Here is a 56,959-nt window from a genome sequence, read left to right as displayed (position 1 = left end):
AGTAGGCCCACCAGCTGCCCAGGGCGATGCCCACGGTCAGGAAGGCCCAGGCCAGGTTGGTCCAGGGGCGCGCCCAGCGGGCCCAGGCGGCATCGAGCCGACCGCCCAGCAGCGCGGCGATGGCAAAGGCGAAGACCACCGAGAAGCCGACATAGCCCATGTAGAGCATCGGCGGATGCAGGATCAGGCCGATGTCCTGCAGCAGCGGATTGAGGTCGGCGCCATCCTGCGGCACGTTGGGCAGCAGCCGCTCGAAGGGGTTGGAGGTGATCAGGATGAACAGCAGGAAGCCGACGCAGACCGCGCCGAGCACGCCGACGACCCGGGCCACCATCTCACGGGGCAGCTCACGGGAGTAGCGGGCGGCAAAGAAGCCCCAGCCGGCCAGCATCAGGCTCCACAGCAGTACCGAGCCCTCATGGTTGCCCCAGACGGCACTGAACTTGTAGTACCAGGGCAGCATGGAGTTGGAGTTGTTGGCCACGTTGGCCACGCTGAAGTCGTCCAGCATGTAACTCGCCGTGAGAGCGGCATAGGCGATTGCCACGAACAGGAACTGTCCGCTTGCCATGGGGCGGGCATAGGCCATCAGCAGCGGCCGGCGCAGCGCCGCGCCGGCCAATGGCATCGCCGTCTGGGCCACCGCCAGCAACAGGGCGATGACCAGGGCGAAATGGCCGATTTCGGGAATCATCTGGATCGACATGGTTACTCCGGATCAGTACTGGCTCTGGCTCTGGCTTTGATTCTGGCTCTCGCCTTCGCCTGACTCCCGCGCCTCGACACGCTCGGCCACCTTGGCGGCCTTGGTCTGAAAGTCGGCGGGAGAGTAGCCGGCCGCTTCCAGCGCGTCGGCGACCTCGGGTGGCATGTAGTTCTCGTCGTGGCGCGCCAGCACCTGGTCGGCACGGAACATGCCATCCTGCTTCAACTGACCGACGACGACCACGCCCTGCCCCTCGCGAAACAGGTCGGGCAGGATACCACTGTAGGAGACGCGCAGATCCTCGACATAGTCGGTGACCGTGAACTCCACGTCCAGGCTATCCGGATTCCTCGACACGCTGCCCTCCCTGACCATGCCGCCGGCACGGATCTGGCGTTCATAGGGCGCATCACCGGCCGCGATCTCGATCGGGCTGAAGAAGAGATTGATATTGGCCCGAAGGGCATAGAGCGTCAGGCCCACGGCGATCGCCGCGAGCGACACCAGCCCCAGAACCACGAACAGCTTCTGCTTACGTTTAGGCGTCATTGGTGCTACCACCCCTGCTAGTTTGAATCGGTTGCGCCTCGGCGGAACGACCAGCCAGGCGACTTTCGCGGCGAACGCGACGCTTGAGCTGACGCAGCAGCTGGCGGCGCTCGGCGCGAGCATGTATCACGCTTCCCAGGAGCAGCACCGCGGTGACACCCCAGGCTGCCCAGACATAGGGGGCATGGCCGCCCATGGCGAAGAGTTCCGAAAGACTGTCGAAGAACATCACGGCGCCTCCTCGGCCAGTTCGCGGACCCAGCGCTTGTTGGCTTCCCGGCGCAGTATCTCGCTGCGGGTGCGCGTCAGCGTCAGGGCGATGAAGAAGCTGTAGAAGCCCAGCACCATGATCAGCAGCGGCAGCCACATCTCCAGGGGCATGGCGGCGCGGCCGGTGATGGTGAAGGTGGCCGGCTGGTGCAAGGTGTACCACCAGTCGACCGAATACTTGATGATCGGGATGTTGATGACCCCCACCATGGCCAGCACGGATGCCGCGCGGGACGCGCTGTCGCGACTGGTGAAGGCGCCACGCAGGGCGATCACGCCCAGGTAGAGAAACAGCAGGATCAGCATCGAGGTGAGGCGCGCATCCCACATCCACCAGGTTCCCCAGGTGGGCATGCCCCAGACGGCACCGGAGAACAGCGCGATGAAGGTCATGGCGGCACCCAGCGGCGCCATCATCGCCGCTGCCATATCGCAGATCTTGATCTTCCAGACCATGAAGACAACCGCCGAGATGGCCATGGACACGAAGATCGACTGCGCCAGGAAGGCGGCCGGCACATGGACGTAGATGATGCGAAAGCTGTTGCCCTGCTGGTAGTCCGCCGGGGCGAAGGCGAGCCCCCAGACCGTGCCGACAACGATGAGGATCAGCGCCGCGGCCCAGAACCAGGGCTGCAGCCTGGCGCTGATGGTGTAGAACCACTTGGGAGAACGCAACTTGTTAATGAAAGCCCACATGCCAGGTCACCCTCTCAACCGTTGATACTGATGCGCAGCGATGCCGCGATTGCCAGGGGCGCAAGAATCAGCGCGAGCGCCAGCAGCGCGCCGAGAATCGCCAGATGCGCCATGACACCGTCGCCGAAGATGGCGGCCTGCACGGCTCCGGCACCGAAGATCAGCACCGGGATATAAAGGGGAAGCACCAGCAGCGACAGCAGTACACCGCCGCGGGACAATCCCACCGTCAGCGCCGCTCCGATGGCACCAATCAGGCTGAGGCTGGCACTGCCCAGTGCCAGTGAAATCGCCAACACGCCATAGCTACCCGCGGGCAGCGCCAGCATGATCCCCAGCAGCGGCGCCATCAGCGCCAGGGGCAGGCCGGTCAGCAGCCAGTGCACGGTTACCTTGGCCAGGGCCAGCACGGCCAGCGGCTGCGGTGTCAGCAGCAGTTGCTCGAGCGAACCGTCGTCGTAATCGGCCCGGAACAGGCTGTCCAGCGACAGCAGCGCCGCGAGCAGCGCCGCCACCCACAGCAGGCCCGGGGCGATGGCCGCCAGCAGCTGCGGGTCGGGCGAGATACCGATCGGGAACAGGGTGATCACGATGGCGAAGAACACCAGCGGATTCATCACCTCGCTGCGTCGCCGCAGCAGGAGCACCAGATCGCGCTTGAGCGTTGCCCAGAATGCGACAGCCAAGCCGCCGCCAGGTTCCCCGTGAAAGGTCACCGGGGCCTCCTCGCTCAGCAAGCCTTCAGTTCCCGGCATCGAGACCTCCCCCGCCAAGGCGGATACGGCGCAGCTCGGCACAGGGCGTCAGCTCGTGGTGAGTGGTCACCAGCACGCAGCCGCCCCGCCGCGCATGGGCGAACAGTCGCTGCTCCAGTGCCGCAACGCCGTCGCGGTCGATGGCGGTGAAGGGCTCGTCCAGTACCCACAGCGGGCGTGGCGTCAGCACCAGGCGGGCCAGCGCCACCCGGCGCTGCTGCCCGGCGGAGAGCTGGCCCGCCGGAAGGTCCTCGAAACCGGCCAGGCCGACATCCTCCAGTGCCGCATAGCGGGATGCCTCATCCTGCGACTGGCCCGCCATGGCCTGATACCAGGTGAGGTTTTCCAGCGGCGTCAGCGCCGCCTTGATCCCCGGCGCATGGCCCATATAGAGCAGGTTGGACAGGAAGGCATCCCGCGCCTCACGCATGGGCCGCTCGTCCCAGAAGAGCTCGCCTTCGTAGTCGGCCAGCTGGCCGGACAGGATCTTCAACAGGGTCGTCTTGCCGCTGCCGTTGGGCCCTTCCACCCGCACGATCTCGCCGGCGCGGATGTCCAGGTCCAGGCCCCGGAACAGCCAACGGTCATCACGCTCACATGCGAGGTTTTGCGCTTGCAGACGCAGGCTCAACGGCACTCTCCAGGAATGGTAAATACGCTGGAAATGCTACACTGAATGGCCTTTTGCTACTAGTAATCCGCCTGCGTCACGACGCCACTCTTGCCGCAGGTCAAGGCTTGTCCCGGACCAGGGAACTTGCCTGTGAGGCATCGCCTGCTATGATGCTTGATACCTGTACATTTCCACAGGGTCGATCAGAGGGGGAAACGCCACATGCCACAGGCTTCCACGCACTATCTGCACCGACGTCCCAACCTGCCCATGGCCGAGGCCTGGATCCGCATCGAAGGCGACGACCTGGTCGAGGTCCCGCTGCTGGGCGACGTCTCGGCCGGCATGCCCATCGAGGCCTGCCCCACCATCGGTGCCGTACACGCCCCTTCCTGCATGGTACGCCGCAATACCTATGCCCTGCGCGTGCGCGGCGACTCCATGATCGACTGCAATATCTTCGACGGCGACGTGATCATCATCGAGCGCCAGGAGAGTGCCGAGAACGGCGAAACCGCCGTGGTGCTGATCAATCAGCAGGAGGTCACCCTGAAGAAGCTCTATATCGAGAAGAGCGGGGTCCGCCTGCAGCCGGCCAACGAGAGCATGCCCCCCATCTACCTGAAGAACAGCGACATCCAGGTGCTGGGCATGGTGATGGGCGTGGTGCGCCAGCACGAGCTCACCCACTGATGCGCTACCCGGTCCCCGACCTGCCTGCCGGCACCCGGCGGGAATCCGAGACCGAGGTCGAGAAGAGCCGCTTCATCACCTGGATCTGCCATGCGCCGGACGTGGCCAGCTTCACCGCCCTGCTTGCCGAGGCCCGCAGGGTCCACCCCAATGCCAGCCACCACTGCAGCGCCTTTATCGCCGGCGCGCCGGGCGAGCAGAATGCCATCGGCTTTTCCGACGATGGCGAACCCGGCGGCACCGCCGGTCGCCCGATGTTTCAGGTCCTCGACGGTGCCGGCCTGGGCCAGGTCGGCTGCGTGGTGACACGCTACTTCGGCGGCACCAAGCTCGGCACCGGCGGCCTGGCCCGTGCCTATTCACAGGCGGTGAGCCAGGCGCTGGCCGAGTTGCCCCTGCACCAGGTCACCGAACGCACCCCGTTGCGGCTCAAGGTCGGTTTCGCCGGCGAAGCCGAGGCCCGCACCTGGCTCGAGAGCCTGGCGGTTCCCGTAACCGCCGCAGAGTACGCCGCCGATGGCGTCATACTCACCGTCGGCTGGCCCCGGGACACCGCTATCGACCTCGGGCCGCTCGAAGCCCGGCTGCGAGGCAATCTCGCCCTGGTCGATACCTGAGCGTGGTCGACCCCTGAGCGCTGGCCGGTCCCTTCAGGTCACACCGTTCAGCGCCACCGCCGGACATGGTCGTTCATCAGTAGCGTGCCGCTTACTTTCTCGCAATAATCTAATCCCTTTAAAATAACCATGTATTGGATGGAAAAGATCATATGAAGGAGAGAGCAACCTCCCGAGCCAGAACCGACCGAAGCTTGGCACTGTCATGACATCCTCTCCCGACAAGGTCCCGTTCAGCGCCCTGTTCTGGGCCTTCACCCGCATCGGCCTGCTCGGCTTCGGCGGCGGTCCTGCGATGATACCCCTGGTACAGCAGGAAGTGGTCAAACGGCATGCCTGGCTGAACGACGAGGAATTCGCCGACGTGCTGGCCATCGGCAACACCCTACCCGGCCCCATCGCGACCAAGATGCCCGGCTACATCGGCTATCGGGTAGCCGGCGCAACCGGCTGTGCGATCGCCGTGACCGCCGTCATCCTGCCCATGGTCGTGGCGATGATCGCGCTACTGGCCCTTTTCAGCAGCTATCGCCACGTGGCCTGGATCCACGGCATGGGCCAGGCCGTCGTCCCCGTGGTCATGGTCATGATGGGCCAGCTGACCCTGGACTTCTGGAACAAGTCGCGCCTGGCCCTGGGCTGGGCGGTGAGCCTGGCCATGGCGGTGGTCGCCGGGGCCCTGATCTACCTGCTGGGGGTCCATCCCGGCTGGGTGATCGGCGGCATCCTGGCGGCGGCGCTGCTGCGACCGACATCCCGGCGGAGGGCCGCGTGATGCTGGTCTATTGGGAGCTGTTCCTGGCCTTCTTCATCCCCAACATCATCGGCTACGGCGGCGGGCCGGCGATCATTCCGCTGATCGAAGCGGAGGTGGTCGGCCGCTACGGCTGGATGAGCCCCCAGGAGTTTGCCGAGACCCTGGCGCTGGGCAATGCCCTGCCAAGCCCCATCGCCACCAAGATGGCCGGCTATGTGGGCTATGACGTGGCGGGTATCGGCGGCGCCCTGGTCGCCATATTCGCCACGGTGGTGCCTTCGCTGCTGCTGATGCTGGGTGCCCTGGGGCTGCTTTATCGTCACCGCGACTCTCCCCGCGTCAAGCGCATGAGCCAGTGGGTACGGCCGGTGATCGCGATGATGATGGCCTGGCTGACCTGGAGCTTCTTCAGCGAGGGCCTCAACAGCGCGGGCCTGCTGCACACCGTCCTCATCGGCGTGGCTGCCGCCGTCGCCCTGCTGCACTTCCGGACTCACCCGGCCTTCGTGGTCCTGGCTGCACTCGTCTACGGAGGCCTCTTCCTCAGTTGACACACCCGACAACAACCCCCGAAGCGGGAGCACGCGCTCACCCCGTTGCTGCCTCGCCAGGCGCGAGCGGCAGCTACCACACCACCAACAATATAAAGGTGTTCCATCATGACGCGTACGAAACTGACCCATACCTTCGCCACCATCGGCGGGTCCAAGCCGTAAAGGAGCCTCCTCAATGCAGCACGACGCGCGTTTCTATCCGAGCCCTTCGCGGCGCATGGCCACCTTCGGCAGCCGGGGAATGGTCGCCACCTCACAGCCCCTGGGGGCCCAGGCCGGCATGCAGATCCTCCAGCAGGGCGGCAATGCGGTGGACGCCGCCATCGCCGCCGCCGCGGCACTGACCGTAGTGGAGCCCACCTCCAACGGACTCGGCAGCGACGCCTTCGCCATCGTATGGATGGAGGGCAAGCTGCACGGCCTGAACGCCAGCGGTCCAGCCCCCCAGGCGGCCACCATCGAGGCGATGAAGGCGCTCGGCCATGAGCGGGTTCCCGAGTATGGCGTGCTGCCGGTCACCGTGCCGGGCGCGCCAGCTTCCTGGGCGGCCCTCTCCGAGCGCTTCGGCAAGCTGCCCTTCGCCGACCTACTGGCCCCGGCCATCGCCCTGGCGGAAGAGGGCTACCCGGTCTCGCCGATCGTCAACCAGATGTGGGAGGAGGCCCATGACATCTATAGTCGCCACGATGACCCCGCCCTGAAGCCCTGGTTCGAGACCTTCGCCCCGAAGGGCCGGGCCCCGCGCCCCGGCGAGCGCTGGGCCTCCCGGGGCCATGCCGCCACGCTGCGGGCGATCGCCGAGACCCACGGTCGCGCCTTCTATGAAGGGGCGCTGGCCGACAAGATCGACGCCTTCTTCCGCGAGCACGGCGGCCTGCTGCGCAAGGAGGACCTGGCGGCCTTCCAGCCGGAGTGGGTCGAGCCGATCAGCACCCGCTACCGCGGCCATGACATCTGGGAGATACCGCCCAACGGCAGTGGGCTGATCGCCCTGCAGGCGCTGGGCATGCTCGAACGCATGGGCGAGGAGGGTCGTGACCCGGTGGAGACCCTGCATCGGCGCATCGAAGCCACCAAGCTGGGCTATGTCGATGGCCAGCGTTACGTCACCGAGCGCGAGGCCATGGGCCCGAGCGTGGAGCAGCTGCTGGCCGACGACTATCTCGCCGAGCGCGCCGGGCTGATCGGCGAGCAGGCACTCGACCCGAAACACGGCAACCCGATCAAGGGCGGCACCGTCTACCTGGCCACCGCCGATGGCGACGGCAACATGGTTTCGTTCATCCAGAGCAACTACAAGGGCTTCGGCTCGGGCATCGTGGTACCCGGCACCGGCATCAGCCTGCAGAACCGCGGCTGGGGGTTCTCGCTGGATCCCGAGCACCCCAATGCACTGGCGCCCGGCAAGCGCACCTACCACACCATCATTCCCGGCTTCATCACCAAGGATGACCGGGCGGTGGGGCCGTTCGGCGTCATGGGCGGCTACATGCAGCCCCAAGGCCACGTGCAGGTGATCACCGCCATGCTCGATGACCACCTCAACCCCCAGGCGGCGCTGGACATGCCGCGCTGGAAGTGGACCAGGGGCAGGACCGTGGAAGTCGAACCGCACTTCCCCGATCACCTCGCCCAGGCGCTCACGCGACGCGGCCACGATATCGTCAAGATGGCCGACACCCTGAGCTTCGGTCGCGGCCAGGTCATCCTGCGCGACGGCGACAGCGGCGTGCTGTGCGGCGGCACCGAGCCCCGCACCGACAGTGCCGTGCTGGCCTGGTAGCAACTCTGAAGCAACTCTGAAGGAAACGGCGGCACGGTATACCATATGGGATTATAGTAGGCCGTAGCCGCCACCTTCCCGCCCCCTCTCTTCCTCGGGTGGCGATACCTGTCGCCGTCCGCAAATCCTCTTCCCATCCCCCCATCATCCCGCCCAACTCCTGCATGCGACGGCGTTTTCTGCGTCCCGGTACGCACGACGTTCCCCGGGCCTCTCAGAAATTTGACCCAGATCAGAAAAACCCTTGACAGCGCCGGAGGGTTGAAATTATTCTTGCCACATGGCTTTTGGTATACCATGAGCCAAACAGGAAGCGAGAGGCCCACAACGCCAACGACCTCCACCCTTCCCTGACTCCCGTAGGCATACCAACAAGACGGGCCATTGGCTGCCGCCGCAGCCAAGCCCCAGGCAACCAGGAGAGATCCCCATGGCCGAACTGATGAATCGTGACGAATTCCGCACCGCCCTCGAAGACGCCATCAAGGGCAAGAGCGCCAACAAGGCACCGTTCAGCGTGGCATGGGCCAGCGGCAAGCTGAGCCGCGCCCACCTCGCCAAGTGGGCCGAGAACCACTACCACTACGTGGGCCCCTTCGCCGACTATCTGGCCTACATCTACGCCCACACCCCGGAGAACTACACCGAGGCCAAGGACTTCCTGCTGCAGAACATGTATGAGGAGGAGCTCGGCGGCGATCGCCATACCGACCTGCTGATCCGCTTCGCCGAGGCCTGCGGCACCACTCGCGAGCGCGTCGAGAACCCCGACAACATGTCGCCCACCACTCGTGGCCTGCAGAGCTGGTGCTATGCCGTCGCCATGCGCGAGCATCCGGTGGTGGCCGTGGCCGGCCTGGTGGTGGGCCTGGAGTCCCAGGTGCCCTCCATCTATCGCAAGCAGACCCCGACCCTGCGCGACAAGTACGGCTTCACCGATGAAGAGGTCGAGTTCTTCGACCTGCATATCGTCTCCGACGAAATCCATGGCGAGCGTGGCTACCAGATCGTGCTTGAGCACGCCGACACCGTCGAGCTGCAGCAGCGCTGCCTGAAGATCTGCGAGATCGGCGCCCAGATGCGCCTGCTCTACACCACCGCGCTCTACTACGACTATGTGGCCGACGACCTGCCCCTCTCCGAGCTCGACCTGGCGGCCTGATACCAGCCGACTCGGTTCGTATCTACGCACGATGCCTGCCGGCTCAGGCCGGCGGGCATCGGCCCCAGGACAGAAAGCACCAACGACCACACGAGGTGAGCTTCTTGGATAACGTCACTCAGTTTCTCAATTACATCGACGGCAAGTGGCTAGCATGCGGCTCGGGGTCGACCTTCGAGAACCGCAACCCGGCAGACCAGGACGACCTGCTCGGTCATTTCCAGGCCTCTTCCGCGGAAGATGCCCAGCAGGCCATCGCCGCGGCCGAGAGGGCGTTCCCCGCATGGCGGGACACGCCCATCTCGAAGCGGGCGAAGATCCTCAACCAGGCGGCGGATTACCTGGTCGAGCATATCGAGCAGTTCGCCGAGGAGCTGACCCGCGAGGAGGGCAAGCTGCTCGCCAACAGCCGCGACGAGATCGCGCGCTCGGCCCAGACCCTGCGCTTCTACGCCGTCGAGGGCCAGACCATCACCGGCGAGACCTTCCCCCAGGACGACGCGAAGATGATGGTCTACACCCAGCGCGAGCCGCTGGGCGTGGCAACCATCATCACGCCGTGGAACTTCCCGATCTCGATTCCGGCGAGAAAGATCGCCCCGGCCCTGATCACCGGCAACACCGTGGTGTTCAAGCCCTCATCGGATGCGCCGCTGATCGCCTATCGCCTGGCGGAAGCGCTGCACCACGCCGGCGTTCCCGAAGGCGTCTTCAACTTCATTACCGGCGGCGCTTCGGCCATCGGCGAGGCGATCACCGGCGCCCCCGCGGTGCGTGCGATCTCCTTTACCGGCTCCACCGCCGCCGGCGAGAAGATCCATCGCAGCGCCTCGATGGCGACTCGTACCCAGATGGAGCTCGGCGGCAAGAACCCGCTGATCGTGCTCGACGATGCCGATATCGACACGGCCGTCGACCTGACCATCAAGGGCGGCTTCTCGCTCACGGGCCAGGCCTGCACCGGCACCAGCCGTGTGCTTATCGCCCCCTCGGTCAAGGCCGCCTATCTAGAGCGCCTGGTGGAACGAGTCAAGGAACTGCAGATCGGCAACGGCCTGGACAAGGGCACCCAGATTGGCCCGCTGGCCACCCGCCAGCAGCTCGATACCGTGCTCGGCTATATCGAGACCGGCAAGCGGGAGGCGACCCATGTCCACGGCGGCGAGCGCTTGAGCGGCGGCGACTACGACAAGGGTTTCTACGTATCGCCGGCCATCTTCAGCGACGTGACGCAAGAGATGCGCATCGCCCAGGAGGAGATCTTCGGCCCCGTGGTCGCGGTCATCGAGATCGACGGCTACGACGATGCCATTGCCAAGGCCAACGATACGCCCTACGGGCTGGCGGCCGCGCTGGCGACTCGCAACATCGAATACATCCAGCGCTTCCCCCACGACATCCAGGCCGGCACCGTCAAGGTCAATCGCACCACCACGGGCAACCTGGTCAATGCTCCCTTCGGCGGCCTGAAGCAGTCGAGCACCTCAACCTTCCGCGAGTCCGGCCGTGCAGGCCTCGACTTCTTTACCCAGACCAAGACGGTCTACGTGGGCCGCTGAACTCGGCAACGTTACTGATTAGGTGATTTCATGAAAACGGTATTTCGTCTCGAACTCGAAGAAGCCAAGTTGATGGTCGAAGCGGCCAAGCGGAAATCCGAGGAGATCAACGTCCTCGAGACCATCTGCATCGTCGACGACGGCGGCTATCCGCTGGCGCTGGAGCGCATGAACGGCGCCCGCATCACCGGCCCGCAGATCGCCTGGAACAAGGCCTTCACGGCGGCCGGCCACAAGCGCTCCACGCACCTGTTCAATACCGCCCCCAACGGCCCCGCCCTGCCCGGCAACGAGGCCTTCGGCATCCAGTGGAGCTTCGAGGGCAAGTTCGCCGTCTTCGTCGGCGGCTTCCCGATCGTCGTCGATGGCGAAGTCGTCGGCGGCGTGGGCCTCAGCGGCGGCAACGGCGAGCAGGACACCAAGGCCGGCCTTGCCGCACTGCAAGCACTGCAGGAGCACCTGAGCGGCGCCGGCCATGAAGTGATGGTCGAAGCCGACATCAAGAAGTAATCCCCGACTCCGCCGGCAGGGTCCAGCGATGCTGCCGGCGCATGATAACGACAAGCCAGGTGCCGACACCCCACAACGACAAGGGCATGCCAATGCCATGGGTGTGCGCCAGGAGGCAGCTATGACATATCGAATCACCCTTGCCGACACCGCCGAGACCTTCGACGTCCAGCCTGGCGAGCCGCTGCTCGACGCGGCCGAGCGGGCGGGCTTCCCCCTCGTGCACGACTGTCGTTTCGGTGGCTGCGGCGCCTGCCGGATCAAGCTGCTGGAGGGCCAGGTGGCCTACGAGGAGATGCCCATGGGGCTCTCCGAGGAAGAGGAACAGGAAGGCTACGCCCTGGCCTGCCAGGCGGTCGCCCAGAGCGACCTGACCATCAGCGCGGACGTGTTTCCGGCGGGCTACATTCCGCCCGACTATCATGAAGCCACCATCGTCAGCCTGGAGAAGCTGAGCCACGATGTGACTCACCTGGTGCTCAGCATCCCCTCCGCCAGTGAGGTGCGCTTCCTGCCGGGCCAGTATCTCAACATCATGCTGGACGACGGCACGCCACGCAGCTTCTCGATGGCCTCTCCGCCGCGCAGCGACCTCTTCGATTTCCATATCCGCCGGGTACCGGGCGGCTATTTTACCGAGCGCCTCAACACGCACTATCAGCCCGGCGACACCCTGGACGTCGAGCTGCCACTCGGAGCCTTCCGACACGACGCGGAAAGCACCAACCGCCTGCTGATGGTCGCCGGCGGCACCGGCCTGGCACCGGTCAAGAGCATCATCGAGTCGCTGAAGGATGAGCCCCAGGCGCCGCACATCACGCTCTACTGGGGCGTACGCCGCGCCGAGGACCTCTATCTCGACGAGCTGCTGCAGGACTGGGCCAGGACGCTGCCCCACTTCCACTATATCCCGGTGCTCTCCGACGCCGACCCGGAGTGGGAAGGACGACGCGGCTTTGTCCACGAGGCCGTGTGCCAGGACCATCCCGACCTCAGCGAGTTCGATGCCTACCTGTGCGGCCCACCGCCGATGATCGCCGCCGCGAAGTCCAGCTTCGCCGAGCGAGGGCTGAGCGTGGAAAGGATCTTCTCCGACAGCTTCAACTTTACCCATGAACTCAACGAAAGCGTGGCATGACGCCCCACCGGCCATAGAGAGGTTGCCACCATGCTAGATATCACCTTCATCACCAACGACAACAAGACCATCGCCGCCCCGGAGGACTCCAACCTGCTGCGCGTCTCGCTGCGCGAGAAGGGGGGCATTCCCTTCAAGTGCGGCGGCGGACTCTGCGGTACCTGCAAGTGCCTCATCGAGGAGGGCATCGAGAATACCGATGCCGTGAAGAAGAAGGAGGAGAAGCTGCTCACCGCCGAGGAGATCAGCCAAGGCTATCGCATGGCCTGCCAGACCTTCCTCACCGGCAGCGTGAAGGTCTCCTGGGATGCGAGCAAGCCGGCCAGGCCCATCACGGCAGGCCAGATCAAGTCCAAGACGGAAGCCTGAGGGGCGTCGCTTCCACCCGGCCCGCCAGGCCCGGCTGCCGCCACGGCGCCAGGAGCTGCGGCTGGCCCAGCACTCAGATGTGAGGTCATATGATACGCGTTGGACTCATCGGATATGGCACGGCGGGCAGGGATGTCGCCGAGGCCATCCTCGGCGGCCAGGCGGGCAACACCCGGCTGGCCGCCGTTTTGGTACGCGACACCGGCAAGTATGCCGACGCCCTTGAGAGCGGCCTGATCACCGACAGTGAAGAGGCGTTCTTCGCCTGCCGGCCCGACGTGGTGGTCGAGACCGCAGGCCACGAAGCCGTGATCCGCTACGCCGAGACATCGCTCTCCCATGGCTGCGATTTCATGGTGGTATCGGTCGGGGCCTTCTGCGACCAGGCACTGCATGACCGGGTCATGACCAGCGCCAGCCGGCATGGCAAACGTGTACTGGTCCCCTCCGCCGCCATCGCCGGGCTCGACCGCATCGCCGCCGCCGCCCAGGGCCCGCTCGACAGCGTGACACTGACGACCCGCAAGCCGGTGAAGGCGTGGCGGGGCACCTTCGCCGAGGAAGTGGTCGACCTCGATACGGTCGAGAAGCCCACCGTGATCTTCGAAGGCAATGCTCGGGAGTCATCGCGGGTCTTCCCCGAGAGCGTCAACGTCTCGGCGGCCCTGAGCCTGGCAGGCGTAGGCTTCGAGGCCACCCAGGTTCGGGTGCTGGTCGACCCCACCATCGACAAGAACATCCACGAGGTCTCGGCCAAGGGGCTATTCGGCGAAGTCCGCATCGAGGTGCAGAACACCCCGTCCCCGAACAACCCCAAGACCGGGTATATCGTCGCAATGAGTGTGGCACGAGCGTTGAAGAACCTCTCCTCGCCGCTCGTCATCGGCTAGACAAGGCTCGACATGTCGCCCTCTTACACAAGGAGTTCGAGAGATGAGTAAAGCCTATTGGGTCTCTTGCTATCGTGAAATAACGGATGCGAAGAAGTATGCCAGCTACATACAGCTGGCAATCCCTGCCATCGCCGCTGGCGGCGGCATCTTCCTGGCGAGGGATGTGGCGGCTTATGCCTATGAGGACGGCCAACAGGACCGCACCATCATCATCGAGTTTCCCGATCTGGAGAGTGCCCGTGCGACGCATGATGGAGAGGCTTACGCTGCAGCGCTGGAAGCCCTCGGCGATGGCGCGGTCAGGGATATTCGGCTTGTCGGAGGCGTCTGAAGGAGACGAGCTTGCCGACCTCCTGGATGAGCCAACCTGAGGAACGAGACCCCGGGCGCCTGTGGCGCCCGGGGTCTGTCGTGTAAACGCCCGACACCCATCTCAAGCCTGAGAGCGGCTCATATAGGCCTGGCGGGACTTCTCGAGGTGGATGCGGGTAAAATTCTCGGCCAAGTCTGCTTCTCCACTGCGGATCGCGCTCAGTACGTCCTGGTGCTCACGAAGGGCCGCCTTGGTGCGGCCGGGCAAGGCGCTGCTGAGATTTGAGAAGGCGCGCACGTAATCCTTGAGGTCGACCAGCATCTCGTGAAGCTTGGGATTGCCGGAGGCACGCCCGATCAGCTCGTTGTACTTGACGTTGAGCTCGACCTCGTCGCCACCCCCGTTGTTCAACGCCTCCTCCATCTCGGCCATGAGCTGGTCGATTTCGGCGATGATGGCATCGTTGACCTTCTGGGCCGCCAGCCGCGCGGCCAGTGACTCGAGGGAAGCCAGGATCATGAAGACTTCCAGGATCTCGGCCTGGGTGATCTCGTTGACCACCACCCCCTTGCGCGGCACCGTTCGCACGAACCGCTGGGTCTCGAGTCGAAACAGCGCCTCGCGGATGGGGGTACGACTGATATTGAGTTTCTCGGCCAATACCCGCTCGACCAGCCGATCACCCGCCTTGTATTCCCCACGCAGTATCGCGTCCTTGAGGTAGACATACACCTTGTCGCGGATCGGGGAGAGGTCTTCCTGAGTCCAGGTCTCTGCCATGGGGACTTACCTTCGAGTGGCCAAAAAACAAGAAATAATCAGATGTAACAGGATACCACAGCGGGACTTTCCTGGCATACGAAGCACCGTGGGGGAAGTGTCGTGGGGGAAGTATCGTGAAGAGTGCAGCCTGGGCCCCCTGGCCAAGTCGACGTACCTTCAGCAAGCAGTAAGCCAGTATGCAGAAAGCCCCGCGGGAGACCCACGGGGCTGTATCGCGCATTTCGAACAGCCGGTTACGACACCGCTGCAACCCTCTCGAGGCGCGTATCGATGGTGCCGAAGGTGACCAGTTGCTTCAGCTCCTGGCGAGCCTCTTCCACGGTCGCGAACTTCTCGAAGAACTTGATCGGTACGCTGTTGGTCAGCCCGTTGTCACCACACTCGACGATGCTGACCCGGCTGCCATCGGCCTCGACTTCGGCAATGGTGAAGTCGGCTTTCTTCTTGCCGTAGAAGTAGTAGGCATAGGACTCGACAGGCGAGATGCCGCTGTCCGGCCTGGCATCATATTCGTCGGACTTGCTTGTCAGGATGATGTACATAACAGTGCCCTCTTTCGTCATTGTAGTAGCATGCCTCCGGGCGACTTCACCCGATAGCGGCATCGAAGGCCGATCTCAGGCGAGTTCCACTGGCGCCGCCGTCTGAACCGGTTCGGCCAGAATCTCCCTGACCGCCGTCGTCAGCCCTTCCAGCGCCTCCTCGACGATCGCCTGGCCGATCTCGTAGCTGGCCTGGGTCGCATCCCCGATGCAGCCGTTACGAGTCATCTCCTCGTAATGGTAGAAACCCTGGATGGGGTTGCCGGGGCGCAGCCCCTCCCAGCGCCCGCCGGTGACGATGTCACCCTTCTCCAGCCTGTCGGGGTGGACCAGGTGAGGCGCCAGGTAATAGGCCTCCGAGACCTCGCGCTCGCAGCTGTGGCCATAGAGCGTCGAGTGGATGTGCTCCTTCATCGCCGTCTTGGCGGCAGCGGTGGTCTTGGCGAAGTAGCACGCCACACCGAGCTCCTGGGTAAGGCTGGTGCAGGCCAGGCCGAGGGTCGACTGATTGCCGCCATGGCCATTCAGGAACAGCACACGGGTAATGCCGTGCCGTTTCAGCGATTCCACCATGTCCCGCAAGAGTGCCAGCAGGGTTTCGGGCCGCAGGCTGATGGTCCCGGGGAAATTCATGTGGTGCGGGGATATCCCCATGTTGACGGTGGGTGTCACCACGACGTCGGGATGAAGCGCCGTGGCGAGTCGCTTGGCCATCTCGGTGGCCAGCACCGCATCGCAGCTCTCCTTCATGTGGGGTCCGTGCTGCTCGTGGGCGCCCACCGGAATGATGGCCATGCGGGCGGTCTTCAGCGCTTCCTCGACCTCAGGCCAGGTCATCTCGGTCAGTACGAAACCGTTCATCCGGTTCTCCTTTCGGGCCTTGCACCCACCGGGCATCGCGCATTCAACGCCTCGGGGCAAGGCCCTGATGTCATTCGTCAGGGTCGCATCTTATGGCATATGGTATACCGTATGCCCGAAACTAGCGCAACTCCGGTCCACCTGTAAAGCCCGATCAGCATAAACTTGCCCCACCCGTGCGGCGATCTCCGACGCCTTCAGCCACGTTTCAGGCGCTGTCTGCGGGATCGGCGCACGCAACCCTTCGGTCAGGAGCCGATTTTTAACGCCGTATGGCCGAGCACAGCCAGTTTTCGGTCAGTGTCTAACAGCTGCGCTGAGCCACCTGGCTGGAGAGCGTGATGTGCTCCTCGATCAATGCCCGGGCCCTTTTCGCATCGCGTGTCAGCGCCAGCTCCACGAGCTCGCCGTGCTGGGCATCGAGCCGCTGCCTCAGCTCCGGGGCACTGGGCGCGACTCGCCGATAGCGATCGAACTGGTCGTGCAGCTGGCTGATGAAGCGCAGCAGCCAGACCGAACCGCAGGGCGCCACCAGGGCGTTGTGAAACCGCGTATGCAGCTGCTCCCACTCACGCAATGGGGTCGAAGTCCCGGCGCGGGTCAGTCGATGATTGGCCGCCAGCAGCTGGGACTCCCATTCCTCGTCGCCATGGGCGATGGCACGCTCGATCGCCATTCCCTCCATCTGGCGGCGCATCTCGGTGATGTCGTCGAGCTCACGCCGGGTCAGCTCAAGCACCCGAAAGCCGCGCTGGTTCTCCTGGCGCAGCAGGCCAGAGGCCGCCAGCCGGTTTAGCGCTTCGCGCAGCGGGCTCAGCCCGACCTGGTAGGTCTCCTTCAGTGAGCTGATCGACAGCCTCTCGCCGGCCCCGAATCGTCCACTGAGCAGATCCTGGCGAAGGACCTCGAAAATCCTGCTCGATGCCGTAGCACCCGGCTGCTTTGCATTCTGTGTCATGGCGTGCTTCCAAAAATTATTTGGGATTTGGTATACCGGGGCCTTGACGACCCTCTCCTGAGCATCATACTCTAGGTCAAATAATCGATTATTACCAGGAAAACGCTCAACTGGACATCGGTATGATGATGATTTCAATGATTTTATTCCACAGCACCCCCGCATGGATGAGCACGTCATGAGCGGGCCGATACAGGGCAGGATATTCTTCTCCTTCCTTCGAATCGGCCTGCTGGGGTTCGGCGGAGGCCCTTCCATGATCCCTTTGGTACACCAGGAAGTGGTCAAGCGTCACGGCTGGCTGGAAGACGAGGAGTTCGCCGACATCCTTGCCATCGCCAATACCCTGCCCGGCCCCATTGCCACCAAGATGCCGGGATACATCGGTTATCGCATCGGCGGCGTGGCCGGCTGTGCCAATGCCGTGCTCGCCGTGATCCTGCCGATGATCGTGGCGATGATTCTCATGCTGGGGCTGTTCAGTCACTACCGTGGCGTGAGCTGGATCCACGGCATGGGACAAGGCGTGGTTCCTGTCGTCATGGTGATGATGGCCCAGCTCGCCTGGGACTTCCTGCACAAGTCCCGCCTGGCGCTCGGCTGGACGGTGAGCCTGGGCATGGCAGCCATCGCCGGCGGGCTCATCTACTGGCTCGGCATCCATCCCGGCTGGGTCATCGGCGCCATCCTCGTTACGGCATTGCTGCAGCCGGCGCCGAAAGCGAAGTCGGCAGAAGGAGCGACGCCATGATCCACGCCGAACTCTTCCTCGCCTTCTTCATCCCCAACATCATCGGCTACGGCGGTGGCCCGGCCATCATCCCGCTGATAGAGGCTGAAGTGGTCGGCCATTACGGCTGGATGACCGCACAGGAGTTCGCCGAGATCCTGGCGCTGGGCAACGCCCTGCCAAGCCCCATCGCCACCAAGATGGCCGGCTATGTGGGCTATGAGGTCGCCGGCATCGGCGGCGCCCTGGTGGCGGTCTTTGCCACGGTCGTTCCCTCGCTGCTGCTGATGCTGGGCGCACTGGGCCTGCTTTATCGCCACCGCGACTCGCCGCGCGTGAAGCGCATGAGCCAGTGGGTTCGCCCCGTCATCGCGATGATGATGGCGTGGCTGGTGGCCAGTTTCTTCATGGAAGGTGTCGATGGGGCCGGCCTGGCTCACACGCTACTGATCGGTGCGGCGGCGGCCATCGCCCTGCTTCGCTTCAGAACACACCCCGCATTCGTGGTACTGGGCGCACTGCTCTATGGCGCCGTCATGCTGGGCTAACCCTCAGGCAGCCTGGCAGCGGGCTGACCATTGACCAAACTGGAGAATACCCATGCAGCCAATACCCCGTTGAATCACATGCTGGAAGGCGCGTCGGTGCCCCTCGCCTGACTGGCGTAACGGCACTGCAACAAGGCAGCGATCAACAAGAACAACGCTACCCCAAACCTGACAAACACAATCCAAGGTGCAATATGGAACAACTTGAACAGGTACAACTAACCGCGTCGCACTGGGTGTTCCTGCTGGTCATCCTGGCGATTTTCGTCTCCATCGGCTTTCGCAAAGGGGTCATCGTCCCCTCGATAGTCGGTATCTTCCTGCTGGGCCTGCTCGCCGAGCCTCAGCACGAAGGTCCTCTCAACCAGGTCATCTTTGCCGTACAGGTGGTCTTTCGGGCCCTGCTGAACGCCGGTACCGAACTGTTTGATATCATGCTGGTCATCGCCCTGATGGTGGCGATGCTGAAATCGCTGCAGAGCCAGGGTGCCGACCGGCTCATGGTCGCACCCATGAAGAAATTGATGGTGGGACCTTGGACCGCCTTCTTCGTGCTCGGCGTGACGATGTATGTGGCGGCCGCCTTCTTCTGGCCGACTCCGGCCGTGGCCCTGGTGGGCACCGTGCTGATCCCGGTTGCCATGCAGGTCGGCCTGCCCGCCATCGGCGCTGCCATGGCCGTCAACCTGTTCGGCCACGGCATGGCCCTGTCGGCCGACCCGATCATTCAGGGCGCCAGCCGCCTGACGGCCAGTGCCGCGGGGATCGAAACCACCACGCTGGTACCCTATACCCTGCTGTTCTCAGTCGTCGTGGGTGTCGTGGCCATCACCCTGGCCTGCCTGAACCTCCGTCGGGATATGCGCTCCGGCGTCCTCGAAGCGCCCAAGGGCGACGAAGTCTTTGCCCCCCGTTCGGCAGGTGCCGCAGCGGTGTGCACTGATACTGTAAAGGAAGAAGTCGAACCCGAAGCCGGTCCCTACGCACGCATCTTTGCCGTGGCCGTACCGGTGATCCTGATCGGCATCGCCGGACTGATGATCTATCGCGCACTGTTCCTGCCCGACCAGGCGATTCGCGGCGGCGGTGCCACGGCACTGCTGGGCGGCACGGCCACCGTGCTGCTGGTGCTCTCCTCGTTCGCTTCACATGGCCACCACGCCTTGGATGGCATCAGCTCCTATACCCGTGAAGGCTTCTTCTTCGCTATCAAGATCTTCGCCCCGATCATCCCCATCGCCGGCTTCTTCTTCCTCGGCCACCCGGGTCACTCCGCCGAGGTCATCGGTGCAGGTGCAGCTGGATTCCTCTTCGATATCGGTCACAACATCGGCCATTACATTGATGGCAATATCTTCCTGCTGACCTTCGGCATGGCCTTCATAGGTCTGCTTTCCGGCATGGATGGCTCCGGCTTCTCCGGCCTTCCGCTGGTGGGTTCACTGTCAGGCGCACTGGGTACCGCAGCCGATGTCGACATCCACGTGCTGGCAGCCCTCGGGCAGGTAGCGGCGATTTTCGCCGGCGGCGGCACGCTGGCAGCCTGGGCTTTCGGCGTGGCAGCTGATGCCGGCATTGCCGGGGTCAGCCCCGCAGCCTTGGTGCGACGCAATTTCGTACCGGTCATCTCGGGTATCGTCGTGGCCTCACTGCTAGCCGTGTTCTTGCTGATGTAGGATCAGTGCGCCCAACCTGGCTGTGACCACCTCACCCGGCGCCTCGGCGCCGGGTGATTCTATTTGCAGGGCATGAAAAATAGAGGAACGGAGGGTTGACGAAACCCATCACATGGCACATGGTATACCATATTCCATGAAGCAAAGCCCATACCGTGCAGTGAACCCCCACGCACAATCTGACGATAATGAGCTAGGTGACGACTATGCCCCTGATCAAGATTCACAAGAACGGCGAGGTCTTCGAAGGAGAAGTCCAGCCCAAGACCAACCTGGTCGTGCGTGCCGGCATACGCCAGTTTCCCTACCCCCACCTCAGCTACGGCTGCGGCATGGGCAAGTGTGCCAAGTGCATGTGCAAGGTGCTCAAGGGTGGAGAAACTCTTGCCGAGCCCAACTGGAAGGAGAAGAAGATGCTGGGCTCACGCCTCGAGCAGGGCTATCGCCTTGCCTGCCAGCTTTGGGTCGAGGAAGATCTGGAACTGGCCCAGGAGGCTGCCGTCACCCCAGCCAGCCCGAAGAAGCCCGGCACCGTGACCAGCTCGTAGATGCCCTCTACCTCCTCTTCCGAACAGTCCCCGCAAGCAGAAGACACCACACCAGAAAAAGCCCATCAGGCGACCTGATGGGCTTTTTCCTTTTTCCTGCGGCACGGACCAAAACCCCGTTAACGCCAGTTACCGGTCAACCCAGGTACTTGATCATCACCCCCGCCGCCACCGCCGAGCCGATGACACCGGCCACGTTGGGTCCCATGGCGTGCATCAGCAGGAAGTTGTGCGGATTGGACTCCAGGCCCACCTTGTTGGCGACGCGCGCCGCCATGGGCACCGCGGAGACCCCGGCGGCACCGATCAGCGGGTTGATCGGCATCTTGCTCATCAGGTTCATGAGCTTGGCCATCAGCACCCCGGCCGCGGTGCCGATGGCAAACGCCACCATGCCCAGCGCCATGATGCCCAGGGTCTCGAGCGCGAGGAAGCTCTCCGCCATCAGCCGCGAGCCGACCGCCAGCCCCAGCACGATGGTGACGATGTTGATCAGCGCATTCTGGGCCGTATCGGTCAGACGCTCCACCACGCCACATTCGCGCATCAGGTTGCCGAAGCAGAACATCCCCAGCAGCGGGGCCGCATCGGGCAGGAAGAGCGCCACCAGCATCAACAGCAGGAGCGGGAAGACGATCTTCTCCAGCTTGGAGACCGGCCGCAGCTGGGTCATCGTGATGGCCCGCTCACGCTTGGAGGTCAGCAGCTTCATGATCGGCGGCTGCAGCAGCGGCACCAGCGCCATGTAGGCGTAGGCCGCCACGGCGATCGCCCCCAGCAGCTCCGGGGCCAGCACGCTGGAGACATAGATCGAGGTAGGGCCGTCGGCACCGCCGATGATGCCGATGGCGGCCGCCTGTTCGAGCGAGAAGTCCATCCAGCCCAGGGTGGTCATGCCGACCGCCCCGAACAGGGTGGCGAAGATGCCGAACTGGGCCGCGGCCCCCAGGAACAGCGTCCGCGGGTTGGCCAGCAGCGGACCGAAGTCGGTCATCGCGCCCACGCCCATGAAGATCAGCAGCGGTGCGATTCCCGATGCCACGGCTACCGCGTAGAAGGTGTAGAGCAGCCCGTCACCGTAGCCCACGTTCATGGCCACATCCCGCGCAGCGCGCAGCTGATCGGGCGAGGCGCCGTCGTCGGCGATCAGCTTGAGGGTCGCCCGCCACGCCTCTTCGCCGGCCAGCGGGTCGAGCGTCGCCCCCAGCGCCGAGGCGATCTGATGCAGCACGGCCGGCCTGGCCACCTCGATGGCCTGGTCCAGCGCCGAGATGGCCAGCCCCGCCTCGGGAATGTTGGCGAGGATCCCGCCGAAGCCGATCGGCACCAGCAGCAGCGGCTCGAATTTCTTGTGGATCGCCAGGTAGAGCAGCACCAGGCCCACCACGATCATGACCGCCTGGCCAGGGGCCAGATTGTAGAGGCCCGAGCCCTCCCACAGGGTCAGTAGCTTTTCCATGTGGCGTTGCCCTTAGAGCACGATCAACGCATCGCCGACGGATACGCTGTCGCCTTCGCTGACCTTGACCTCGGAGACGGTGCCGGCACTGCTTGCCCGCACCTCGGTTTCCATCTTCATGGCCTCGAGGATGATGACCACGTCACCCTCCTTGACCGCGTCGCCCGGCTTGACGTTGACCTTGAAGATATTGCCCGCCAGGGGCGCGGCAATGGTTTCGCCACTGGGCGCCGCCGGGGTCGGGGTCGGGGCCGTGCCCTGCTCCGACACCTCGCCGATCTCGCCGCCCTCGGCCACTTCCACCACGTAGGCCTTGCCGTTGACCTTGACGGTGTAGGTCTCGGGGCCGGCGGGGGCGTCGCTGCGGGTGGCCGGCACCTTGGCCTGCGTCGTGGCCGGCAGGCTGGCCGCGGGCTGGGCTTCCGCTGCCTGGGGCACCGGCTCGAAGGCATCGGGGTTGTCGCGGTTCTTGAGGAACTTGAGCCCGATCTGCGGGAACAGTGCGTAGGTCAGGACATCATCGATCTCGCGTGCCCCTTCGGCGAGGCGAATGCCTTCCGAGCCGGCCTTCTCCTTGAGTTCGGCGGCGAGGCGTTCCATTTCGGGCTCGAGCAGGTCGGCGGGCCGGCAGGTGATCGGCTCGCCCCCCTCCAGCACGCGCTGCTGCAGCTCCTTGTTCAAGGGAGCGGGGGCTGAGCCGTACTCGCCCTTGAGCAGCGCCTGGACCTCCTTGGAGATCGACTTGTAGCGTTCGCCCATCATGACGTTCATCACCGCCTGGGTACCGACGATCTGCGATGTCGGGGTGACCAGCGGAATGAAGCCCAGGTCCTCGCGGACACGGGGGATCTCGGCCAGCACGTCGTCGAGCTTGTCACCGGCGCCCTGCTCCTTGAGCTGGCCTTCCATGTTGGTGAGCATGCCGCCGGGAACCTGGGCCACCAGGATGCGGGAGTCGATGCCCTTGAGCGAGCCCTCGAAGGCGGCGTACTTCTTGCGCACCTCGCGGAAGTAGCCGGCGATCTCCTCGAGCAGTTCGAGATCGAGATTGGTGTCGCGCTCGGTGCCCCGCAGGATGGCGACCACCGACTCGGTGGGACTGTGGCCGTAGGTCATCGACATGGAGGAGATGGCAGTATCGACGTTGTCGATGCCGGCCTCCACGGCCTTGAGGATCGAGGCGGTGGACATGCCGGTGGTGGCATGACACTGCATGTGGATCGGGATCGACAGCGCCTTCTTCAGTCGCGAGACCAGTTCGAAGGCGTCATAGGGCGTCAGCAGGCCGGCCATGTCCTTGATGCACAGGGAGTCGGCGCCCATGTCAGCGATGGTCTCGGAGAGCTCCACCCAGCTGTCAAGGGTATGCACCGGGCTGACGGTGTAGGAGATCGTGCCCTGGGCATGGCCCTGGACATCGCGCACCGCCTTGATGGCCCGCTCCAGGTTGCGCGGGTCGTTCATGGCGTCGAACACGCGGAAGACATCGACGCCGTTGGTCTTGGCCCGCTCGACGAAGCGGTCGACCACATCGTCGGCATAGTGGCGGTAGCCCAGCAGGTTCTGGCCGCGCAGCAGCATCTGCTGCGGCGTGTTGGGCATGGCCTCCTTCAACGCCCGTATCCGCTCCCACGGATCTTCGCCGAGATAGCGGATACAGGCGTCGAAGGTGGCACCGCCCCAGGACTCCAGCGACCAGAAGCCGACACGGTCGAGCTTCTCGGCGATGGGCAGCATGTCGTCCAGGCGCATGCGGGTCGCGAACAGCGACTGATGGGCGTCGCGCAGCACGACGTCGGTGATGCCCAGCGGGCGCTTGGTCTCACTCATGACGATGACCCCGTAGAGATGGCAATGTATTTATGTAGTAATATGGCGCGCCCTCGCCGCACTCTCAGTCAGTAGCGCAGTCAGTGACGAGGGCGGCGATGACGGTAGCGATGTACGGCGGTGCTGATGACAGCCATCAGTTCGGCATCATCGGCCCTGTCAGCGGTGGGCGCCACGCCTTGCCCGGCGGCGGGCTGCACAGCGGGAGGCTTGGGCACCAGGCGGCGAACGACCAGCGACATCAGGGTAGTGGTGAGCACCAGCACGGTAAGAAAAACAAAAACGAATCCCATGCCAACCCCCATCAGGGCCAGTCCATCCTGTAACAGCTGCAGATCCTGCATGCGCCTTCTCCCGTAACCTGACCGCGAACTGACGCAATCAAGTCAAATAGCGTAGAAATCCGGTCGTATAAACTGCCACACTCAGGACAGATTGCAAGCGCCCTATGGTGGAAGCCAGCGTTGTTAATTTACTACATGAAGGTCGTGAAAGGGGTCGGATCGGACTCGCCCCCATGGAGGGAGTGATCGACTCCATCACCCGCGACCTGCTCACCCGGCAGCCCGGCTTCGACTGGACTGTCACCGAGTTCGTGCGCGTGGTCGATACCCGCCTGCCGCCACGGGTCTACCACAAGACCTGCCCCGAACTCGCCCGGCTACCGGCTCGAACGCCGTCGGGCGTGCCGGTACACCTGCAACTGCTGGGCAGCGACCCCGCGGCCCTGGCCGCCAATGCCTGGCAGGCCCTGCAGCTGGGCGTGCGCAGCATCGATCTCAATTTCGGCTGCCCTGCCAAGCTGGTCAATCGCCATGATGGCGGCGCCTCGCTGCTGCGCGATCCACGCCGGGTATACGCCGCGGTATCCGCCGTACATCGCACGGTCGGCCACGCCATACCGGTCACGGCCAAGATCCGCCTCGGATTCTCCGACCGTCGCCTCGCCCTGGCCTGCGCCAGGGCGGCTGAAAACGGCGGCGCGTCACAGCTCGTGGTGCACGCCCGCACCCGCGACGAAGGCTATCGGCCTCCGGCCCATTGGGAGTGGATCGGGCGCATACGTCGGCACCTGAGCATTCCCGTGGTCGCCAATGGCGACATCTGGAGCCTGGAGGACTACTGGAAAGCGAGAACGCTTTCCGGCTGCCGGGACGTGATGCTGGGCCGCGGCGCCCTGGCCGACCCCTGGTTGGCGCCACGCATCCATCACTGGCTGATGACCGGCGAGCGCCTGCCCGACACTCGCTGGCAGACCCGCGCGGCGTTTCTCAGCGCTTATGCTGCAACGCAGCGCGAAAAACTGCAAGCACGAGTGGTCGTTTCACTGGTCAAGCAGTGGCTGAATCAGATGCGTCATCGAGACGCCGTGGCGGCTCAGCGCTTCGAGGAGCTCAAGCGCATTACCGAACTCGATGCCCTGCTTGCCGGGCTGGAAGCGGCCCCGGCAACACCAGAGCAGAGCGCCTGCGACCGGCGTCACCCCGCCGCCCTTCAGGCGCAGCCGGAAGCGCTGCCGCAACCATAAAAAAGGGGCGTCCGTCGACAAGCAACGACACCCCAAACGATCGCGGCCGGCACACTCATCCCTGATCGGACCGATGCCACTAGCAGAGAAACCGAACCGGCCCAATGGCCACAAACAGAAGACCCGCCCTCTAATCGAGGGCGGGTCTGAATCTGGCGCGCCCGGGAGGATTCGAACCTCCGACCACCTGATTCGTAGTCAGGTACTCTATCCAGCTGAGCTACGGGCGCAAGCGGTATAACCGCGTCATGCTTTCCAGCCTCAAGACATCGTGCATGAAACCACGCTACCTAGTACTACACGCTACCTAGCACTACATGATTTCCAGTACGACATGCCGCCAACAACATGATGGTGTCAACAACATGGCGCGCCCGGGAGGATTCGAACCTCCGACCACCTGATTCGTAGTCAGGTACTCTATCCAGCTGAGCTACGGGCGCGTTGCTTCGTCTATCCGCTGCTTTCGTCTTTCTACTTCCAGTACAGCTTTTCGCTTCTGCTGCGTGTCGTCATGGCGGAGAGGGAGGGATTCGAACCCTCGATGGGGCTATAAACCCCATACTCCCTTAGCAGGGGAGCGCCTTCAGCCACTCGGCCACCTCTCCCTCACGACACGGCGCATATCCTATCGTCACTGCGCTTCTTTGTCCAGCGTATTCAGGGATTTGTTTCCTGCCACCTGAACCGCCAGCATCTCGTTGTCACCTTCAGGATGCTGCGCTACCACCCCCCTCTTCATCAGACTTCTCACGCTGAATGCGCTGGTAGATCTCTTCACGATGTACGGCGACATCCTTGGGTGCATTGACGCCGATTCGGACCTGATTGCCCTTGACGCCAAGGACGGTTACGGTGATGTCATCACCGATCATCAGGGTTTCGCCGACACGGCGGGTCAGGATGAGCATGACTGATCTCCTTCTCAGACGACTGGCAACGGGATACGCGACGATCCAATCGACGCTAGTACTCTAAGCCTATTATGTGGCATGACACCACTGTGCACCACCGACGCGCACCATGACATCATGAATGCGTTGAAGGAAAGTCGAATGTCGTGGTGTCTCCGACTCCCCTTCAAGCGTAGAAGATACAGACTAATCCCGTCGCTTTCTGGTCTTATTCGCTTTCGACATCGCTCTTGTCAAGGCCGAAGGCCTTGTGCAGCGCCTTGACCGCAAGCTCCATATGCTTCTCGTCGATAACCACCGAAATCTTGATTTCGGAGGTTGAGACCATGCGGATATTGACGTTCTCGTCGGCCAGCACGCGGAACATCTTGGAAGCCACGCCGGCGTGGGAGCGCATTCCGACCCCCACCAGCGACACCTTGGCGATGTTGTCGTCGCCCTTCACCTCGCCCTCGCCCAGGTCAGGCAGCACCTGCTCCTGGAGGATCTTCAGCGTCTGCTTGTAGTCGCCCTTGGCCACGGTGAAGGTGAAGTCGGTATAGTCGCCCGCCGGCGCCACGTTCTGCACGATCATGTCGACCTCGATATTGGCATCGGCGATCGGACCCAGGATGCGCGACGCCACACCGGGCACGTCCGGGGTATTGAGCAGGGTCAGCTTGGCCTCGTTGGCGGTGAAGGCGATACCGGAGATCAGCGGTTCTTCCATGGAGTCCTCGTCTTGGTCGGAGTCAGCAACGATCAGGGTGCCGGGGCCATCCTGGAAACTGGACAGCACGCGCAGCGGCACATTGTATTTCCCGGCGAATTCAACGGCGCGGATCTGCAGCACCTTGGAGCCGAGGCTCGCCAGTTCGAGCATCTCCTCGACGGTGATGGTGTCCAGGCGCTGGGCCTTGGAACAGACGCGGGGGTCGGTGGTATAGACGCCGTCGACGTCGGTGTAGATCTGGCACTCGTCGGCCTTGAGCGCCGCCGCCAGGGCCACACCGGTGGTATCGGAGCCACCGCGGCCGAGGGTGGTGATGTTGCCCTCCTCGTCGACGCCCTGGAAGCCGGCGACAACGACCACCTTGTTGTCGTCCAGGTCCTCACGCATCTCGTCGGTCTCGATGCGCTGGATGCGCGCCTTGGTGTGAGAGCTGTCGGTGAGAATGCCCACCTGGGAGCCGGTATAGGAGGTCGCCGGCACGCCCAGCTTGTGCAGCGCCATGGCCAGCAGCGAGATGGTGACCTGTTCGCCGGTGGAGACCAGCATGTCCATCTCCCGGGGTGTCGGCTCGTCGTTGATCTCGTTGGCCAGGCCGATGAGGCGGTTGGTCTCGCCACTCATCGCAGACAGGACGACGACGATCTGATGCCCCTGGTCGCGGAAGCCCTTGACCTTCTCGGCCACGGCCTTGATGCGCTCCACGGAGCCCACCGAGGTGCCGCCGAACTTCTGAACGTATAGTGCCATATGCGGTTTTCCCTCGTTTTTCGAGTGTAAGCGCTCGTATTGAGTGAAAGGGGCCGGACGTCGCCGGGGCCGGCCCGCGGTATTACTGCAGCCGCTGCTCGAGCCAGGCCGGCACGCTCTGCAGGGCCGCCGGAAGGGCCGCGACGTCGCTACCCCCTGCCTGGGCCATGTCGGCGCGCCCACCGCCCTTACCGCCCACCTGGGAGGCGACATGGTTGATCAGCTCACCGGCCTTGACGCGAGAGGTCAGGTCATCGGTGACGCCGGCGATCAGGCTCACCTTGCCGGCCTCCTTGTCGGCCACGCCGAGTACCACGACGCCGGAGCCCAGCTTCTGCTTGAGCTGATCGAGCACGCCGCGCAGCTCCTTGCCGGAGACGCCCTCCAGCTGGGTGGCGAGCACCTTGATGCCGCCGATCTCGCGGGCCTCGCTCAGCATGTCGCTGCCGGCGGCGCTGGCCAGCTTGGTCTTGAGCCGCTCGAGCTCCTTTTCCAGCGCACGGTTGCGCTCGACCAGCGATTCGACCCGTTCCTCCACCTGCTCGGGCCTGGCCTTGAGCCGCTCGCCGATGCGATTGATCCTGGCCTCCTGCTCACGGAACCAGGCGAGCGCCCCCTCGCCGGTGATCGCCTCGATGCGGCGCACGCCGCTGGCGATACCCTGTTCGCTGACGATATGGAAGCAGCCGATATCGCCGCTGCGCGCCACGTGGGTGCCCCCGCAGAGTTCGATAGAGAAGTCGTCGGCGCCGATGGTCAGCACTCGCACGCTATCGGCGTACTTGGCCTCGAACAGCGCCGCCGCACCCTTTTCCTTGGCCTGGTCGAGGGTCATCTGCTCGATCCGGGTGGCCGCATTGGCCAGGATCTGCTCGTTGACCAGTCGCTCCACTTCGGCCAGCTGCTCCGCGGTCATCGGCTCGAAGTGGCTGAAGTCGAAGCGCAGCCGTTCCGGCGTGACCAGCGATCCCTTCTGCTGGACGTGATCGCCCAGCACCAGGCGCAGCGCCTTGTGCATCAGGTGGGTGGCGGAATGGTTGCGGATGGTGGCGCCACGCAGCCCGGCATCGACCTGGGGCCGCACCTCGGCGCCGACGCTGAGGCTGCCCTCGAGCAACACGCCATGGTGCAGGTGGTGACCACCCTGCTTCTGGGTATCGGTGACCAGGAAGCGGCCGCCCTCGACGTAGAGATAGCCGGTATCCCCCACCTGCCCGCCCGATTCGCCGTAGAACGGCGTGCGGTCGAGCACCACCAGGCCACGCTGCTCGGGCTCGAGGCCGGCCAGGGCGTTGCCCTCGCGATCGACGATGGCGGTGACGGTGGCGCGATCCTCGAGCCTGTCGTAGCCGGTGAATTCGGTTTCACCCTCGAGCTCCAGGGCGGCACCATAGTCGGCGCCGAACTGGCTGGCTGCCCGGGCCCGCTCGCGCTGGGCCTCCAGCTCGCGTTCGAAGCCCTCGGCGTCGAGCGTCACGCTCCGCTCGCGGCAGACGTCGGCGGTCAGGTCATAGGGGAAGCCGTAGGTGTCGTAGAGCTTGAACACCGTCTCGCCCGCCAGTACCTCGCCATCCAACGCCTCCAGCGCCTCCTCGAGCAGGCCCATGCCATGCTCGAGGGTACGGGCGAACTGCTGCTCCTCCTTGAGCAGGACGCGTTCGATCTGATGGCGCGCCTCGCGCAGCTCCGGGTAGGCGTCGCCCATTTCGGCGTCAAGTGCCCCGACCAGCTTGTGGAAGAAGTCGCCCTTGGCGCCCAGCTTGTTGCCGTGACGAATGGCCCGGCGAATGATCCGTCGCAGCACGTAGCCGCGCCCCTCGTTGGAGGGCAGCACACCGTCGGCGATGAGGAAGGCGCAGGAGCGGATATGGTCGGCGATCACGCGCAGCGACGGGGTGGTGGTGTCTGCATGGCCGGTATGGCGGGCCGCCGACTCGAGCAGGTTCTGGAAAAGATCGATCTCGTAGTTGGAATGCACGCCCTGCAGTACCGCGGCCACGCGCTCCAGCCCCATGCCGGTGTCGATGGAGGGCTTGGGCAACGGGTTCAGGTTGCCCGCCGCATCGCGGTCGAACTGCATGAACACCAGGTTCCAGATCTCGATGTAGCGGTCGCCGTCCTCTTCCGGGCTGCCGGGAGGCCCGCCCCACACTTCCGGGCCGTGGTCGAAGAAGATCTCCGAGCTGGGCCCGCAGGGGCCGGTATCGCCCATCTGCCAGAAGTTGTCCTCGTCGAGCTTGGAGAAGCGTGCCGGGTCGATTCCCATCTCCTCCTTCCAGATGCGCTCGGCCTCATCATCGCTGATATGCACCGTGACCCAGAGCTTCTCCTTGGGCAGCCCCAGCGTCTCGGTAAGGAAGGTCCAGGCGAAACGGATCGCATCGCGCTTGAAGTAGTCGCCGAAGCTGAAGTTGCCCAGCATCTCGAAGAAGGTGTGGTGACGCGCCGTGTAGCCGACGTTGTCCAGGTCGTTGTGCTTGCCGCCGGCTCGCACGCAGCGTTGGGAGGACGCCGCCCGCACGTAGGGGCGCGGGTCGCGACCCAGGAAGACGTCCTTGAACGGCACCATGCCGGCATTGGTGAACAGCAGGGTCGGGTCCGTGCCCGGCACCAGGGAGCTCGACGGCACGATGGTATGACCGTGCTCCTCGAAGTAACTCAGAAAGGCCTGTCTGATGTCTGCGCTTTTCATGGAATATCCGTGGCGATGAGCATGATGACCCGACGGGCGGGAAAGCGGGTGCGGCCGTCGAAAAAAGGCCGCTGCAGGGGCGCCGTAGCGCGCCGAAGCGCCACCCGGGGCGTTCGCAAAGGGAGGTATTATAGCGTAGTTGTCAAGCGACTGAAGAGTGCGAGCCGAAGCGGCCGTTTCAATGGCCGTCCCAGGCGTGGGAAAGGGCGTGACGCAGATGCTCGAAATCGAACCCCCGGCTGGCGAGGAAACGCTCCCGCCGCGCGCGCTCACGGGGCGAGTCGCCGGGACCGTCGAAGCGCCTCACCAGCGACTCACAGGCCAGCGCAAACCAGTCGGTCTCCGCCTCGGCAAAAGCGGCCTCGAGGGTGGCGCGGTCGATACCGCGCCGGGAAAGCTCGCCACGAATCTTCAGCGGCCCCTGGCCCCGGGCCACCCGCGAGCGCAGAAAGCTCTCGGCGAAACGGCTATCCGACTGCAGCCCCTGCTCGGCCAGGGCGTCCAGGCAGCCCCCGATGGCGGCCGAGTCGTGGCCCTTCGCGGCCAACCGCTCCGCCAGCTCGGCACGAGAATACTCGCGCCGAGCCAGCAGGCGCATGGCATCCTCCCTGGGGGAGGTCTCGCGATCGCTCGCCGGCTGGCCCAGCATGGCTTAGAGCAGGCTGCCTTCGTCGGCGTCATCGGCCAGCTCGGCGGTGGCTTCCTTCTCCCGGGGCTCTACCGTGGCCAGCAGCTGGCCACGGATCTGGCTTTCGATCTCCTCCATCACCGCCGGGTTGTCCTCGAGGAACTGGGCGGCATTGGCCTTGCCCTGGCCGATCTTGTTGCCCTTGTAGCTGTACCAGGCGCCGGCCTTGTCGACCAGGTTGCACTGCACGCCCAGGTCGACCACCTCGCCGGCATGGTAGATGCCCTTGCCGTAGAGGATCTGGAACTCGGCCTGGCGAAACGGCGGCGCCACCTTGTTCTTGACCACCTTGACCCGCGTCTCGTTGCCGGTCACCTCGTCGCCCGACTTGACCGAGCCGGTACGGCGAATGTCCAGGCGCACGCTGGCGTAGAACTTGAGCGCGTTGCCGCCGGTGGTGGTTTCCGGCGAGCCGAACATCACGCCGATCTTCATGCGGATCTGGTTGATGAAGATCACCATGCAGTTGGCGTTCTTGATGTTGCCGGTGATCTTGCGCAGCGCCTGGGACATCAGGCGCGCCTGCAGGCCGACGTGGGAGTCGCCCATCTCGCCCTCGATCTCGGCCCGCGGGGTCAGCGCAGCCACCGAGTCGATGACGATCACGTCGACGCCGCCGGAGCGCACCAGCATGTCGCAGATCTCCAGCGCCTGCTCGCCGGTGTCGGGCTGCGAGACCAGCAGGTCGTCGAGGTTGACCCCGAGCTTCTCGGCATAGCTGGGATCGAGCGCGTGCTCGGCATCGATGAAGGCGCAGGTCTTACCCTGCTTCTGGGCCTGGGCGATCACCGAAAGGGTCAGGGTGGTCTTGCCCGAGGACTCCGGCCCGAAGATCTCGACGACCCGCCCCAGCGGCAGGCCGCCGATGCCCAGGGCGATATCCAGCCCCAGGGAGCCGGTCGACACCGACGGCATGATCACCCGGGGCGTATCGCCCAGCCGCATCACGGTGCCCTTGCCGAACTGGCGCTCGATCTGGGAAAGGGCGGCATTCAATGCCTTTGAACGGTTGTCTTCCTGTGCCATGTGGCGCTCCTCGTAGAACTCGTCGGCAGAAATTCGGTTGCTGGGCTTGCGGCGCAAGGTGCCGCAGTGGCGTTCGCTTGCCAAACAATCGGAATGGCGGACGAAACCGATAAGGGGTCGCCCGGACACTGTATGGTTGGACAGTAGTATGGCGAAAAAATCGCCGCACGCCAAGCGTGGCGCCTACGTGCCCTTGATATGACTGGCCTCGATATGACGGATCAGGCCGACGATGGCGTCACGCACCGCGCGCTCCCGCACCGCCCGGCGGTCCCCGGGGTAGTGCAGTTGCTCGGCCTGCTGTCCCTCGGCATTGCCCCAGGCCAGCCACACGGTACCCACCGGCTTGTCCGGCGAACCGCCACCGGGGCCGGCCACGCCGCTGACCGCCACGCCAAGCTTCGCACCGCTTTCGCGGCAGGCGCCGGCGACCATGGCCTCGACCACCTCGCGGCTCACTGCGCCGTGCTCGGCAAGGGTCGCCTCCGGCACGCCGAGCAGGCGAGCCTTGGCGGCGTTGGAGTAGGTCACGTAGCCGGTCTCGAAGTAGTCGGAGCTGCCGGCAACGGCGGTGATGGCGCTGGCCACACCCCCGCCGGTGCAGGACTCGGCAGCGGTCACGATCAACCCGTGCTCCCGGCAGCGGCGCCCCAGGCGCTCGGCAAGGGTGATCAGGTCGAGATTGGCCAGGCTGGCGGCGCGATGAGCCATGGTGTCGCTCCTTCAAGGGTGGTGGCCGGTCCCTGACGTCGGCCGCGCGCAGGGATAGACTTTTGCGTACAATAGCGCCTTTGTCTGCGATATGCAGGCCGTGGCACCATCGCCGCGTCAGAGACCCGGAACCGACCGCTCAGCACAGGACCCCCATGTCACAGGCCAGCGCCCAGCATACGCCCATGATGACCCAATATCTGAAGATCAAGCGCGAGCATCCGGAGGTGCTGCTCTTCTATCGGATGGGCGATTTCTACGAGCTGTTCTTCGACGACGCCAAGCGCGCCGCGGCGCTGCTGGACATCACCCTGACCCAGCGCGGCCAGTCGGCGGGCAAGCCGATCCCCATGGCCGGGGTACCCTACCATAGCGCCGAAGGCTACCTCGCCCGCCTGGTCAAGGCCGGCGAGTCGGTGGCCATCTGCGAGCAGTTCGGCGACCCGGCCGCCAGCAAGGGCCCGGTCGAGCGCAAGGTGGTGCGAATCGTCACCCCCGGGACCCTCTACGACGAGGCATTGCTCGATGCCCGCCGCGACAACCTGCTGGTGGCCGTGCACCCCCTGGGTAACTGCTGGGGGCTGGCCTGGCTGGAACTCTCCAGCGGCCGCTTCAGCGTGCTCGAAGTGGAAGGCGAGAGCGAGATGCTGGCCGAGCTCCAGCGCCTCGACCCCGCCGAGCTGCTGGTGCCGGAGAGCCTGACCCTGCCGCCGGCCCTGGAGGGGCGCCGCGGCCTGCGCCGCCAGAGCGACTGGCTGTTCGATCACGACGGTGCCACCCGCACCCTGTGCGACCAGTTCCAGTGCCAGGACCTGCGCGGCTTCGGCTGCGCCCATCTCGAGGCCGCCATCACCGCCGCCGGCGTGCTGATCGAATACGCCCGTGACACCCAGCGCTCGCGCCTGCCCCATGTCACCGCGCTGGGCGTGGAGAGCCGGGACGATGCTGTGGTGATCGATGCCGCCAGCCGGCGCAACCTGGAGATCGATACCAACCTCGGCGGCACCGCCGACAACACCCTGGCCAGCGTACTCGATACCTCCGCTACCGCCATGGGTTCGCGACTGCTCAAGCGCTGGCTCAACCGTCCGCTCCGCGACCGCGCCCTGGTCCAGAATCGCCAGGCGGCGGTCGCCCTGCTGCTCGACCAGGAGGCCTTCGTCACGCTGCGCGAGCTGCTCAAGGCCATCGGCGACGTGGAGCGCATCCTGGCCCGGGTGGCACTCTACAGCGCCCGGCCCCGGGACCTCGCTCGGCTGCGTGACGCCCTGCTCGCGCTCCCGGCGCTGCAGCAGGAGCTCAGTGCCTTCAGCGACGGCACCGCCCTGGACGATCTTCAGCACCATATCCGCCCCTATCCCGAACTGGCCGACACCCTGAGCCGCGGGCTGATGGACAACCCGCCGGTGGTGATCCGTGATGGCGGCGTGATCCGCGACGGGTACGACGCCGAACTCGACGAGTACCGCGGCCTGGCCGAACACGCCGGCGACTACCTGATCAAGCTGGAACTCCGGGAGCGCGAGCGCACCGGCCTGCCCGGCCTCAAGGTGGGCTACAACCGGGTACACGGCTACTATATCGAGATCCCCCGCGCCCAGGCCCAGGACGCCCCGGTCGACTATGTCCGCCGCCAGACGCTGAAGAATGCCGAGCGCTTCATCATTCCCGAGCTCAAGGAGTTCGAGGACAAGGCGCTGTCGGCCAAGTCCCGCGCCCTGGCCCGGGAGAAGCTGCTCTACGAGAGCCTGCTCGATGCGCTCAATGCCGAGTTGGGCGAGCTGCAGGCCACCGGCCAGGCACTGGCGTCGCTGGATGTGCTGGCCACCTTTGCCGAGCGCGCCCAGGCGCTCGGCTTCGAGCGCCCACAGCTGCTCGACACCCCCGGCATCGAGATCCGGGGCGGCCGGCACCCGGTCGTGGAGCAGGTCAGCGACACCCCCTTCGTGCCCAACGACCTGATCATGGACGACAGCCGCAGGATGCTGGTCATCACCGGCCCCAACATGGGCGGCAAGTCCACCTACATGCGCCAGGCGGCACTGATCACCCTGCTGGCCCATACCGGCAGCTTCGTCCCCGCCGATGCGGCCCGCGTCGGCCCCGTGGACCGCATCTTCACCCGCATCGGCTCCAGCGACGATCTTGCCGGGGGCCGCTCGACCTTCATGGTGGAGATGACCGAGACCGCCAGCATCCTGCACAATGCCACCGAGCAGAGCCTGGTGCTGATGGACGAGATCGGACGAGGCACCAGCACCTTCGACGGCCTGTCGCTGGCCTGGGCCAGCGCCGAACACCTCACCCGGAGCCGGGCCTTTACGCTGTTCGCCACCCACTACTTCGAGATGACCGCCCTGGCCGAGCAGGCCGAAGGGGTGGCCAATGTTCACCTCACCGCCGCCGAGCACAGGGACGGCATCGTCTTCATGCACCGGGTCGAAGACGGGCCCGCCAGCCAGAGCTACGGCCTCCAGGTGGCCCAACTGGCCGGCGTCCCCCAGGGAGTGATCGCCCGGGCTCGGGAGAAGCTGGCGCAGCTGGAACAGCAGGAGGTCGACCAGGGCAGCCGCCTGCCACTGCGCAGCAACGGCGAGCCGGCCCCGCTGCAGACCGACCTGTTCGCCACTGCGCCGCACCCGCTGATCGAGGCATTGTCGGGGCTGGACCCCGACGCGCTGACCCCGCGGCAGGCGCTGGAGTTGCTCTATGAATGGCGCGAGCGCATCTAGTCGGCTTGCTCCCACCGTGGCGCATGACTAGAATGAAGCGTTTCTCCGAGCGCAGATTATATAAACGGATTTTTTTATAACCATCAGGCCTATCAACCTGATGCTCAATCATCACCAGATCGGGCACCGCACACCCCCGGCCCCGAGGAGGGAGACAGGCATGACATTTGTCGTCACCGAGAACTGCATCAAGTGCAAGTACACCGACTGTGTCGAAGTCTGCCCGGTGGACTGTTTCTATGAAGGCCCCAACTTCCTGGTCATCCACCCGGACGAATGCATCGACTGCGCCCTGTGCGAGCCGGAATGCCCGGCGGAGGCCATCTTCGCCGAGGACGAATTGCCGGAGGGGCAGGAGGAGTTCATCGCCCTCAATGCCGAGCTGTCCGAGGTCTGGCCCAATATTGCCGAGAAGAAGGACCCACCGGCCGATGCCGAAGAGTGGGATGGCAAGCCGGGCAAGTTGCAGCACCTGGAGCGCTAAGCCGAGCGCATAAGAAAGCGCCGGACGTCGATGACGTCCGGCGCTTTGCTTTCAAGCGTTATGCATATTCAAGCGTCATGCATAGCCGAAAAGGCGACCCTCAGGCCGCCCGGCTTCCAGCTACTCCTCGGACGGGTCCCTCCGTCCGGACTCCTTGTGGTAACGTCCCTGCCCGGAGGCGACATCCTGTCGCACCGGGCGCACCATCTTTAACGCATCCCGTTTTGCATCCTGCCGGAAAGCCATCCCGCTCTCCCTTGTCCCAAGCGTATTGTGGCACTTCCCCAAAAGGACGCAACTGCGCCAAGCCCTCGATCCTAACTTAACTTTTGCCCTCCGAAAATAAAAATGCCTTTTTAAAACAGATAGATAAAAAAAGACCGACGCCATGAGCGCCGATCTTCCTGCCTTAAACTAAGCTTATAACGTCGGCTTTTTGTAGGTGATTTCCTACAAGCCGTGTAGTCAATGTCGTCGGCCGGCTACTCAGTAGTGAGTACTGCGGCGACGGCTCATTGACCCTTTATGGCGGCAAGTCCCGGGTACTCGACCTGCCCACCCAGCTGCTGTTCGATCACCAGCAGCCGGTTGTACTTGGCCACGCGGTCGGAGCGGCACAGCGAGCCGGTCTTGATCTGGCCTGCCGCGGTGCCGACGGCCAGGTCGGCGATCGTGGTGTCCTCGGTCTCTCCGGAGCGGTGGGAGATGACGGCGGTGAAACCGGCGTCCTGGGCCATCCTGATGGCATCCAGGGTCTCGGAGAGCGAGCCGATCTGGTTGAACTTGATCAGGATGGAGTTGCCGATCTTCTCGTCGATGCCGCGCTTGAGAATCCGGGTATTGGTGACGAAGAGATCGTCGCCAACCAGCTGCACCTTGTCGCCCAGCTTGTCGGTGAGCGCCTTCCAGCCATCCCAGTCGGACTCGTCCATGCCGTCCTCGATGGACACGATGGGATAGTCGTCACACAGGCCGGCGAGGTAGTCGACGAAGCCCGCCGCATCGAATGACTGCCCCTCGCCGGCCAGGTTGTACTGGCCATCCTTGTAGAACTCGGAGGAGGCGCAGTCCAGCGCCAGGGTGATATCGTCGCCCAGGGTATAGCCGGCATCCGCCACGGCCTGCTTGATCACCGCCAGCGCCTCGGCATTGGAAGCCAGGTTGGGGGCGAAGCCGCCTTCGTCGCCCACCGCCGTGGAGAGCCCCCGGGCGGCCAGCACCTTCTTGAGGGCGTGGAAGATCTCGGCACCCATGCGCAGGCCTTCGCGGAAATTCGGCGCGCCCACCGGCTGAATCATGAATTCCTGGATATCGACATTGTTGTCGGCATGCTCGCCACCGTTGATGATGTTCATCATCGGCACCGGCATGCTGTAGCGGCCAGGCTGGCCGTAGAGCTCGGCGATATGTGCATAGAGCGGCACACCCTTGGCGTTGGCGGCCGCCTTGGCGGCAGCCAGCGACACCGCCAGGATGGCGTTGGCGCCGAGCGAGGCCTTGTTGTCGGTGCCGTCCAGCGCGAGCATGGCGTTATCCAGGCCGCGCTGATCCCGGGCATCCATGCCCACGAGCTTGCTGCGAATCGCACCGTTGACCGCTTCGACGGCTTTCAGCACGCCCTTGCCCAGGTAGCGCGCCTTGTCGCCGTCGCGCAGCTCCAGCGCCTCGCGGGAACCGGTGGAGGCACCGCTGGGCGCACAGGCCACGCCCACCGCACCGCTCTCCAGGCGCACTTCGGCCTGCACGGTGGGGTTGCCGCGGGAGTCGAGCACCTCGAGGGCAAGGATATCGGCAATCTTGGTCATCGTGTGTCGTCCTATTCTTATGAATCAGTCTTATGAATCAGCGTTGAGTGAGTCAGTGAGTATCAGGTGATGTCCAGCGCAGGGAAGCCCTTGACCATGTCATCAATGGCCTTGAGCTGCGCCAGGAAGGGCTCGAGCCGGTCCAGGGGCAGCGCACAGGGGCCATCGCACTTGGCGTTGTCCGGGTCCGGGTGCGCTTCCAGGAAGAGGCCGGCCAGCCCTACGGCGACGCCGGCCCGGGCCAGCTCGCCAACCTGCTCGCGGCGGCCTCCGGCACTGTCCGCCCGGCCGCCCGGCCGCTGCAGGGAGTGGGTGACGTCGAAGAAGACCGGATAGCCGGTCTGCTTCATGTCACCAAAACCGAGCATATCAACCACCAGATTATTGTATCCGAAGCTCGACCCGCGCTCGCAGAGCAGCAGGCGGTCGTTACCGGCTTCCTCACACTTGCGAATGATGTGACGCATCTCGTGGGGCGCCAGGAACTGTGGCTTCTTGAGGTTGATCACCGCCCCGGTCTCGGCCATGGCCACCACCAGGTCGGTCTGACGGGCGAGAAAGGCCGGCAGCTGGATGATGTCGGCGACCTCTGCCACCGGTGCGGCCTGCCAGGGCTCGTGCACGTCGGTGATGATGGGTATGCCGAAGCGCGACTTGACCTCGGCCAGTATCTCCAGCCCCCTCTCCAGGCCCGGACCGCGGAAGGAGTGGATCGAGCTGCGGTTGGCCTTGTCGAAACTGGCCTTGAACACGAAGGGGATGCCCAGGCGGCCGGTCACCTCGACGTAGGTTTCGGCTACTTCCAGGGCCAGCTCGCGGGACTCCAGCACGTTCATGCCACCGAGCAGCATGAGCGGCAACGAATTGCCGGCCTGGAGGCCGGCAATGTCGATGATGCGTTGTGCGTCTGTCATGGACACTCCTTTGCCCCTCAGCCTTGTGGCTGCGCCTGGGCCTGTTGGCGGGCACGAACGTTCTTGTGCTCCAGTGCCGCATTGATGAAGCCGGTGAACAGCGGGTGGCCATCGCGGGGGGTGGAGGTAAACTCCGGATGGAACTGGCAGGCCACGTACCAGGGGTGGTCGGGCAGCTCGATCATCTCCACCAGGGAGTTGTCGACGCTCTTGCCGGAAACCACCAGCCCTGCCTGCTCCAGCTCGTCGATGAACTGGTTGTTGACCTCGAAGCGATGGCGATGGCGCTCGACGATCTCGTCGGCGCCATAGGCGTCACGGGCCTTGGTGCCTGCTCTCAGGTGGCAGACCTGCCCGCCCAGGCGCATGGTACCGCCCAGATCCGAGGCCGAATCACGCACCTCGATCTTGCCCTCGGCGTTGAGCCACTCGGTGATCAGGCCGACCACCGGGTGCTGGGTGTCATGGGTGAACTCGGTGGAGTTGGCGTCTTCCCAGCCGGCCACGTGCCGGGCATATTCGATCACCGCCACCTGCATGCCGAGGCAGATACCCAGGTAGGGAATACCATTCTCCCGGGCGAAGCGGGCCGTGGCGATCTTGCCCTCGACGCCGCGCTCGCCGAAGCCGCCGGGCACCAGGATGGCGTCCTTGCCGGCCAGCCGCTCGGTGCCGTGGCGCTCGATATCCTCGGAGTCGATGTAGTCGACGTTGACCTTGACCCGGGTCTGGATGCCGGCATGGATCAGCGCCTCGTTGAGCGACTTGTAGGCGTCGAGCAGCTCCATGTACTTGCCGACCATGGCGATGTTGATCGACTTGAGCGGGTTGAGCTTGGCATCCAGCACATGAACCCACTCGGTGAGATCCGCCTCTTCCGCCTCCAGGCGCAGCTTGTCGCAGACGATCTCGTCGAGGCCATGCTCGTGGAGCATCAGCGGGATGCGATAGATGGTATCGGCATCCTGCAGCGGGATGACCGCACGCTCCTCGACGTTGGTGAACAGCGCGATCTTGCGCCGCTCGGTCTCCTCGAGCTCCACTTCGCTGCGACAGATCAGGATGTCGGGCTGGATACCGATGGAGCGCAGCTCCTTGACGCTGTGCTGGGTCGGCTTGGTCTTGGTCTCGCCCGCCGTCTTGATGTAGGGCACCAGCGTCAGGTGCATGAAGATCGCCCGACTCATGCCCAGTTCGCTTCGGATCTGGCGAATCGACTCCAGGAACGGCAGCGACTCGATGTCGCCCACGGTGCCGCCGATTTCCACCAGGGCCACGTCGAAGCCCTCGCCACCGGCATAGACCCGGCGCTTGATCTCGTCGGTGATGTGGGGGATCACCTGCACGGTGCCGCCCAGGTAGTCGCCACGGCGCTCGCGGCGCAGCACGTGCTCGTAGACGCGGCCGGTGGTGAAGTTGTTGCCCTGGGTCATCTTGGTACGAATGAAGCGCTCGTAGTGGCCCAGGTCCAGGTCGGTCTCGGCCCCATCCTCGGTGACGAAGACCTCGCCGTGCTGGAAGGGGCTCATGGTGCCGGGGTCGACGTTGATGTACGGATCCAGCTTGAGCATGGTGACCTTGAGGCCGCGCGCCTCGAGAATCGCCGCCAGCGAGGCCGACGCGATGCCCTTGCCGAGAGAGGACACAACGCCGCCGGTCACGAAGATATATCGTGTCATGGAGAACCTGTCGAAACGTGATCATGAGGCGCGGCAGGAAGCTGCGCCAGGATGGGACGACAGACTAGCAGATTACGACCAATGGCTCAATTTCGGTCAGGCCAGCACCCGCGGCTGTTCCGGCGACAGGTCTTCGCGGAGGCGCTGTGAACCCCTCCCTGGGCGCTACATTCTTCATCCATGAAGAATGACCTCCGCTCCGCCCCGTCCCCGGCGCCGCTCACCAGCGGGGCCGCAATCGTCACACACCCAGGTAGTCGAGGATGCCCTCGCCGGCCTGGCGTCCTTCATGGATGGCGGTGACCACCAGGTCGGAGCCGCGGACCATGTCGCCACCGGCGAAGATCTTCTCATTGGCGGTCTGGAAGGCGTAGGTGCCATGCTCGGGCGCCAGCACCCGGCCGCGCTCGTCGAGCTCGATGCCCGCGGGCTCGAACCAGGGCGAGGGGCTCGGCTGGAAGCCGAAGGCGATGACCACGGCATCGGCAGGCAGGACTTCCTCGGAACCCGGCACCACCTCGGGACGCTGGCGACCGTTCTCATCGGGCTCGCCAAGCCGGGTACGCACCACCTTCACGCCTTCGACCTTGCCCTCGCCCACCACCGCCACCGGCTGGCGATTGAACAGGAACTCCACCCCCTCCTCGCGGGCATTCTTCACCTCGCGCTTGGAACCCGGCATGTTCTCCTCGTCGCGGCGGTAGGCGCAGGTCACCATCGAGGCGCCCTGACGGATCGCCGTGCGGTTGCAGTCCATGGCGGTGTCGCCACCGCCCAGCACCACCACCTTCTGCCCTTCCAGCGAGACATAGTCCGCCGGATCCTTCTCGAAGCCGAGGCAGTGGTTGACGTTGGCGATCAGGTAGTCGAGCGCCTTGTGCACGCCCGGCAGATCCTCGCCCGGGAAGCCGCCGGTCATGTACTTGTAGGTACCCATGCCGAGGAAGACCGCATCGTACTCCGCGAGCAGTGCCTCGAAGTCGATATCGCGGCCGATCTCGGTATTGAGCCGGAACTCGATGCCCATCTCCTCGAAGACCGCACGGCGGCGCTCCATTACGGTTTTCTCGAGCTTGAACTCGGGAATGCCGAAGGTCAGCAGGCCGCCGATTTCCGGGTACTTGTCGAAGACCACGGGCTTGACGCCGTTGCGCACCAGGATATCGGCGCAGCCCAGGCCCGCCGGGCCGGCGCCGATGATGGCGACCTTCTTGTCGGTCCACTCCACCTGGGACATGTCCGGGCGCCAGCCCATGGCAAAGGCGGTGTCGGTGATGTACTTCTCCACCGAGCCGATGGTCACCGCACCGAAGCCGTCGTTGAGGGTGCAGTCCCCCTCGCACAGGCGATCCTGGGGGCATACCCGGCCGCACACCTCGGGCAGGGTGTTGGTCTTGTGGGACAGCTCCGCCGCCTCGAGGATATTGCCCTCCACCACCAGCTGCAGCCAGTTGGGAATGTAGTTGTGCACCGGGCACTTCCACTCGCAGTAGGGGTTGCCGCAGTGCAGGCAGCGGTGCGCTTGGCTTGCCGCCTCCTGGGGCTTGTACGGCTCGTAGATCTCGCCGAACTCCCGCGCACGGGTGCGGGCATCCTTTTTCTGCGGGTCCTGGCGACCCACGTCGATGAACTGGAAGTCGTTGTTGGTCAAACGATTGGCCATGTCTTGTCTCCTGGGAAATCCGGCTTACTCGGGGCGCCTACGGGATTCGTCGAGCAGGCTGCCCAGGCTCGCCGCCTTGGGCTTGACCAGCCAGAAATGACGCACGTAGTCGCTGAAGTCGTCGAGTATCTCGCGCCCCCGGGCAGACCCGGTCTCGGCAACGAACTCCTCGATGACTTCCCGCAGGTGACGCCGATAGGCCTCCATGGCCTCGGTATTGACCCGGTGGATCTCCACCAGCTCATGGTTGTAGCGGTCGACGAAGGAGCGGTCCTCGTCGAGAACATAGCCAAAGCCGCCGGTCATGCCGGCACCGAAGTTGACGCCGGTCTCGCCGAGCACGCAGATCATGCCGCCGGTCATGTACTCGCAGCAGTGGTCGCCGGCCCCTTCGATCACGGCGTGGGCACCGGAGTTGCGCACCCCGAAGCGCTCGCCGGCGGTACCGGCGGCGAACAGCTTGCCGCCGGTGGCACCGTACAGGCAGGTGTTGCCGATGATCGCGGTCTCGTGACTGGCGAAGCGGCTGCCCCGTGGCGGCACGATGACGACCTTGCCACCGTTCATGCCCTTGCCCACGTAGTCGTTGGCATCGCCTTCCAGGTAGAGGTGCAGGCCGCGCGCGTTCCACACCCCGAAGCTCTGGCCGGCCACGCCCTCGAAGCGCAGCGTGATCGGGTCATCCTCGAGCCCGGCCTCACCGTATTGCTTGGCCACCGCACCGGAGGAGAGCGCCGGCACCGAGCGGTCGCAGTTGGTGATGGTGAAAGCGAACTCGCCGCCGCTCCTGTCGGCGATGGCCCGCTCGATGGCGGCCAGCACCTCCTGGTTCTTGGCGCCCGGGTCGTGGGGCACGTTGCGGCTGACCTGACAGAACTGCGGCGCATCCGCCGGCACGAAGTCGTTGGTCAGCAGCGGCGACAGGTCGAGCTTGCGCTGGGAGGCGGTCTCGCCCTCCAGCACCTCGAGCAGGTCGGTGCGGCCGATCAGGTCGGTCAGCTTGCGCACCCCCATCATCGCCAGCAGCTCACGCACTTCATCGGCGATGAAGCGGAAGTAGTTCTTGACCATGTCCACGGTGCCGCGGAAATGCTCGTCACGCAGGTATTGGTGCTGGGTGGCGACACCGGTGGCGCAATTGTTGAGGTGGCAGATGCGCAGGTACTTGCAGCCCAGGGCCACCATCGGTGCCGTACCGAAGCCGAAGCTCTCGGCGCCGAGAATGGCCGCCTTGACCACGTCGAGACCGGTCTTGAGGCCGCCGTCGGTCTGCAGGCGAATCTTGTCCCGCAGGCCGTTGATGCGCAGCGCCTGGTGCACCTCCGGCAGGCCCAGCTCCCAGGGAGAGCCGGCGTGCTTGATCGAGGTGAGCGGGCTCGCCGCGGTACCGCCGTCGTAGCCGGAGACGGTGATCAGGTCGGCGTAGGCCTTGGCCACGCCGGTGGCGATGGTGCCGATACCCGGCTCGGAGACCAGCTTCACCGACACCTGCGCTTCCGGGTTGACCTGCTTGAGGTCGAAGATCAGCTGTGCCAGGTCCTCGATGGAGTAGATATCGTGGTGCGGCGGTGGCGAGATCAGCGTCACGCCGGGCACCGAGTAGCGCAGCCGGGCGATCAGGTCGTTGACCTTGCCGCCGGGCAACTGGCCGCCCTCGCCGGGCTTGGCACCCTGGGCCACCTTGATCTGCAGCACGTCGGCATTGACCAGGTAGGCCGGGGTGACGCCGAAGCGGCCCGAGGCGATCTGCTTGATCTTGGAGCTGCGAATGGTGCCGTACCGAGAGGGATCCTCGCCGCCCTCGCCGGAGTTGGAGCGCCCACCGGCCTCGTTCATGGCCTGGGCCAGCGCCTCGTGGGCCTCGGGCGACAGGGCGCCCAGCGACATGCCGGCGCTGTCGAAGCGAGGTATCAGCTCCTCGACCGTTTCCACCTCGTCCAGCGACAGCGGTGATTCGGTCGGCTTGAGCCTGAGCAAGTCACGCAGGGTGGCGGGCGAACGCTCGTTGACCAGCGCGGCGAATTTCTTCCACTTGGCGTAGTCGCCCTCCTGCACGGCCTGCTGCAGGGCCATCACCACGTCCGGGTTGTAGGCGTGATACTCGTGGTCGTGCACATACTTCATCAGGCCGCCCTGGGAGATACCCTTGCGCGGCGTCCAGGCGTCCCGCGCCAGCAGCTCCTGCTGCAGCTGCAGCTCGGCAAAACCGGCACCCTCGATGCGCGAGGCCATGCCGCTGAAGCACAGGTCCATCACCTCCGAATGCAGCCCCACTGCTTCAAAGAGCTGGGAGCCGCGATAGGAGGCCAGGGTCGAGATGCCCATCTTGGAGAGGATCTTGTAGAGGCCCTTCTGCATCCCCTTGCGGTAGTTCTCGCGAGCGTCCGCCGGGTTGCCGACCAGCTCACCGGTACGATGCATGTCCGCCATGACCTGGTAGGCCAGCCACGGGAAGACCGCGGTGGCGCCCACGCCGAACAGTACCGCCATCTGGTGGGCATCCCGGGCATAGCCGGTCTCGACCACGATGTTGGCTCGCGGGCGCAGTGCCAGCTTGCCCAGGTGATGATGCACGGCGCCGACCGCCAGGGCCGCATGGATCGGCAGCTGACCCTTCTCGAGATTGGCGTCCGACAGCACCAGGATCACCTTGCCGTCATGTACCGCGGCTTCGGCCTGGCGGCACAGCTCGACGAGTGCCGCCTTGAGCCCGACCCGCTCGGGATCATAGCCCAGCGGAAGAATGTGACTGGCGAAGGTCGGATCGTCCTGCTCGAGCAGGGCGGTGAACTTGCGCGGCGACAGCACCGGGGTAGTGAGGATGATGCGGTGCGCATGCTCCGGCGTGGCCTTGAAGACATTGAGCTCCGGCCCGATGCAGGTTTCCAGCGACATCACGATCGCTTCACGCAGCGGATCGATGGCCGGGTTGGTGACCTGGGCAAACTTCTGGCGGAAGTAGTCGGTCAGCAGCCGATGCTTGCGCGACAGCACCGCCATGGGCGTGTCGTCGCCCATGGAGCCCACCGCCTCCTGGCCGCTCTCCGCCAGCGGACGCAGCACCTGGTCGCGCTCCTCGAAGCTGACCTGGAACATCTTCTGCCAGGTATTGACCGCCTGATGATCCATGTTCTGGAAGCTGGCAAGTTCGGTCAGCGCCGACTCCAGGTAGTGCGCCTCCTCCTTCAGCCAGCGCTTGTAGGGGTAGGCGGACTTCAGCCGTTCATCGATATCGGCGGTATGCAGCACTTCACCGGTCTGGGTATCCACGGCGAGCATCTGGCCCGGCCCCACGCGCCCCTTGGCTACGACATCTTCCGGCTTGTAGCCGTAGGTACCGATCTCGGAGGCCAGGGTGATGTAGCCGTTCTTGGTGATGACCCAGCGCGCCGGACGCAGGCCGTTACGATCGAGCATGCAGACCGCCTGGCGGCCATCGGTCATCACCACACCGGCGGGGCCGTCCCAGGGCTCCATGTGCATGGAGTTGTACTCATAGAAGGCGCGCAGCTCAGCCCCCATGGTCTCGACGTTCTGCCACGCCGGCGGCACCATCATGCGCACCGCCCGATGCAGCTCCATGCCGCCCATCAGCAGCACCTCGAGCATGTTGTCCATGCTCGATGAGTCGGAGCCGACCGTGTTGACGATCTCGTCCAGCTCGGCGATGTCGGGCAGCCGCTCGTTGACGAAGTTCTCCTTCCGCGAGTTGGCCCAGCCACGGTTCGCCTCGATGGTGTTGATTTCGCCGTTGTGGGCCAGCATGCGGAACGGCTGCGCCAGCGGCCAGCGCGGCGCCGTATTGGTCGAGAAGCGCTGGTGGAAGACGCAGATGGCCGTCTCCAGGCGCTCATCGCCCAGGTCATGGTAGAAGGCCGGAAGATCCACCGGCATCACCAGCCCCTTGTAGGAGACCACCTCGGTGGAGAGCGAACAGACGTAGAAGTCCTCCTCGTCGCGCAGCATCTGCTCGGCGCGGCGGCGGGCCATGAACAGGTCGACGTCGAAGCGCTCAGGATCGCTCGACTTGCCCGGCTCGACGAACAGGTGGCGGATGCGCGGCAGGCACGCCAGCGCCATGGGGCCGCAGAAGGCCGGATCCACCGGCACGTCGCGCCAGCCCCGGATGACCAGGCCACAGGCACGCAGCTCACCCTCGAGGATGCCGCGCGCACGGGCCTCCTTGGCGTCATCGTCGGGCAGGAAGATCGCACCGACGGCAAAGTGTTCGCCCAGGGTGACGCCGAGCGCCTCCGCTGCCACCTCACGCATGAAGGCGCCGGGCATCTTCAGCAGCAGGCCACAGCCATCGCCGGTCTTGCCATCGGCAGCGATACCGCCACGGTGGGTCATGCAGGTCAGTGACTCGATGGCCGTCCGGAGCAGGTCATGGCTGGCCTGCCCTTCCATGTGGGCGATCAGGCCGAAGCCACAGTTGTCGCGAAACTCACCGGGATGATGAAGGCCTCTGTTCATGGGCGTGCCTCAAAAAAAGAGTATTGACTTAACAGCAGAGAGTTTATATTATTTCTCGTTTTTTATTTATTGCGGGCAAAAAAGCGGCGCACTGCTGTCGGGAGAAAAAGGACGCCCAGCATAGACACCATGGGGTGTAGCGCGCAATTCCCGTCCACTTCCCGCCCCATGAAAACTCCCGCCAAATCCGCAACTTGCCCCAGCAAAACGCAGGAAAAAATCCTGTAGTTCAATAACTTGCACTCGCCATAAACGGTTTTCAAACGGCACGCCCGAGAGGTATAGACTTTAGTCTAATATCGCCATTTTTCCCCATACCGATCCGGCATAAGGCATACAGATTTATCGCTTTCCTGCATGGCGATAGGCGGCAGAAACAGCAACGCCCGTCGCAGACGGGCGTTGCATGCTCAAAGCCGGATGGATCGACGCGCCTTCCTTTATCCAGGCACGGGAAGGGATCAGTGGCGCGGAAAGGTAGCCAACAACTCCGTCAGCAGTTCGGGGGGCGTCTCGTCATCCAGCCGAGCATCGCCCAGGCTGCGCAGCAGGATAAGGCGCAGACGGCTGTCGACGTTCTTCTTGTCGAGCCGCATGCGGTCGAGAAAGTCCTCGGCCGTCATGTCGGCAGGCGCCAGCAGCGGCAGGCCGGCAGCCTCGATGATGGCGGCGGTACGCGCCACCTCCGCCACGGAGAGCCAGCCGAGGCGCTGCGACAGCTCGGCCGCCATCAGCATGCCGGTACCCACGGCCTCGCCGTGGAGCCAGTTGCCATAGCCCTGGTGAGCCTCGATGGCATGGCCGAAGGTGTGCCCCAGGTTGAGCAAGGCACGAACCCCCTGCTCGGTCTCGTCCTCGGCAACGATCTCGGCCTTGATCGTACAGCTGCGCTCGATGGCCTGGGTCAGCGCCGCGGCATCCAGATCACGCAGCGCCGCCATGTTCTCCTCCAGCCAGCCGAGGAAGTCGGCATCGCGGATCAGGCCATACTTGATCACCTCCGCCAGGCCCGCCGACAGCTCCCGTGGCGGCAGGGTCAGCAGGGTATCGGTATCGATCAGCACCGCCTGGGGCTGCCAGAAGGCCCCGATCATGTTCTTGCCGCGCGGGTGATTCACGCCGGTCTTTCCACCCACCGAGGAGTCGACCTGGGAAAGCAGGGTGGTCGGCACCTGGATGAAGGCCACCCCGCGCTGATAGCAGGCGGCCGCGAAGCCGACCATATCGCCGATCACCCCGCCACCCAGAGCGATCAGGGTGCAGCGACGATTGAACCCCGCCGCCAGCAGGGCGTCCCAGATCCGACTCACGCTTTCCAGCGTCTTGGTCGCCTCCCCATCGGGCAACACCAGCTCCTCTACCTCGAGGCCCTCGGGAAGCCCTTGGCGACAGCGCGCCAGATAGCGGGGTTCCACCGTCTCGTTGGTCACGATCATCACCTGACGACCGGCGAGATAGGGCGACAGCCAGGTGGCATCGCCCAGCAGACCGGGGCCGATATGGATGGGGTAGCTGCGCTCGCCCAGCGCGACCTGGAGGCTGCGCTGGGGGGCGGGGGATTGCGTCAGGGTCATGGGCATCAGGCCTTGGCTTGAAGGGGGTCGACCAGCCGCTGGATGCGACGCACGATCTCGTTGACCACGGCGCGGGGGCTGCGCCGGTCGGTACGTACCACGACATCGGCGGTGGCGCGGTAGAGGGGGTCTCTCAACTCGAACATCTCGCGCAGCGTCGCTTCCCGGTCGGGGCGCTGCAACAGGGGGCGATTGCGGTCCTTGGCCACCCGCTTGAGCTGCTGCTCGACGGTGGTAAACAGGTAGACCACGGTACCCCGCTCGCGCAGGCGGCGGCGATTCTCCTCGCGCAGCACGGCGCCACCGCCCGTCGCGATCACCACGGCGTCGAGCCGGGTCAGCTCCTCGATCATCTGCACTTCACGCTGGCGAAAGCCGTCTTCGCCCTCGACGTCGAAGATCCAGGGGATATCGGCGCCGCAGCGAGACTGAATCTCGTGGTCGCTATCAAAGAACTCACGTGACAGCTCGGCCGCCAGAAGGCGGCCGATGGTACTTTTGCCGGCCCCCATGGGGCCGACCAGTATCAGATTGGGCAAATCCTGCATCAACGAATCGCCAGACCGTCTTCGAGTATCCGTGGAGTAATGAAAACCAGCAGCTCGACTTTCTGGCTGCTCTCCTCATTGTACCGGAAAAGCCTGCCCAGCACAGGCAGGTCACCGAAGAAGGGCGTCTTCGCCAGCCGGCTAAGCTGCTCGGTGGTCAGGATGCCGCCCAGCACCACGGTCTCACCGTTATCGACAAGCACCTGGGTCTCGATGCGATTGGTGTCAATGGGCGGCTCTTGCCCGCCTGTAACATCGCGAAAACTGTCGTTCTTGATCACCAGGTCCATGATGATGCGATTATCCGGCGTGATCTGCGGTGTAACCTCCAGCGATAATTCAGCCTCTTTGAATTCGATTTGCGGAATACCGTCTGTCCCAACTGTTTGATAAGCACGCTCTTCACCCTGGATGATGGTTGCCTTACGCTGATTGGCGGTGATGACTCGCGGCTGTGAAATCGTCTGACTCTGGTTCTCGCTTTCCAGCGCACGCAACTCCAGGTCGAGGAGGATATCCCCCGAAAGGTACCCAAAGCCAAAGGTCGAGGCAGCGTTCTGAAAATCACCCAGGTCGACAGCCAAACCGCCGCTTCGGGTCGAACGAGTAGTGAACTCTCGATCCACCCGCCCATCAGGATTGAGCGATATCCCGTCACCCAAGGTCAATCCATCGCGAGTACTGCTTCCAAAAACACCTCTAACTGGACGTGAAGAAGAGACTCCCCAGTTAACGCCAAGCTGCTGTGTCACGCCATCCCGGGCGATCACGATGCGCGCCTCGATCTGCACCTGACGCACCGCCACGTCTAGCTGGTCGAGGGTGCGCAGGATCTCCTGCACCTGGTCGGCGGTGTCCTGAATCAGCAGCATGTTGGTGCGCTGGTCCACCGCGACCCGGCCACGCTCGGTGAGCAGGCCGAAGCCGTCGCCACCGCGCAGCAGCTGGGCCAGGTCCTCGGCCCGGGCGTACTTGACCTCCACGTACTCCGAAACCAGCGGCGCCAGCGTCTCCACCTGCGCCCTGGCCTCGATCTCCTGACGCTCGATATTGGCCAGCTCGCTGGCAGGGGCCACAACGATGACATTGCCTTCCTGACGACTGGCCAGGCCATGGCTCTTGAGCACCAGGTCGAGCGCCTGGTCCCAGGGCACGTCCTGAAGGTTGAGGGTGACACGCCCGGTCACGCTATCGCTGGCGACGAGGTTGAGGCCGGTGAAGTCGGCGATGACCGCCAGCACCGAGCGGACCTCGATATCCTGGAAATTGAGGGTGATACGCTCCCCGGTATAGGGAAATTGCTGACGCACCCGCTGGTCGCGTTCGTCCTGGGTAACCGGCTGCGCCTCGATGGTCAGCTGCCGGCCGCTCTGGGTGGAGAGCATGGCGAATTCCCCGCTGCCTTCGATATCGAAGGTCACGCCATCACGACCCACACGCGGGGTGATGCGGCGTAGCGGTGTATTGAAATCGCTGACGTCGAGCACCTGGTCATGGGATGCCGGAAGCTCCACGTCGCGCATTTCGGCAACGATACGGCTGCGCCCCTCTTCCCGCACCCGCGCATCGACGCCAGCGCGGTCGAAGGTAACGATCAGCCTTCCCGAGCCGCCTTCGCCGCGACGGAAGTCGATATCTTCGATCACAGGCCTGCTGCTGACGGGTACCGGCGCCGCCGGGCGAGGCTCCGGCTGCTGCGCGGCCGCCACCCTCGGCGCAGAGGCCCCACCGCCGATGGAGAGCCTGAGGCGATCGCCCTGCTGGGTGGTGTCATAGGGCAACGGACCCTCGAGGTTGAAGACCAGCCGGGTGCGCGACCCCGCCTCGAGGGCGGTGACCTGCTCGACGCCCCCGATGCCCAGCTCCATCCGGCGCTGCTCCAGTTGATTGGCGGTATCGACCAGGTCGATGGTCAGTCGCGCAGGGTCGTCCAGCCGATAGCCGCGGACCTCCGGCACCCCGTGACTGAAGGTGAGGTCCACCTGGAGCTCCCCGCTCTCCCCCTGTCGAAAATCCAGGCCGGTCAGTGTCGTCGTCGCCAGCGCTGCCGAGGACACTGCCAGCAGGCAGAACCCTGCCATTGCGCGAATCATCTGTATCATCGTTACCGTTCCCCCCGCCTGAGCCCACGCCCTGTTCGGACGCGGTGATGCAGCCGTCATTTCTAGTTGTCCAGTTCTAGTTGTCCAGCGCGAGACGCGTGTTGCGCTCTACCCAGCCGCCCCCGCCCGTGGGCACCAGCTCCACCAGCTGCACCGAGGAGCCCGTGATGCTGACGATCCTGCCATGATCTCGCCCCATGTGACGCCCGATCTGCAGACGATGCACTTCTCCATCCGGCGCCTTGATGAGGGCATTGGATTGCCCCCCCATGGCCAGCACGCCGACAAGCTCCAGCTCCTCCAGCGAATAGGCTTCCAGCGGTTCGCGAGACCGATCGGCATCCGGTGCCAGCCCGGCTTCACCGGCCGGTGCCGTTTCAGGCTCCGGCAGCTGTGGCCGGAAGGGGCTCCGACGGTCCCCTTGCTCATAAGGCGTCGCCTCGTAGCTCGGCACCTGTGGCAGCTCCAGGGATGCCGGCGTGCCGGGATTGGCACGAATCGTGGCCAGCTCACGGTCGAGCGAAGACAGCTGAGGATCCGCACAGCCGGCAAGCGCCAGCATCAGGCCACCGCCTACCACCCGCCAGTAGCGCCGCATCTCTCTCATGGCGATGCCTCCTGGGCCGTAGGACGATAGCTGTAGGTGCGAGCCAGCATTGACAGCCGCAGGCGATCGCCACCCTCTACCGGCGTCAGGGTAAAGTCATGCTGGGTAACGATACGCGGCAGCGATGCGATGCCGGCCAGGAAGGCCGCGATATGGTGGTACTGCCCCTCCACCTGGATGTCGAAGGGTCGCTCGATATAGAAATCGCGCTCCACCGTGCCGCGCAGGCGGATGAAATCGATCGACAGCTGATTGTCGATGGCGATCTCACTGATGCTGTCGATCAGCGACGGAATCTCGGCCCCCGACGGCAACATGGCCATGAGCTGATCCATGCGGGACTCGAGCACCGCCATCTGCTCGAGCATGTCCGGCAGCCTGGCTGCCTGGGCGGCCCGGTTGCGATAGTCGCGCAACAGCTGACGCTCCTCGGCCTCCACCTGCTGCAGTTCCGCCGCCTTGGGGCTGGCGAGATACCAGTGCATGCCGGCAAAGGTCAGGCCGAATATCAGCACGCAGCAGATCAGCTGAAGCAGCCACGGCCAGGTGCCCGCCTCCTTGATGTCCAGCTCTCGCCAGTCGAGTTCGCGCAAGCGACGCATCTCAGCCTGCAGGTTCATGGCGCCTCCTCATTCGAGCCGGATGGCTGGCCCGCCAGCTGGACCACACTGAGACTGAAGCGCCGCCTGGCGCCGCCATCGGCCTCGACTTCCGACAGCACCGGTTCGGAAAGGGAGGGGGCCGCGGACAGCCCACGCAGCTGATCGGATACCTGATGATTGCTTTCGGCGCGTCCGGAGAGCCGCAGCCGGCTCTCCTGGCGGCTCAGCTCGGTATAGTGCACGCCGTCGACCAGGCTGGTGGCCAGGTCGCGAAAGACATGCACCGTCTGGGAGCGCCCCTGCTGCAGGTCGCTGAAGACCTCGATCTGGCCGATCATGCGCTCACGAATCGCTTCATACTCGCTGATCGAACGAATGTCGCCCTCCAGGCGCTGCATCTGGTCGCGAATATGGGCGTTGCGCTGCTCCTGGGCCGACAGTGCCTCCTGGTAGTGGTAGGTCATGCCCAGCCCCCCCACCATGCCCAGCACCGCCACCATCCCCATGGCGACATAGAAGCGCCGGCTGCGACGCTCTCGCTGCCGCTCGCGCCAGGGGAGCAGGTTGATCTCGATCGTCATGATGCCGACCTCATTGCCAGGCCGCATGCCGTCAGCATGGCGGGTGCATCACTGGCCAGGGTCTGGACGTCGATACGGGTATTGATCCGCATGCGCAGGAAGGGGTTGGCGATCACCACCTCCATGCCGCTCTCCTGTGCCAGCCGCTCCGCCAGGCCGGGAATCACGCTGGACCCGCCGGCCAGCACCATGCGCCGCACCTCGTGCTTGCGGCCGGCTGTGTAGTAGAGCTGCAGCGAGCGGCCGACCTGCTGGACCAGGGTATCGAGAAAGGGCGCCAGCACGCTGGTCTGGTAATCCTCGGGCAAGCCGCCACGCTTCTTGGCCAGGCCGGCTTCCTCCAGGGTCAACCCATAGCGGACGCGAATCTCCTCGGTCAGCTGGCGCCCGCCGAAGACGGTATCCCGGCTGTAGGTGACGCGACCCTCGCGCACGACGTGAAAGGCATTCATGGTCGCCCCGATATCGACCAGTGCCACGCAGTCGTCGCTCTCGCCAGCAGGCGGCAACTGATGGCGAAGCTCGGTGAAGGCACGCTCCATGGCAAAGGTTTCGACATCCACCGCCGCCGGCGTCAGCCCCGCCTGAACCAGGGCATCGGTCAACTGATTGACATCCTGCTGGCGACAGGCGACCAGCAGGATGTCCTGCTGGTCGCCGTAGCGTGCATTGAGACCCAGCCGCTGGAAGTCGAAGGCGACCTCACTGAACGGAAAGGGAATATGCTTGTCTGATTCGAGTTGAATGCGCGCCTCGATCTCATCGTCATTGAGCGAGGCGGGCATCGTCAGTGTCTTGGTGATCGCGGCACTGGCCGGAACGGCGGCCACGGCGAGCTTCGAGGAGGGCCTCGCACTCTCCACGGCACGGCGCAAGGCATCGGCCACCTCGCCCATGTCACGAATGCGCCGCTCGACCACGGCACCTTCCCGCAAGGGCCTGACGGCATAGCTGTCGATCTGATAATGGGAGCCGGCTCGCTTGAGCTCGATCAGCTTGACCGTCGCCGAGGTGATATCGACGCCGATCAACCCCTTGCCCGAGGCTCTGAGTCGCATCAATTCATATACCTGCGTAATCAGTCGCGGTATTCCGCTTGTTATCGATACGCCTTAGATCGCCTGAGCGACAAGGCTCAGAAAGATAATACCCTGCTCTGTAGCATCGAGGTTACATGATATTGGCCGTTGTCACACAAAGTTGGACTTCCAACGCCTCAACGCTGGTGACCGACGGCCTGGATTCATATAATGGTCGACGCCAGTGAAGGCCAGCTTCATCGTCGCCCTTTCCATCCTGCCCTCACCACGGATACCGCCTTTACATGAAGTGGATCAAGACCCTGATTTTCTCGGCTTTCTGGCTGCTGATAGCGCTGTCGACCACGGCCCTGCTCAGTGTGGCCGGCGCAGCTCTCTACTTCACGCCCGGGCTACCCGACGTGCGCCAGCTCCAGGACTTCGAGCTGCACACTCCCCTGCGCATCTTCACCCGCGACGGCAAGCTGATCGGTGAATACGGTGAAGAGCGCCGCATGGCGGTGGACTTCGACGAGATTCCCGACGACTTCATCCAGGCGCTGCTTGCCGCCGAGGATGCCGCCTTCTTCGAACACCGCGGCGTCGACCCGCGCGGGCTGGCGCGCGCCGCCGTGGAGCTGGCTTCCAGCGGCGGCGACATCCAGTCCGGCGGCTCCACCATCACCATGCAGGTGGCACGCAACTACCTGTTGACCCTGGACCGCACCTTCACCCGCAAGATTCGCGAGATCCTGCTGGCGCTGCAGATGGAGCGAATCCTTACCAAGGAGGAGATCTTCGAGCTCTACGTCAACAAGATCTTCCTCGGTAACCGCGCCTACGGCATTGCGGCAGCGGCCGAGGTCTACTACGACAAGCCCCTCGAGGAACTCAGCCTTGCCCAGAAGGCGATGATTGCTGGCCTGCCCAAGGCGCCCTCCGCCTTCAACCCGCTGGCCAATCCGGAGCGCTCGCTGATCCGGCGCAACTGGATCCTCTATCGGATGCGCCAGCTCGGCAATATCGACCAGGCCAGCTATGAGGCCGCCGTGCAGGAGCCCATCACCGCCCGCCGACACGTCGCCCAGGTCGAGGTAGACGCCGACTATGTCGCCGAAATGGCGCGCCAGTATGCGGTGGAACGCTTCGGCGAGGACGCCTATACCGGCGGCTATCGCATTCACACCACCCTGGACAGCGAACTCCAGCCCTTTGCCCGCGACGCCCTGGCCAACGGACTGATCGACTACGACACCCGACATGGCTGGCGCGGCCCGGAAGAGACCGACATCCCGAGCAGCCTTGCCGAGGCCCAGGCGCGCACCGAGCGTCGCGGGCTGGAGGAGGAGCTGTCCGAGTCGCCCGAAGTCCTGGAAACGGCCCGCCAGGCGGCCGAGCGCAGCCAGACCGAAATCGAGGGCGTCGATGGCGATGTCAGCAACTGGCTGCGAGTGCTGGAGCGCACCCCGGGGTTCGGCCCCCTGCAGCCCGCCATCGTCGTCGCCAACGAAGGCCGCGAGCTGCAGGTCATGACCCGCGGCGGCGAACTGCAGACCGTGGAGTGGGGCGGCCTGAGCTGGGCCCGCGCCTACCGCAACCCGCGTGCCCGCGGCCCCGAGCCGAGCTCCGCCTCCGAGATCGCCAGCACCGGCGACCTGGTTCGCATCCTGCAGCGGGAAGACGGCAGCCTGAGGCTCTCCCAGCGGCCCGACGCCGAAGGCTCGATCGTGGTACTTGAGCCCGATACCGGCGCCATCCTCGCCCTGCAGGGCGGCTTCAGCTTCAATGCCAGCAAGTTCAACCGGGCGGTGCAGGCCCAGCGCCAGTCCGGCTCCATCTTCAAGCCATTCGTTTTCCTGGCGGCTCTCGACACCGGCCTGATGACCGCCTCGAGCGTGGTCAACGACGCACCGGTCGTACTGCAGGATGGCAGCAACGAGATCTGGCGCCCGGTGAACGCCAGCGGTGACTTCCTCGGCCCGACACGGCTGCGCGTCGCCCTGGCCCGCTCACGCAACCTGGTGACCATACGGGTACTTCAGACCCTGGGACTGGACGCCACCATCGACTATCTGGAGGGCTTCGGATTCGCCTCGAACCGACTCCCTCGCGGCCTGTCGCTGGCGCTGGGCAGCGCAGACCTGACCCCGCTGGAGATGACCAACGCCTATGCCGTGCTGGCCAACGGCGGCTATCAGGTCTCGCCCTGGTTCATCGAGCGAGTCACTCGCACCAGCGACGACAACCTCATCGAAGAGGCCAGCCCGATGATCGCCTGCCGGGAGTGCCGCGAGGACCAGGCCGAGGTGCAGATCGACGGCAGGACCTATCGGGTCGCCCCCCAGGTAGCCGACCCCACTGCGGTCTATATCCTCACCGACATGCTGCGCGACGTGATCGAGACCGGAACCGGTCGCGCCGCCCTCAGCCTCAACCGCAGCGATGTGGTCGGCAAGACCGGCACGACCAACAATCAGCGCGACGGCTGGTTTGCCGGCTATAACCGCGACCTGGTGGCGACCGTCTGGATCGGCAAGGATGACAACGAGACCATCGCCGAGTATGGGGGCAATGCCGCCCTGCCGATCTGGATCGAGTTCATGGAACACGCCCTCGATGGTCGCCCCGATGCCAGGCCCGAAGCGCCCTCCGGCCTGGTGCAGGCAAGGGTCGACGGCCAGACCGGACGCCGTCTCACCGACGGCCAGTCCGGCGGCATCACCGAAATATTCCATCCCGACTATCTGCCGGACATGGAGCCGCGCCGTATCGAGCAGGAGGTCGAGCAGAGCAGTGGCTCCCAGGGGAGCGGGAGCTACGAGGCGATCTTCTGACCCGACAGCTTCACCGGGCGGCAGGGACGCCGCCTTTCACGTCTTGCCAACCGCGTCAGCCGCACCCCTGTGCGGCTCAGTCTCACGGAAAAGCAGGTACGCCTTGTCATGCAACGCCCCACAGCACCCTCCTGGATCACCTTCGGCCTCTTGGCATTATCCGGCACCGCACTCCCCGCCATCGCTCAGGCAACCGGCTTCTTCTATGCCCCACCGCCCCCGGACGAAAATGCCCCCACCTTCAGCGGTGAAGCCGAACTGGGCTACACCCACCTCTCCGGCAATACCGATAGCCAGACCCTGATCGGCAAGAGCCGACTCTCCTGGCTGACCGGCGACTGGACGCACACGCTGCGTGGCGAGGTACGCAACGTCACCCGCGACGGCGACACCAGCGCCGAGCAGTACCTGCTCTCGGGCCGGGAACGCTACGACTTCGACGGCCC

The 56,959-nt window shown here is 64.7% G+C and carries 52 protein-coding genes and 3 tRNA genes (2 of these 55 running past the window's edge); 21 read left to right on the top strand and 34 right to left on the bottom strand.

The window, feature by feature from the left end; all coding sequences use genetic code 11:
- The 6 genes in view from LY622_RS12345 to ccmA are tightly spaced (at most 14 nt apart) and all read right to left on the bottom strand, a layout consistent with a single transcriptional unit that may run on beyond the window.
- Positions 1-706, bottom strand: the 5' end (the start) of a protein-coding gene (locus LY622_RS12345; protein ID WP_305038583.1) for a heme lyase CcmF/NrfE family subunit. It extends 1,301 nt beyond the left edge of the window; the window shows 706 of its 2,007 coding nt (coding positions 1-706); its start codon is at positions 704-706; the stop codon falls past the left edge of the window.
- Positions 707-718: 12 nt separating this feature from the next.
- Positions 719-1,255: a cytochrome c maturation protein CcmE gene (ccmE, locus tag LY622_RS12340; RefSeq protein ID WP_234291153.1), complete on the bottom strand. Its 537-nt coding sequence runs from the start codon at positions 1,253-1,255 to the stop codon at positions 719-721.
- The gene (gene ccmD / locus LY622_RS12335) at positions 1,245-1,484 is read right to left on the bottom strand and encodes a heme exporter protein CcmD (protein ID WP_234291152.1); all 240 of its coding nucleotides are present in this window, start codon (positions 1,482-1,484) and stop codon (positions 1,245-1,247) included. The genes ccmE and ccmD overlap by 11 nt, the downstream gene beginning before the upstream one ends.
- On the bottom strand, positions 1,484-2,224 hold the full coding sequence (locus tag LY622_RS12330) for a heme ABC transporter permease (protein ID WP_234291151.1): 741 nt from the start codon (positions 2,222-2,224) through the stop codon (positions 1,484-1,486). Before LY622_RS12330 ends, ccmD begins: the two co-directional genes overlap by 1 nt.
- Before the next feature lie 14 nt (positions 2,225-2,238).
- A complete protein-coding gene (gene ccmB, locus LY622_RS12325) occupies positions 2,239-2,979 on the bottom strand; it encodes a heme exporter protein CcmB (RefSeq protein WP_234291150.1) in 741 nt (246 codons plus the stop codon).
- Positions 2,966-3,610 carry a cytochrome c biogenesis heme-transporting ATPase CcmA gene (gene ccmA, locus LY622_RS12320; protein WP_234291149.1) on the bottom strand — a complete coding sequence of 215 codons (645 nt, stop codon included), beginning with the start codon at positions 3,608-3,610 and terminating at the stop codon, positions 2,966-2,968. The genes ccmB and ccmA overlap by 14 nt, the downstream gene beginning before the upstream one ends.
- A gap of 204 nt (positions 3,611-3,814) precedes the next feature.
- On the opposite strand from ccmA, the gene LY622_RS12315 reads away from it, so the two are divergent.
- The 12 genes from LY622_RS12315 to LY622_RS12260 all read left to right on the top strand — a co-directional run bounded on the left by LY622_RS12315 (position 3,815) and on the right by LY622_RS12260 (position 13,958).
- Entirely contained in the window at positions 3,815-4,285 is a 471-nt protein-coding gene (locus LY622_RS12315; protein WP_234278957.1) for a LexA family protein, read from the top strand.
- Positions 4,285-4,902: an IMPACT family protein gene (locus LY622_RS12310; protein ID WP_234291148.1), complete on the top strand. Its 618-nt coding sequence runs from the start codon at positions 4,285-4,287 to the stop codon at positions 4,900-4,902. The genes LY622_RS12315 and LY622_RS12310 overlap by 1 nt, the downstream gene beginning before the upstream one ends.
- A gap of 205 nt (positions 4,903-5,107) precedes the next feature.
- The gene (locus tag LY622_RS12305) at positions 5,108-5,677 is read left to right on the top strand and encodes a chromate transporter (protein WP_234291147.1); all 570 of its coding nucleotides are present in this window, start codon (positions 5,108-5,110) and stop codon (positions 5,675-5,677) included.
- A gap of 2 nt (positions 5,678-5,679) precedes the next feature.
- A complete protein-coding gene (locus tag LY622_RS12300; protein WP_234291196.1) occupies positions 5,680-6,210 on the top strand; it encodes a chromate transporter in 531 nt (176 codons plus the stop codon).
- Between the two features lie 178 nt (positions 6,211-6,388).
- Positions 6,389-7,996, top strand: coding sequence for a gamma-glutamyltransferase family protein (locus tag LY622_RS12295; RefSeq protein WP_234291146.1), 1,608 nt, complete (start codon positions 6,389-6,391; stop codon positions 7,994-7,996).
- A gap of 430 nt (positions 7,997-8,426) precedes the next feature.
- Positions 8,427-9,158, top strand: coding sequence for an iron-containing redox enzyme family protein (locus LY622_RS12290; protein WP_234291145.1), 732 nt, complete (start codon positions 8,427-8,429; stop codon positions 9,156-9,158).
- 104 nt (positions 9,159-9,262) lie between these two features.
- On the top strand, positions 9,263-10,717 hold the full coding sequence (locus LY622_RS12285; protein WP_234291144.1) for an aldehyde dehydrogenase family protein: 1,455 nt from the start codon (positions 9,263-9,265) through the stop codon (positions 10,715-10,717).
- Between the two features lie 30 nt (positions 10,718-10,747).
- Complete coding sequence (locus LY622_RS12280) at positions 10,748-11,227, top strand: GlcG/HbpS family heme-binding protein (protein ID WP_114478287.1); 480 nt, start codon at positions 10,748-10,750, stop codon at positions 11,225-11,227.
- A gap of 121 nt (positions 11,228-11,348) precedes the next feature.
- Positions 11,349-12,365 (top strand): 2Fe-2S iron-sulfur cluster-binding protein, encoded by a 1,017-nt coding sequence (locus LY622_RS12275; RefSeq protein ID WP_234291143.1) that lies wholly within the window; start codon positions 11,349-11,351, stop codon positions 12,363-12,365.
- A gap of 30 nt (positions 12,366-12,395) precedes the next feature.
- Complete coding sequence (locus LY622_RS12270; protein ID WP_234291142.1) at positions 12,396-12,734, top strand: 2Fe-2S iron-sulfur cluster-binding protein; 339 nt, start codon at positions 12,396-12,398, stop codon at positions 12,732-12,734.
- A gap of 89 nt (positions 12,735-12,823) precedes the next feature.
- Positions 12,824-13,624, top strand: coding sequence for an aspartate dehydrogenase (gene nadX / locus LY622_RS12265; protein WP_234291141.1), 801 nt, complete (start codon positions 12,824-12,826; stop codon positions 13,622-13,624).
- Positions 13,625-13,667: 43 nt separating this feature from the next.
- Positions 13,668-13,958, top strand: coding sequence for a DUF1330 domain-containing protein (locus tag LY622_RS12260; RefSeq protein WP_114478283.1), 291 nt, complete (start codon positions 13,668-13,670; stop codon positions 13,956-13,958).
- Positions 13,959-14,060: 102 nt separating this feature from the next.
- Here the strand turns inward: LY622_RS12260 and LY622_RS12255 are convergent, their stop codons facing one another.
- The 4 genes from LY622_RS12255 to LY622_RS12240 all read right to left on the bottom strand — a co-directional run bounded on the left by LY622_RS12255 (position 14,061) and on the right by LY622_RS12240 (position 17,084).
- Complete coding sequence (locus LY622_RS12255; protein ID WP_114478282.1) at positions 14,061-14,720, bottom strand: GntR family transcriptional regulator; 660 nt, start codon at positions 14,718-14,720, stop codon at positions 14,061-14,063.
- Between the two features lie 236 nt (positions 14,721-14,956).
- Positions 14,957-15,265: a hypothetical protein gene (locus LY622_RS12250; protein ID WP_234291140.1), complete on the bottom strand. Its 309-nt coding sequence runs from the start codon at positions 15,263-15,265 to the stop codon at positions 14,957-14,959.
- A 75-nt stretch (positions 15,266-15,340) separates the two neighbouring features.
- The gene (locus tag LY622_RS12245; protein WP_234291139.1) at positions 15,341-16,126 is read right to left on the bottom strand and encodes a creatininase family protein; all 786 of its coding nucleotides are present in this window, start codon (positions 16,124-16,126) and stop codon (positions 15,341-15,343) included.
- Between the two features lie 304 nt (positions 16,127-16,430).
- Positions 16,431-17,084 carry a GntR family transcriptional regulator gene (locus tag LY622_RS12240; RefSeq protein WP_234291138.1) on the bottom strand — a complete coding sequence of 218 codons (654 nt, stop codon included), beginning with the start codon at positions 17,082-17,084 and terminating at the stop codon, positions 16,431-16,433.
- 178 nt (positions 17,085-17,262) lie between these two features.
- Here LY622_RS12240 and LY622_RS12235 point away from each other — a divergent pair, with 178 nt between their 5' ends.
- The 4 genes from LY622_RS12235 (at position 17,263) to LY622_RS12220 (ending at position 20,586) form a co-directional block, all read left to right on the top strand.
- Positions 17,263-17,835, top strand: coding sequence for a chromate transporter (locus LY622_RS12235; protein ID WP_234291137.1), 573 nt, complete (start codon positions 17,263-17,265; stop codon positions 17,833-17,835).
- Complete coding sequence (locus LY622_RS12230; RefSeq protein WP_234291136.1) at positions 17,832-18,362, top strand: chromate transporter; 531 nt, start codon at positions 17,832-17,834, stop codon at positions 18,360-18,362. The genes LY622_RS12235 and LY622_RS12230 overlap by 4 nt, the downstream gene beginning before the upstream one ends.
- 194 nt (positions 18,363-18,556) lie before the next feature.
- Complete coding sequence (locus tag LY622_RS12225; protein ID WP_234291135.1) at positions 18,557-20,038, top strand: hypothetical protein; 1,482 nt, start codon at positions 18,557-18,559, stop codon at positions 20,036-20,038.
- Positions 20,039-20,244: 206 nt separating this feature from the next.
- Positions 20,245-20,586 (top strand): 2Fe-2S iron-sulfur cluster-binding protein, encoded by a 342-nt coding sequence (locus LY622_RS12220; RefSeq protein WP_234291134.1) that lies wholly within the window; start codon positions 20,245-20,247, stop codon positions 20,584-20,586.
- Positions 20,587-20,722: 136 nt separating this feature from the next.
- Here the strand turns inward: LY622_RS12220 and LY622_RS12215 are convergent, their stop codons facing one another.
- The 3 genes from LY622_RS12215 to LY622_RS12205 all read right to left on the bottom strand — a co-directional run bounded on the left by LY622_RS12215 (position 20,723) and on the right by LY622_RS12205 (position 24,219).
- Positions 20,723-22,045, bottom strand: a complete 1,323-nt coding sequence (locus tag LY622_RS12215) for a sodium ion-translocating decarboxylase subunit beta (RefSeq protein ID WP_234291133.1) — start codon at positions 22,043-22,045, stop codon at positions 20,723-20,725.
- A 12-nt stretch (positions 22,046-22,057) separates the two neighbouring features.
- A complete protein-coding gene (oadA, locus tag LY622_RS12210) occupies positions 22,058-23,875 on the bottom strand; it encodes a sodium-extruding oxaloacetate decarboxylase subunit alpha (RefSeq protein WP_234291132.1) in 1,818 nt (605 codons plus the stop codon).
- An 80-nt stretch (positions 23,876-23,955) separates the two neighbouring features.
- Positions 23,956-24,219, bottom strand: a complete 264-nt coding sequence (locus LY622_RS12205) for an OadG family transporter subunit (protein WP_234291131.1) — start codon at positions 24,217-24,219, stop codon at positions 23,956-23,958.
- A 173-nt stretch (positions 24,220-24,392) separates the two neighbouring features.
- Here LY622_RS12205 and LY622_RS12200 point away from each other — a divergent pair, with 173 nt between their 5' ends.
- Entirely contained in the window at positions 24,393-25,403 is a 1,011-nt protein-coding gene (locus LY622_RS12200) for a tRNA dihydrouridine synthase (RefSeq protein WP_234291130.1), read from the top strand.
- A gap of 153 nt (positions 25,404-25,556) precedes the next feature.
- On the opposite strand, the gene LY622_RS12195 is transcribed toward LY622_RS12200, so the two are convergent.
- The 9 genes from LY622_RS12195 to LY622_RS12155 all read right to left on the bottom strand — a co-directional run bounded on the left by LY622_RS12195 (position 25,557) and on the right by LY622_RS12155 (position 32,893).
- Positions 25,557-25,633, bottom strand: a tRNA-Arg gene (locus tag LY622_RS12195).
- 136 nt (positions 25,634-25,769) lie between these two features.
- A tRNA-Arg gene (locus tag LY622_RS12190) sits at positions 25,770-25,846 on the bottom strand.
- Between the two features lie 72 nt (positions 25,847-25,918).
- A tRNA-Ser gene (locus LY622_RS12185) sits at positions 25,919-26,011 on the bottom strand.
- 102 nt (positions 26,012-26,113) lie between these two features.
- Positions 26,114-26,314, bottom strand: a complete 201-nt coding sequence (csrA, locus tag LY622_RS12180; RefSeq protein WP_234291129.1) for a carbon storage regulator CsrA — start codon at positions 26,312-26,314, stop codon at positions 26,114-26,116.
- A gap of 211 nt (positions 26,315-26,525) precedes the next feature.
- Positions 26,526-27,776, bottom strand: coding sequence for an aspartate kinase (locus LY622_RS12175; protein WP_234279442.1), 1,251 nt, complete (start codon positions 27,774-27,776; stop codon positions 26,526-26,528).
- Between the two features lie 82 nt (positions 27,777-27,858).
- Entirely contained in the window at positions 27,859-30,468 is a 2,610-nt protein-coding gene (gene alaS / locus LY622_RS12170; RefSeq protein WP_234291128.1) for an alanine--tRNA ligase, read from the bottom strand.
- A gap of 178 nt (positions 30,469-30,646) precedes the next feature.
- Positions 30,647-31,066 (bottom strand): regulatory protein RecX, encoded by a 420-nt coding sequence (locus tag LY622_RS12165; RefSeq protein ID WP_234291127.1) that lies wholly within the window; start codon positions 31,064-31,066, stop codon positions 30,647-30,649.
- A 54-nt stretch (positions 31,067-31,120) separates the two neighbouring features.
- Positions 31,121-32,182 carry a recombinase RecA gene (recA, locus tag LY622_RS12160; RefSeq protein WP_066445047.1) on the bottom strand — a complete coding sequence of 354 codons (1,062 nt, stop codon included), beginning with the start codon at positions 32,180-32,182 and terminating at the stop codon, positions 31,121-31,123.
- 183 nt (positions 32,183-32,365) lie between these two features.
- Complete coding sequence (locus LY622_RS12155; RefSeq protein WP_234291126.1) at positions 32,366-32,893, bottom strand: CinA family protein; 528 nt, start codon at positions 32,891-32,893, stop codon at positions 32,366-32,368.
- A 155-nt stretch (positions 32,894-33,048) separates the two neighbouring features.
- On the opposite strand from LY622_RS12155, the gene mutS reads away from it, so the two are divergent.
- Both mutS and fdxA read left to right on the top strand, forming a co-directional pair.
- The gene (gene mutS, locus LY622_RS12150) at positions 33,049-35,625 is read left to right on the top strand and encodes a DNA mismatch repair protein MutS (RefSeq protein ID WP_234291125.1); all 2,577 of its coding nucleotides are present in this window, start codon (positions 33,049-33,051) and stop codon (positions 35,623-35,625) included.
- 160 nt (positions 35,626-35,785) lie between these two features.
- The gene (gene fdxA / locus LY622_RS12145; protein WP_234291124.1) at positions 35,786-36,109 is read left to right on the top strand and encodes a ferredoxin FdxA; all 324 of its coding nucleotides are present in this window, start codon (positions 35,786-35,788) and stop codon (positions 36,107-36,109) included.
- 512 nt (positions 36,110-36,621) lie between these two features.
- On the opposite strand, the gene eno is transcribed toward fdxA, so the two are convergent.
- From eno to pilM, 12 genes are all read right to left on the bottom strand, one after another.
- Complete coding sequence (gene eno, locus LY622_RS12140; RefSeq protein ID WP_234291123.1) at positions 36,622-37,914, bottom strand: phosphopyruvate hydratase; 1,293 nt, start codon at positions 37,912-37,914, stop codon at positions 36,622-36,624.
- A 62-nt stretch (positions 37,915-37,976) separates the two neighbouring features.
- Positions 37,977-38,828, bottom strand: a complete 852-nt coding sequence (kdsA, locus tag LY622_RS12135) for a 3-deoxy-8-phosphooctulonate synthase (protein ID WP_234291122.1) — start codon at positions 38,826-38,828, stop codon at positions 37,977-37,979.
- A 17-nt stretch (positions 38,829-38,845) separates the two neighbouring features.
- Positions 38,846-40,507, bottom strand: a complete 1,662-nt coding sequence (gene pyrG, locus LY622_RS12130; RefSeq protein ID WP_234291121.1) for a CTP synthase — start codon at positions 40,505-40,507, stop codon at positions 38,846-38,848.
- A 241-nt stretch (positions 40,508-40,748) separates the two neighbouring features.
- Complete coding sequence (locus LY622_RS12125) at positions 40,749-42,170, bottom strand: FAD-dependent oxidoreductase (RefSeq protein ID WP_305038582.1); 1,422 nt, start codon at positions 42,168-42,170, stop codon at positions 40,749-40,751.
- 24 nt (positions 42,171-42,194) lie between these two features.
- Positions 42,195-46,646 (bottom strand): glutamate synthase large subunit, encoded by a 4,452-nt coding sequence (gltB, locus tag LY622_RS12120; RefSeq protein ID WP_234291120.1) that lies wholly within the window; start codon positions 46,644-46,646, stop codon positions 42,195-42,197.
- Between the two features lie 461 nt (positions 46,647-47,107).
- Positions 47,108-48,220, bottom strand: coding sequence for a 3-dehydroquinate synthase (aroB, locus tag LY622_RS12115; RefSeq protein WP_234291119.1), 1,113 nt, complete (start codon positions 48,218-48,220; stop codon positions 47,108-47,110).
- 5 nt (positions 48,221-48,225) lie between these two features.
- Entirely contained in the window at positions 48,226-48,768 is a 543-nt protein-coding gene (gene aroK, locus LY622_RS12110; protein WP_234291118.1) for a shikimate kinase AroK, read from the bottom strand.
- The gene (locus LY622_RS12105; protein ID WP_439649586.1) at positions 48,768-50,870 is read right to left on the bottom strand and encodes a type IV pilus secretin PilQ; all 2,103 of its coding nucleotides are present in this window, start codon (positions 50,868-50,870) and stop codon (positions 48,768-48,770) included. The genes aroK and LY622_RS12105 overlap by 1 nt, the downstream gene beginning before the upstream one ends.
- Before the next feature lie 76 nt (positions 50,871-50,946).
- Positions 50,947-51,477 (bottom strand): pilus assembly protein PilP, encoded by a 531-nt coding sequence (locus LY622_RS12100; protein ID WP_234291116.1) that lies wholly within the window; start codon positions 51,475-51,477, stop codon positions 50,947-50,949.
- Positions 51,474-52,097: a type IV pilus inner membrane component PilO gene (locus tag LY622_RS12095; protein ID WP_234291115.1), complete on the bottom strand. Its 624-nt coding sequence runs from the start codon at positions 52,095-52,097 to the stop codon at positions 51,474-51,476. The genes LY622_RS12100 and LY622_RS12095 overlap by 4 nt, the downstream gene beginning before the upstream one ends.
- Positions 52,094-52,660 carry a PilN domain-containing protein gene (locus LY622_RS12090; protein ID WP_234291114.1) on the bottom strand — a complete coding sequence of 189 codons (567 nt, stop codon included), beginning with the start codon at positions 52,658-52,660 and terminating at the stop codon, positions 52,094-52,096. The genes LY622_RS12095 and LY622_RS12090 overlap by 4 nt, the downstream gene beginning before the upstream one ends.
- On the bottom strand, positions 52,657-53,718 hold the full coding sequence (gene pilM, locus LY622_RS12085; RefSeq protein ID WP_234291113.1) for a type IV pilus assembly protein PilM: 1,062 nt from the start codon (positions 53,716-53,718) through the stop codon (positions 52,657-52,659). The genes LY622_RS12090 and pilM overlap by 4 nt, the downstream gene beginning before the upstream one ends.
- A 266-nt stretch (positions 53,719-53,984) precedes the next feature.
- Between pilM and LY622_RS12080 the strand changes: the two genes are divergently transcribed.
- Entirely contained in the window at positions 53,985-56,513 is a 2,529-nt protein-coding gene (locus LY622_RS12080; RefSeq protein ID WP_234291112.1) for a penicillin-binding protein 1A, read from the top strand.
- A 108-nt stretch (positions 56,514-56,621) separates the two neighbouring features.
- On the top strand, positions 56,622-56,959 hold the beginning of the coding sequence (locus LY622_RS12075) for a DUF481 domain-containing protein (RefSeq protein WP_234291111.1). Its footprint extends 430 nt past the window's final position; 338 of the gene's 768 nt are visible here — the first part of the coding sequence; it begins with the start codon at positions 56,622-56,624; its stop codon lies off the right edge, out of view.

This window comes from Halomonas alkalisoli (genome assembly GCF_021412585.1).
Lineage (GTDB): Bacteria > Pseudomonadota > Gammaproteobacteria > Pseudomonadales > Halomonadaceae > Halomonas > Halomonas alkalisoli.
This window is presented reverse-complemented; position numbering and strand designations above follow the sequence as displayed.

What these genes read in the sequence shown, in the direction of transcription:
- alaS (WP_234291128.1), bottom strand. Translation starts at nt 30,468, where the DNA reads ATGAAAAGCGCAGACATCAGACAGGCCTTTCTGAGTTACTTCGAGGAG.
- LY622_RS12290 (WP_234291145.1), top strand. Translation starts at nt 8,427, where the DNA reads ATGGCCGAACTGATGAATCGTGACGAATTCCGCACCGCCCTCGAAGAC.
- LY622_RS12250 (WP_234291140.1), bottom strand. Translation starts at nt 15,265, where the DNA reads ATGTACATCATCCTGACAAGCAAGTCCGACGAATATGATGCCAGGCCG.
- pilM (WP_234291113.1), bottom strand. Translation starts at nt 53,718, where the DNA reads ATGCGACTCAGAGCCTCGGGCAAGGGGTTGATCGGCGTCGATATCACC.
- LY622_RS12245 (WP_234291139.1), bottom strand. Translation starts at nt 16,126, where the DNA reads ATGAACGGTTTCGTACTGACCGAGATGACCTGGCCTGAGGTCGAGGAA.
- LY622_RS12090 (WP_234291114.1), bottom strand. Translation starts at nt 52,660, where the DNA reads ATGACGATCGAGATCAACCTGCTCCCCTGGCGCGAGCGGCAGCGAGAG.
- csrA (WP_234291129.1), bottom strand. Translation starts at nt 26,314, where the DNA reads ATGCTCATCCTGACCCGCCGTGTCGGCGAAACCCTGATGATCGGTGAT.
- LY622_RS12155 (WP_234291126.1), bottom strand. Translation starts at nt 32,893, where the DNA reads ATGGCTCATCGCGCCGCCAGCCTGGCCAATCTCGACCTGATCACCCTT.
- LY622_RS12125 (WP_305038582.1), bottom strand. Translation starts at nt 42,170, where the DNA reads ATGGCCAATCGTTTGACCAACAACGACTTCCAGTTCATCGACGTGGGT.
- LY622_RS12280 (WP_114478287.1), top strand. Translation starts at nt 10,748, where the DNA reads ATGAAAACGGTATTTCGTCTCGAACTCGAAGAAGCCAAGTTGATGGTC.
- fdxA (WP_234291124.1), top strand. Translation starts at nt 35,786, where the DNA reads ATGACATTTGTCGTCACCGAGAACTGCATCAAGTGCAAGTACACCGAC.
- LY622_RS12255 (WP_114478282.1), bottom strand. Translation starts at nt 14,720, where the DNA reads ATGGCAGAGACCTGGACTCAGGAAGACCTCTCCCCGATCCGCGACAAG.
- pyrG (WP_234291121.1), bottom strand. Translation starts at nt 40,507, where the DNA reads ATGACACGATATATCTTCGTGACCGGCGGCGTTGTGTCCTCTCTCGGC.
- ccmD (WP_234291152.1), bottom strand. Translation starts at nt 1,484, where the DNA reads ATGTTCTTCGACAGTCTTTCGGAACTCTTCGCCATGGGCGGCCATGCC.
- kdsA (WP_234291122.1), bottom strand. Translation starts at nt 38,828, where the DNA reads ATGACAGACGCACAACGCATCATCGACATTGCCGGCCTCCAGGCCGGC.
- LY622_RS12275 (WP_234291143.1), top strand. Translation starts at nt 11,349, where the DNA reads ATGACATATCGAATCACCCTTGCCGACACCGCCGAGACCTTCGACGTC.
- LY622_RS12205 (WP_234291131.1), bottom strand. Translation starts at nt 24,219, where the DNA reads ATGCAGGATCTGCAGCTGTTACAGGATGGACTGGCCCTGATGGGGGTT.
- eno (WP_234291123.1), bottom strand. Translation starts at nt 37,914, where the DNA reads ATGACCAAGATTGCCGATATCCTTGCCCTCGAGGTGCTCGACTCCCGC.
- LY622_RS12235 (WP_234291137.1), top strand. Translation starts at nt 17,263, where the DNA reads ATGAGCGGGCCGATACAGGGCAGGATATTCTTCTCCTTCCTTCGAATC.
- LY622_RS12295 (WP_234291146.1), top strand. Translation starts at nt 6,389, where the DNA reads ATGCAGCACGACGCGCGTTTCTATCCGAGCCCTTCGCGGCGCATGGCC.
- LY622_RS12305 (WP_234291147.1), top strand. Translation starts at nt 5,108, where the DNA reads ATGACATCCTCTCCCGACAAGGTCCCGTTCAGCGCCCTGTTCTGGGCC.
- ccmE (WP_234291153.1), bottom strand. Translation starts at nt 1,255, where the DNA reads ATGACGCCTAAACGTAAGCAGAAGCTGTTCGTGGTTCTGGGGCTGGTG.
- LY622_RS12175 (WP_234279442.1), bottom strand. Translation starts at nt 27,776, where the DNA reads ATGGCACTATACGTTCAGAAGTTCGGCGGCACCTCGGTGGGCTCCGTG.
- LY622_RS12105 (WP_439649586.1), bottom strand. Translation starts at nt 50,870, where the DNA reads ATGATACAGATGATTCGCGCAATGGCAGGGTTCTGCCTGCTGGCAGTG.
- LY622_RS12330 (WP_234291151.1), bottom strand. Translation starts at nt 2,224, where the DNA reads ATGTGGGCTTTCATTAACAAGTTGCGTTCTCCCAAGTGGTTCTACACC.
- mutS (WP_234291125.1), top strand. Translation starts at nt 33,049, where the DNA reads ATGTCACAGGCCAGCGCCCAGCATACGCCCATGATGACCCAATATCTG.
- LY622_RS12215 (WP_234291133.1), bottom strand. Translation starts at nt 22,045, where the DNA reads ATGGAAAAGCTACTGACCCTGTGGGAGGGCTCGGGCCTCTACAATCTG.
- LY622_RS12310 (WP_234291148.1), top strand. Translation starts at nt 4,285, where the DNA reads ATGCGCTACCCGGTCCCCGACCTGCCTGCCGGCACCCGGCGGGAATCC.
- aroB (WP_234291119.1), bottom strand. Translation starts at nt 48,220, where the DNA reads ATGACCCTGACGCAATCCCCCGCCCCCCAGCGCAGCCTCCAGGTCGCG.
- LY622_RS12270 (WP_234291142.1), top strand. Translation starts at nt 12,396, where the DNA reads ATGCTAGATATCACCTTCATCACCAACGACAACAAGACCATCGCCGCC.
- LY622_RS12080 (WP_234291112.1), top strand. Translation starts at nt 53,985, where the DNA reads ATGAAGTGGATCAAGACCCTGATTTTCTCGGCTTTCTGGCTGCTGATA.
- LY622_RS12315 (WP_234278957.1), top strand. Translation starts at nt 3,815, where the DNA reads ATGCCACAGGCTTCCACGCACTATCTGCACCGACGTCCCAACCTGCCC.
- LY622_RS12220 (WP_234291134.1), top strand. Translation starts at nt 20,245, where the DNA reads ATGCCCCTGATCAAGATTCACAAGAACGGCGAGGTCTTCGAAGGAGAA.
- LY622_RS12260 (WP_114478283.1), top strand. Translation starts at nt 13,668, where the DNA reads ATGAGTAAAGCCTATTGGGTCTCTTGCTATCGTGAAATAACGGATGCG.
- LY622_RS12225 (WP_234291135.1), top strand. Translation starts at nt 18,557, where the DNA reads ATGGAACAACTTGAACAGGTACAACTAACCGCGTCGCACTGGGTGTTC.
- LY622_RS12165 (WP_234291127.1), bottom strand. Translation starts at nt 31,066, where the DNA reads ATGCGCCTGCTGGCTCGGCGCGAGTATTCTCGTGCCGAGCTGGCGGAG.
- LY622_RS12230 (WP_234291136.1), top strand. Translation starts at nt 17,832, where the DNA reads ATGATCCACGCCGAACTCTTCCTCGCCTTCTTCATCCCCAACATCATC.
- LY622_RS12200 (WP_234291130.1), top strand. Translation starts at nt 24,393, where the DNA reads ATGGAGGGAGTGATCGACTCCATCACCCGCGACCTGCTCACCCGGCAG.
- recA (WP_066445047.1), bottom strand. Translation starts at nt 32,182, where the DNA reads ATGGCACAGGAAGACAACCGTTCAAAGGCATTGAATGCCGCCCTTTCC.
- gltB (WP_234291120.1), bottom strand. Translation starts at nt 46,646, where the DNA reads ATGAACAGAGGCCTTCATCATCCCGGTGAGTTTCGCGACAACTGTGGC.
- ccmB (WP_234291150.1), bottom strand. Translation starts at nt 2,979, where the DNA reads ATGCCGGGAACTGAAGGCTTGCTGAGCGAGGAGGCCCCGGTGACCTTT.
- LY622_RS12100 (WP_234291116.1), bottom strand. Translation starts at nt 51,477, where the DNA reads ATGAGAGAGATGCGGCGCTACTGGCGGGTGGTAGGCGGTGGCCTGATG.
- nadX (WP_234291141.1), top strand. Translation starts at nt 12,824, where the DNA reads ATGATACGCGTTGGACTCATCGGATATGGCACGGCGGGCAGGGATGTC.
- aroK (WP_234291118.1), bottom strand. Translation starts at nt 48,768, where the DNA reads ATGCAGGATTTGCCCAATCTGATACTGGTCGGCCCCATGGGGGCCGGC.
- oadA (WP_234291132.1), bottom strand. Translation starts at nt 23,875, where the DNA reads ATGAGTGAGACCAAGCGCCCGCTGGGCATCACCGACGTCGTGCTGCGC.
- LY622_RS12240 (WP_234291138.1), bottom strand. Translation starts at nt 17,084, where the DNA reads ATGACACAGAATGCAAAGCAGCCGGGTGCTACGGCATCGAGCAGGATT.
- LY622_RS12095 (WP_234291115.1), bottom strand. Translation starts at nt 52,097, where the DNA reads ATGAACCTGCAGGCTGAGATGCGTCGCTTGCGCGAACTCGACTGGCGA.